The sequence below is a fragment of the Sphingomonas kyeonggiensis genome, assembly GCF_030812785.1.
GTDB classification, from domain to species: domain Bacteria; phylum Pseudomonadota; class Alphaproteobacteria; order Sphingomonadales; family Sphingomonadaceae; genus Sphingomonas; species Sphingomonas kyeonggiensis_B.
The window spans coordinates 611529-665004 of the sequence record NZ_JAUSTJ010000001.1; the positions used below are offsets into that span (position 1 = coordinate 611529).

Consider the following 53476-nt stretch of genomic DNA (forward strand, 5'->3'; position numbering starts at 1 on the left):
CTCGCCCTTGCCCGGCTTCACGTCGACCGCGGGGACGGGCACCGGCACGGCGCGCTCCGCCGCGCTTCCCTGCACGGTGAGCAGCAGCAGGCCGCCCGCGAGCGCGGCAGCAGTCAGGACGTATTTCGACATCGCGAATCCTCAACAGGAGGGAGCACTCTCTCCCCTATACGTCGTCAATCCGCGGCGCGTTACAAGTCAGCGCAGGGCCGCGCAGGCTTCCTGGATGCGCGTGCATGCTTCGGTGAGCAGCGCGTCCGAGGTAGCATAGCTGATCCGCAGCGCCGGCGAGAAGCCGAAGGCCGCGCCGTGCACCGCCGCGACCCGCGCCTCGGTGAGCAGATAGCCGACCATTTCCTCGTCGGTGGTGATCACCTGGCCCTTGGGCGTGGTCTTGCCGATCAGCTGGCTGAACTCGGGATAGACGTAGAAGGCGCCTTCCGGACGCGGGCAGGTCATGCCGTTGATCTGGTTGAGCATCGACACGACGAGATCGCGGCGGCCCTGGAAGGCAGCGACGCGCTCCGCGAGGAAGCTCTGGTCGCCATTCAGCGCCGCGACCGAAGCGGCCTGCGAGATGCTCGACGGGTTGGAGGTCGACTGCGACTGGAGCTTGCCCATCGCCTTGATCAGCCAGGCCGGGCCGCCCGCATAGCCGACGCGCCAGCCGGTCATCGCATAGGCCTTGGACACGCCATTGGCGGTCAGCGTGCGATCGTAGAGCGACGGGCAGACCTGCGCGATCGTGGCGAATTCGAAGCCGTCGTACAGGATGTGCTCGTACATATCGTCGGCATAGATCAGCACATGCGGATGCCGCTCGAGCACCTCGCCCAGCGCCTTGAGCTCGGCGGCCGAATAGGCGGCGCCGGTCGGGTTGGACGGCGAGTTGAGCACCACCCACTTGGTCTTGGCGGTGATCGCGGCCTCAAGCTGCTCGGGCTTGATCTTGTAGCCCGCATCCGCGCCCGCCGAGATGAAGACCGGCGTGCCGCCGGCGAACTCGACCACATCCGGATAGCTGACCCAATAGGGCGCCGGGATCACGACCTCGTCGCCCGCGTCGATCGTCGCGCAGAAGGCGTTGAACAGGGTGTGCTTGCCGCCCGAGTTCACGCTGATCTGGTTCTCGGCATAGGTGAGGCCGTTGTCGCGGGCGTATTTGGCGATGACCGCCTGCTTCAGCTCGGGCGTGCCGTCGACATTGGTGTACTTGGTCTTGCCGGCGCGGATCGCCTCGATCGCGGCTTCCTTGACGAAGTCCGGCGTGTCGAAATCGGGCTCGCCGGCGCCCAGGCCAATCACGTCGATACCGGCGCGCTTCAGCTCGAACACCTTGCTCGTCATCGCGAGCGTGGCGGAGGGCTGGATACGATTGAGCGCGGCCGAGGTCTGCATGAATGGCGCCTTTTCCGGGAGGGGAGACGCCGGGCCTATAGGACCGCGTTCTAGGCTTTCGCAACCGTTACGGCTGAAACCAGTCCGCGAAGGGCATTGCCGAGATAGAAGCCGCTCGCGAGATCCTCGGGCCGCAAGTCGCCTTCCACCGCGCGGCCGGTCTCGATCAGCTCGGCGCGCAGCACGCCGGGGAGCAGGCCGCGGGCGAGCGGCGGCGTGACTAGTGTGCCGTCACGCTCGACGAAGATCGAAGTGAAGCTGCCCTCGGTGAGATAGCCGGACGCGTCGGTGAACAGTACTTCCCAGGCGCCAGCCTCGCGCCGGGCCTCGTCATAAAAGGCGCGACGGCTGGTCTTGTGGGCGAGGCGGAAATCATCGCGCGAGAGCTTGCTGGGCGTGATCGCGACCTCGACCGGGCCAGCCGGCGCCTCGGGCAGCGGGGCGATGCCGATGGCGATGGCGCCCGACGGGGCGAGCAGCAGCCGCACGCGGGCAGGCGCGCGAAGACGGAAGGTCGCGGCCTGCAGCTCGTTGCGCGCTTCGTGGCGATCGAACTCGAAACCGAAGGTACGGGCACTGGCCTTCATCCGCGCCAGATGCCGCTCGAGCAGGGGCAGGCCGGCAAGCGGATCGAAGCGCATCGTCTCGATCAGGTCGAAGGGCGTTTCGCCGGACGTGACGAAGGCGCCCTTGGCCAGGCACTCGTCCCATTCCTCGGCGGCGTTCGAATCGGCGACCACGCCCGATCCTAACCCGAGCAGCGCGCGTGTCGCCCCCTCTTCTATGGTCAAGGTTCGGATAGCCACGTTGAACAGAGCAGAGCCATCGGGCTCGATCGCACCGATCGCGCCGGTGTAGACGCCGCGGGCATCCTTCTCGACCTCGGCGATCACTTCCATCGCGCGCAGCTTCGGCGCACCGGTGACCGAGCCGCAGGGAAAGAGCGTGGCGAGCGCGTCGATCGCGGTGACGCCTTCGCCCGGCTGGGCAGTGACGGTGGAGACCATCTGGTGGACGGTCGGGTAGCGCTCGACTTCGAACAGCGCAGGCACGCGCACCGTGCCCGGGCGGGCGACGCGGGTGAGATCGTTGCGCATCAGATCGACGATCATCAGATTCTCGGCGCGCTGCTTGGGATCGGCGACGAGCTGGTCGGCGAGGGCCTCGTCCTCGGCCGGGTTGCCGCCCCGCCGCGCGGTGCCCTTCATCGGCTTCACGGTGAAGCCGGTGTCGTCGAGGGTGAAGAACAGCTCGGGCGAGAAAGAGAGGATCCAGCGCGTGCCGGTGTAGACCAGTGCCCCATAGCCGGCGCGCGCGCGGGCGCGGAGCAGGGCGTAGAGCGCGGCGGGATGGCCGGCAAAGGGCACATCGGCACGGAAGGTGAGGTTGGCCTGATAGATGTCGCCGGCGGTTATATAGTCGGCGACGCGGGCGAACTGGCCCTGATAGGCGGCGCGGCCGATCCGCGGGACCGGCGCGCCGGCCCAGGCGCCGGCAAGGTCGGGGAGGAGGGCGGCGAGGTCGACGGCCTCTCGATCGACAAATTTACCGAACCACAGGCACGGCGCGGTACCCGACTGGGCAACCGCGCGCGGCTCGATGCCCGAGGCCGCTTCATAGCTGAGGAAACCGGCGAGATGGCCGATGCCTTCGCGCAACCCGGCGAGTGCCCCTGGCACCTGTCCGGGTGCGTCGGCCTGCACGATCTTGCGCACATTATGATAGAGTCGCGCGCCGACGCCGCCCGGGCGGGCATCGTCAAGCAGCACGAAGGGCGTATCGGGCAGGGTCATGCCGGCTGGCGCATGCAGCCGCTTAGCACGGACGGCAAGCCCATGTTGCCGCGCGCGGGCGCGCCGCCTATCTCGAGACCATGTCCAATCCCCCGATGCGCGCCGCGGTGATCCCGGTCACGCCGCTCCAGCAGAATTGCACGCTCCTGTGGTGCACCGAGACGATGAAGGGCGCGTTCGTCGATCCCGGCGGCGACCTGGAGAAGCTGCGTGCCGCCGCCAAGCAGCACGGGGTGACGATCGAGAAGATCCTGGTGACGCATGGCCATATCGACCATTGCGGCGCCGCCGGCGAGTTTGCCAGGGAGCTGGGCGTGCCGCTGGAAGGGCCGCACGAGGCGGACCGTTTCTGGATTTCGCGGCTCGACGAGGACGGCCGGAAATACGGCATCCGCGGCACCGTGTTCGAGCCGGACCGCTGGCTGGAGCAAGGCGACCAGGTGACTGTCGGCAACCTCACCCTCGACGTCTATCACTGCCCCGGCCACACGCCGGGCCATGTCGTCTTCCACCACCCCGAATCGAAGTTCGCCACGGTGGGCGACGTACTGTTCCAGGGATCGATCGGCCGCACCGACTTTCCGCTGGGCAACCATCAGGACCTGCTCGACGCGATCGTGGAGCGGCTGTGGCCGCTGGGGGACGACACCACCTTCGTCCCCGGCCACGGCCCGCTCAGCAATTTCGGGCATGAGCGGAGGACGAATCCGTTCGTTGCCGATTCGGTGCTGGCGAAGGGGTAGGAAGCGCGGCCCGCGCGACTATCGCATCAGATACGCGTCACCCCGGCCTTGTGCCGGGGTCCACCAAGCCGCGCTGACTGACCGAATTGCCGCTTGCCCAGTGCTCGCCTCCCGGTGGACCCCGGTACAAGGCCGGGGTGACGGGGAGAGTTCGGGGCGAGGGCTGACCTCAATCTCCCCGATCTCGCGATTCGCTATAACCGCGGCCCGATCTTGAAGACGGTGGTCGGCGCGGCCTGCTGGTACTGGCTGCCGATATAGATGCCATAGGCGGCGAGGCCGAGCATCGTGATCATGGTCAGCGCGATGCCGATTCGGCGGCCCAGGCCCCAGCCGTCCATCCCGAAGGCGTGGAGGATGCGCCCGAGGACCAGTGCGAAGCCGACGCCCCACAGCCAGATGCTGGTGCCGGCGGCAAGCTCGACCAGGGCGAGCAGCACGAGAATCAGCGGGACATATTCGGTGAAGTTCAGCTGCGCGCGCATGCGACGGACGAGCCGGTCGTCGCCGCCATCGCCGACGAAGATCTTCTCGGCGAGTCGCAGCCGGCTGATTCGCAGGCCAAGCCAGAAGTTGATCACGGCAGCCGCCCCGGCGGTGCAGAGCGTCACGGGTAGAATAAGCATATAGAGTGTCCCCTCCGGAAGGTTACTCCTACACTCCCTTGCTTCCCCTGCAAGAATCGCTATAGGCGCGCACTCGCTTTCGTGACCGTCCGCTGGTCCGGCGAGCGCCGGAGCTTCCGTCGCTTGCCCGCTGGGCCGTGCGGGCGTATCGCGATTTTGACTTTGGTTTCGTTAGAAGGTGCCGAAATGGCCGTTCCCAAGAGAAAGACTACGCCGTCGCGGCGTGGCATGCGTCGCGCTCATGACGCCCTGACGCCCCAGGCGTTCCAGGAGTGCCCGAACTGTGGCGAGCTGAAGCGTCCGCACGTGCTGTGCGGTTCGTGCGGCCACTATAACGGCCGCGAGATCGTTTCGGCCGAAGACTGATTCGGTAACGATTGGGCCGGATCGCGCGGGGGCATGCGAGTATGACGAATTCCTCTCGAATCGCCGTCGATGCGATGGGCGGTGACGAGGGAATTGCGGTCATGCTCGCCGGTGTCGCGCGTGCGCGCCGTCGATTCGAGGGCATGGAGTTCATCCTCGTCGGAGACGAGGCGCAGATCCGCGAGGGTCTGAAGAACCACCCGAACCTGACGGCCGCGTCTGAAATCGTCCACGCACCGGACGTCGTCGCCTCGGAAGAGAAGCCGAGCGCGGCGATTCGGCGTGCCAAGACGACGTCGATGGGAATCGCCATCGACCTGGTGAAGCAGGGCAAGGCCGGCGCCGCCGTCTCCTCGGGCAATACCGGCGCGCTGATGGCGATGGCCAAGCTGTCGCTGCGCACCATGCCCGGCATCGACCGGCCGGCGCTCGCCGCGCTGATGCCGACGCTCGGCGAGAACGACACGGTGATGCTCGACCTGGGCGCCAATACCGAGGTCGACGCGCGCAACCTCGTCCAGTTCGCGGTGATGGGTGCCGCCTATGCGCGCACCGCGCTCGACCTGCAGAACCCGCGCGTCGCGCTGCTCAACATCGGCACCGAGGACATGAAGGGCACCGACTCGATCCGCGAAGCCGCGGCCGAGCTGCGCGCCGCCGAGCATCTGCGCCTCGACTTCAAGGGCTTCATCGAGGGCAACAAGCTGTCGCGCGGCGATGTCGACGTGATCGTGTGCGACGGCTTCTCGGGCAACATCGCCCTGAAGACGGTGGAAGGCACCGCGCGGTTCGTCGCGGACCTGCTCAAGCGCGCATTCTCCAGCTCGACCCGCTCGAAGATCGGCTTCCTGATCTCCAAGCCGGCGACCGAGCTGCTGCGCACGCACCTCGATCCGAACAATCACAATGGCGCGGTCTTCCTCGGCCTGAACGGCATCGTCGTGAAGAGCCATGGCAGCGCCAACGAACTCGGCGTCGACACCGCGATCGGCTTCGCGGCGAAGATGCTCCGCGACGATCTCAATCGCCGCATCGCCGAGGATCTCGGGAACTTCGAAGCAAAGGCGGCGTAGACACTTCAAGATGACCTTGCGTTCCGTCATCGTCGGCACTGGCTCCGCCCTGCCGCCCCGCCGCGTTTCCAACGCCGAACTCGCCCAGGAAGTGGATACGAGCGACGAGTGGATCGTCGAGCGCACGGGCATCCGCTTCCGCCACATCGCCGGGCCGGACGAGACCACCGGGACGCTGGCCGCCGAGGCCGCCAAGGCCGCGCTCGCCAATGCCGGCACCGCCGCGGCGGACATCGACCTGATCGTGCTGGCCACCGCGACTCCGGACCAGACCTTCCCGGCGACCGCCACCAAGGTGCAGGCGCTGCTCGGGATCAACGATTGCGTGGCATTCGACGTCGCCGCGGTCTGCTCGGGCTTCCTCTACGCCGTGCAGGTCGCCGATTCGATGCTGCGCGCAGGCGTCCACAAGCGCGCGCTGGTGATCGGTGCCGAGACGTTCAGCCGCATTCTCGACTGGGAGGACCGCGCGACCTGCGTGCTGTTCGGCGACGGCGCCGGCGCGATCGTGCTGGAATCCCGGGATACGGATTCCGAGGGCGGTCGCGGCATTCTCGCCACCAAGTTGCACGCCGATGGCCGTTACAACGACATGCTCTATGTCGATGGCGGTCCCTCGACCACCCAGACCGTCGGCAAGCTGCGCATGAAGGGCCGCGAGGTGTTCCGCCACGCGGTGGTCAACCTCGCCACGGTGATGTCCGAGTCGCTCGCCCTGGCCGGGCTGGAGCCCAAGGATGTCGACTGGGTGGTGCCGCACCAGGCCAATGCCCGCATCCTCGACGCGACCGCGCGCAAGCTCGACCTGCCGGCCGAGAAGGTGATCGTCACCGTCGACCAGCACGCCAACACCTCCGCCGCCTCGGTGCCGCTCGCGCTCGATGCCGCGGTGCGCGACGGGCGCATCCGGCAAGGAGACCTGCTGGTACTGGAAGCGATGGGCGGCGGCTTCACCTGGGGCGCCGCGGTGGTGCGTTTCTGATAGCTGCGAAAAAACGCAGATAATCATTCCGGAACCTCAATGTTCCCGTTTGCTGTGTCGAAACAATCTGATACGACTAACTCGACACAGTTGAACGCAAGGGGGAGTTGCCGGATGACGGCTGCGGGCACGCTGACCAGGGCCGATCTCGCCGAATCGCTTCATCGCGAAGTGGGGCTGTCGCGCGCCGATGCCGCGCGGCTGGTCGAGCAGATCCTCAGCCATATGTGCGAGGCGCTGGCCGAGGGCCAGAACGTCAAGATCTCGGGCTTCGGCAGCTTCATCCTGCGCGACAAGGGCGAGCGCATCGGCCGCAATCCCAAGACCGGCGTCGAAGTGCCGATCGCGCCGCGCCGCGTCCTCACCTTCCGTGCAAGCCAGATGATGCGTGACCGCATCGTCTCGGCGAGCTGAGAGGAAGTAGCCGATGCCGGGGGCCGAAAAGGCTGCTGGCGCGCTACGGACGATAGGGGAACTCGCCCAGGAGATCGGGCGCCCGCAGCACATCCTCAGATATTGGGAAACCCGCTTTCCCCAGCTGCGCCCGCTCACCCGGGCGGGCAATCGCCGCTACTACCGGCCCGAGGACGTCGCGCTGGTGCGGCGCATCCACGACCTGCTCTCCAACCAGGGCTACACCATCCGCGGCGTGCAGAAGCTGCTCGCGGCGGAGAAGGGCAACAAGGCGGCGCGGGCCGCGGCGGGAACCGCTGCCCCAGCCTCACCCTCGAAAACCGACACCCAGGCACTGAAGGCGATACGCGATTCGCTCTCCAAGGCGCTCGACGAGGATAGTTGAGCCATCTTCCCCTCCCTGGAAGGGGGGATCGAGGTGTGGGTCGCGTCTTGGCGATACTGTCGCCGAAATACCTGCGGCTTTCGTATCGCGAGCACTCCACCCACCCCCAGCCCCTCCCTTTCAGGGAGGGGAGTTCGCAGGGCCTTAGTTGTAGTCCGGCCCCAGCGTCGAATCGAGGTCGCGGGGGCGGGTGAAGCGGAGCAGCTCGGCCTTGCCGGGCTTCACGTCGCGCCAGTCCACCACGTCGAAGCGCATCTCGGCCAGGCTGGCGGTGGGGAACTTCACCTCCACCGAATCGCGCAGCGCATTGTCGGCACAGAGCAACAGCACCAGCTCCTCGAGCCCCGGATTGTGCCCGGAGAAGAGCACACGGCCGGCACCGGCGGGCAGTTCGTGGATCATGTCGAGCAGAGTCGCCGCAGAGGCGAGATAGAGGCGCTGGTCCCAATGCGGGGCGAGATCGCTGCCATAGCCGGTGGCGACCTGCGCCAGCGTCTCGACCACGCGGGCCGCGGGCGAGGCGACGACATGGTCGAACTCCAGCCCCTCGGCGCGCATATGCCGCCCCATCATCGCGGCGGCGCGCTGCCCCTTGGGATTGAGCGGCCGATCGAAATCGCGCGCCACGGGATCGTCCCATCCCGATTTTGCGTGGCGGAGCAGCGTGAGCGTCTTCATGGAATCCCCGGTCAGGCGTTCGCCGGGGCCTCTTGCCCCAGCTTGGCGGCCAAGGAAAGCCGAACGCGGTCAACCGCCTGATCCAGCGTGACGCGCGTCACCCGCGTGCCCGGTGGAAAGGCGTCGAGCAGGCGCGAAGGGCTGGCGGCGGAGAGCAGGACGAAGGTGCCGCGATCGTCTGCCCGGCGAATCAGCCGGCCGAACGCCTGGGCGAGGCGGGCGCGGACGATGCGGTCGTCATAGGCGGTGCCGCCCCCGGCCAGGCGCCGCGCGGCGTGGAGCACGGTCGGCTTGGGCCAGGGAATCCCCTCCATCACCACCAGGCGCAGCGAATCGCCGGGCACGTCGACGCCGTCGCGCAGCGCATCGGTGCCGAGCAGCGAGGCGCGGGGATCGTCACGGAAGATATCGACCAGCGTGCCGGTGTCGATCGGATCGACATGCTGGGCGAGCAGGGGCAGGCCCTCGCGCGCCAGCCGATCGGCGACCCGGGCATGGACGGCGCGCAGACGGCGGATCGCCGTGAACAGGCCGAGCGTGCCACCCTCCGCGGCGACGATCAGCCGGGCATAGGCATTGGCGAGCGCCGGCATGTCGCCGCGCTTGACGTCGGTGACGATCAGCACCTCGGCCTGTACCGCGTAGTTAAATGGGCTCACCGCCTCGAAGCGCTGGGCCGGGCGCATCAGATGGACCGCGCCAGAGCGCGCCTCGGCCACGTCCCAGTCGCCGCCGGCACGCAGGGTCGCCGAGGTGATCAGCGCGCCATGGGCGGGCTTGAGCACGGTCTCGGCAAAGGGCTTGGACGGATCGAGCCAGTGGCGGTGGAGGCCGACATCATATTCGCGCCCCTCAACCCGATCGACCGCCAGCCAGTCGACGAACGCCGAATCGGCCGGGCCGCCGATCCGGGCGATCAAGGCGAGCCAGGCGCCGACGGTATCGGTGCGCCAGCCGAGCGAGGCGACCGCGCCTTCGATCCGGGCCCGGGCCGGGCCGTCCATCCAGTCGGGTGCCTCGGCCAGCACCGCCTCGAGCCGTCGGCCGAGCTTGACCAGCGGCCGGAGCAGCGCGTCGAGCGCCTCGCCCGCCGGGCCCGCCGCCTCGACCAGGGTGCCGTCGGGCTCGGCCAGCTCGGTCTCCAGGCCATAGCCGGCCTCCGCGGCGCCATTGACGTCGCGGGCATAGACGAGGCCGCGCACGGCGGCGAGGAGCTGCTCGACCGGACCGAAGGGCTCGCCTTCATTCAGTCGCTGCAGCCAGCCGTCGCTGGGCAGCGCGCGGGCGGCATCGACCGCCTCGACGATCGCCCGCCCGCCTTCCTCGTCATAGCTGGCGACGTCAGAAAGGCGGGCGGCGAGGCCGCGCCTGCGCCCACGGGAACCCGATTCGGGACCGGTGACCCAGCGGCGAATCTCGATCGCTTCCTGGCCGGTCAGCGCCGCGGCGAACATCGCGTCGGCAGCATCGAACAGGTGATGCCCCTCGTCGAAGACATAGCGGGTGGGGCGGCTGGCGGTCTCGCGGCCGCGCGCGGCGTTGACCATCACCAGCGCATGGTTGGCGATGACGATGTCCGCATCGGCCGAGGCGCGGGCGGCGCGCTCGATGAAGCATTTCCGGTAGTGCGGGCAGCCGGCATAGATGCATTCGCCGCGCCGATCGGTCAGCGCGGTCGAGCCGTTGCGGCGGAACAGGATGGGGAGCCAGCCGGGCAGGTCGCCGCCGACCATGTCGCCGTCCGCCGTATAGGCCGCCCAGCGCGCGACCAGCTGGGCGAGGATCGCGGCGCGGCCGGCGAAACCACCCTGCAGCGCATCCTCGAGGTTGAGCAGGCAGACATAATTCTCGCGGCCCTTGCGCGTGACGATCCGCTTCCTGCGCTGCTCGGGATCGGCGACCAGCCGCTCGCCCTCATGGCCGAGCTGGCGCTGCAGCGCCTTGGTGAAGGTGGAGACCCAGACCGCGCCGCCCGCCTGCTCGGCCCAGAGCGATGCGGGGGCGAGATAGCCGAGCGTCTTGCCGATGCCCGTGCCCGCCTCGGCCAGCACCAGATTGGGCGATTCGCGCATGTCCCGCGGGGCGAAAGCGCCCGCGGCGGCGGCGGCATAGTCGCGCTGACCCTGGCGGCGCTCGGCACCATTGCCGGTGAGGCCGGCAAGGCGATCGGCGATATCCGAATCGGCGAGCGTCACGGTGCGTGGCGGCACGCGCGGGGGCTGCTCGGTCCATTCGGGCAGCTTGGAGAAGAGCCAGCGCTCGGCCTGGGCCGGCTTGGCGATCGCCTGGCTGACCGCGGGCGCCCAGGGCCAGCGCAGCCGGAACAGCGACTGGGCGGAGTTCCACGCGCCTTCGCGCTCGGGCCAGTCGCCCTTGGGCAGGGCGAGCAGCTTCGCCGCAGCCGCGCGGAGGAAGGGGGCGATATCGGCATCGTTGACGGGGACATCCAGTCCGGTGACCCGGGCCAGGCCCTTGGGGGTGGGGACCATGAAGCTGGCCGGGCGGAGAAAGGCGAACAGCTCGAGCAGGTCGAGCCCCGACAGCTCGGCATAGCCGAGCCGCTGGCCGACCAAAGGCGCGTTGAGCAGGATCACCGGCGTATCGGCGGCGACACGGATCGCCTCGCCCCGGCTGATCGCGCGGCAATCGCCGTCCGGAGTCGCGATCCAGACGCCGCCATGGCTGGCGTGGAGGGCGGGATAGGGCAGGGTCATCGCGCGGCCAGGTCCAGTGCGGCAAGGAAGCCCTGCGGATCGGGCACGCCGCGCAGATCCTCGTCGCGGACATCGCCCCTGTGGCGCACGGTGAGCGCCACCCAGGCACGGCCGCTTTTCTCCTCGACGATCAGCGCATCGACGAGTTCGGCCAATGCCAGCTCGCGGTAGAGGCGATCCGATCCGGGCACGCGCCAGGCGATGCGCCGATCGGTCACCAGGATCGTGCCGAATGCCTCGAAGAACCAAGTGCGCAGCCGCTCGCCCAGGGCGACGAGCCCGAGCAAGGCGACTGCCCCGAACGCCAGGAGCAGTACCCAGACCTGGAGCAGGAGGAGCAGCAGCGCCGGGGTGAGCAGCGCCGCCGCGGCGATTGCCTTGCTCGCATCGAGCGAGCCCAGGCCCAGGCTTCCGCGCCAGCGGACCGGCTCGTCCGGCGCCAGCGGATCGATCCCCGTCGCGCCGGCAGGGCTTTCCTCGATGCCCAGAGCGGCGAGAACACCAAGCAGATGCTCGGCATCGCGCCCACGCAGCTCCATCGCGATGCCGCCCCAAGGCCCGCGCCGGACGCGGACGCGCTGGCCGAAAAGCGTCGGCCGCACGTCCAGCGTGCGGATCTCGGCGATCTCCATGCGGCGCTCGCGCGTGCGGCGCCAGACCTCCACGGCCTGGGCGTCCACTCGGTAGCGCAGCTGCGCGGCGCGGGCTGTCGCGGCGGAGACGAGCATAAGGGCGATTCCCAGCGGGATCGCGAGCAGGGCATAATGGACCACGATCTCGGCTTCGGGGCCGGACGGCGGATTGCGCATCATCGCCAGCGCGACGCCCCAGAAGGGCGCGGTCACCATCAGCACCAGGAGCGGCTGCATCAGCCGCGTCAGCAGCGTCGGGCGGCCTTCCCACAGCGCACCGCGGCGATCGATGCCGCCAAGGACGACGGGAGAGGCGGGGTGCGCGACCATGTACGCCTTTCGTTCTAGCCTTGCTTGCCTGGCAAAGTGAAGGGAGTCGCGCAAACTGATTTCACTTTGGCCCGCGCCGGTGATCCCTCGGGTCAGGGCCAACGCCGCTCCCAGTCTTCGCGCTGCTTCTCCTGGTCGGCGAGCGGCGGGACTCCGCTCGCCTTGCGCAGCGCGTCGGACAGCAAGTCGCGCCGATAGGGTTCCTGGGTCCATTTCTGCTTGGGGGGATGGGTGAATTGGGTGCCGTATATCTGCGGCTGCCCGATGCGCTGGAGATATCGGTCGAGCGTCGCCGCCGCGATCCAGGTGGCGTCCTGCCTGCCGCGCGCCACCGCCACGATGGCGAGGGCATGGGCCTTGAGGAAATCCTCGGGATCGTCGCCATGCTGGAAGACATAGGCGGCGTGATAGAAGTCGTCCGCGCTGTCCAGCTTGCCACCGTCCAGCAACGTCTGGGTCCGGGTGCGCCGTTCGCGGTCGGCGGCGTCCAGGACGGTCCAGTCGATGCTCGCGGGATGCTCCCTCGCCGCCTGATCCGCGTCAAAGATCGCCGTCATCTCGGCATTGGTCGTGCGATCCTGTTCCCCCGTGGCGCCCGCGGGCAGGGCGAGCGTTACGCATAGGAGCAGCAGGCTGGCGAGCAGGACACGCATTCATCACCTCATCTGGCGGCAGGCTTCGAGGATGCAGGATCGGCGATATCCGGGGGAGCAAGCCGCCCGGAACTTGCAAAAATCCGCTGTTTCGCGCACGCGCCACCCATCATGACAGACGAAACCATCCTGCGCGCAGCCGCACTCGAGTCCAAGGCCTGGCCGTACGAAGAAGCGCGCAAGCTGGTGAAACGCTATCCGCAGGGCAAGCCCGACGGGTCGCCGGTGCTGTTCGAGACCGGATACGGCCCCTCGGGCCTGCCGCATATCGGCACCTTCCAGGAAGTGCTGCGCACCACCATGGTCCGCCACGCCTATGAGGAGATGACCGGCGGCAAGACGCGGCTGATCGCGTTCAGCGACGACATGGACGGGCTGCGCAAGGTGCCGGACAATGTGCCGAACCAGGCGCTGCTCGCCGAGCATCTCGGCAAGCCACTGTCGCGCATCCCCGATCCGTTCGAGAAGTTCGAGAGCTTCGCGGCGCACAACAACGCGATGCTGCGCGAATTTCTCGATCGCTTCGGCTTCGAGTACGAGTTCGCCTCGTCGACCGACTATTATGGCTCGGGCCGCTTCGACGAGACGCTGCGCACGGTGCTGCGCAACTACCAGGCGATCATGGACGTGATGCTGCCGACGCTGCGTGCCGAACGCGCCGCGACCTATTCGCCGGTGCTGCCCGTGAGCCCGAAGAGCGGCATCGTGCTGCAGGTGCCGGTTGAAGTCGTCGATGCCGAGGCGGGGATCATCCGTTTCGTCGATGAGGGCGAGACGATCGAGCAATCGATCTTCGGCGGCCAGGCCAAGCTCCAGTGGAAGCCCGACTGGGGCATGCGCTGGGCGGCGCTCGGCGTCGATTACGAGATGTACGGCAAGGACCTGATCGACAGCGGTATCCAGAGCGGCAAGATCGCCCAGGTGCTCGGCGCGCGCCGGCCTGAAGGGCTGATCTACGAGCTGTTCCTCGACGCCAAGGGCGAGAAGATCTCCAAGTCCAAGGGCAACGGCCTGTCGATCGACGAGTGGCTGACCTATGGCCCCGACGAGAGCCTCGCCTTCTACATCTATCGAGAGCCGAAGAAGGCCAAGTCGCTGCACCTCGGGCTGATCCCGCGCGCGATCGAGGAATATTGGCAGTTCCGCGCCAATTACCCGACGCAGGAACTGGCGCAGAAGCTCGGCAACCCGGTGCACCATATCCACAATGGGAACGTGCCGGCCGAGACGCTGCCGGTGACCTTCGGGCTGCTGCTCAACCTGGTCAGCCTGCCGGGCGTGGGCAATCGCGAGACGATCTGGGGCTTCCTGCGCCGCTATTCGCCGGACCTGTCGCCGGAGTCGCATCCCGAGCTCGACCGGATGGTCGGCTATGCGATCCGCTATGCGAAGGACTTCGTCGAGCCGACGCTGCAGCGCCGTGCGCCGAGCGAGGCGGAAGCCGGCGCACTGCGCCAGCTCGACGCGCAGCTGGGCGCGCTGCCGGAGAATGCCTCGGCCGAGGATATCCAGAACATCGTCTACGAGATCGGCAAGACCGACGCATTCGAGAATCTGCGCGACTGGTTCAAGGCGCTCTACGAGACGCTGCTCGGCAGCGAGCAGGGGCCGCGCATGGGCAGCTTCATCGCGCTGTACGGGATCGAGAACAGCCGCAAGCTGATCGCCGAGGCGCTCGCCAAGGCATGAGCCGCATCGCCGCCGCCACGCGCGCCTTCATCGCGAGCGAGGCGGCGGGCGGTGTGGTGCTGATGGCGGCGTCGGCGCTTGCGCTGATCGTCGCCAACTCGCCGCTGGCGGGCGGCTATGCGGCATTGCTCCACGTGGAACTGGGGCCGCTCAGCCTGCATGGCTGGGTGAACGACGCGCTGATGGCGGTGTTCTTCCTGCTCGTCGGGCTGGAGATCAAGGCGGAGGTCGTCGAGGGCCAGCTGTCGAGCTGGTCGCAGCGGACGCTACCGGTGATCGCCGCGGCGAGCGGCATGGCGGTGCCGGCACTGGTCTATCTGGCGATTGCCCCAGGCTTCGCACGCGGCTGGGCGATTCCGGCAGCGACCGACATCGCCTTCGCCATGGGGCTGATGGCGCTGCTCGGACGGCATGCACCGGCGTCGCTCAAGCTGCTGCTGACCACGATCGCGGTGGTGGACGACATGGGCGCGGTGGCGATCATCGCGCTGGCCTATACCGCCAAGCTGAACCTGCTCGCGCTTGCCGGGGCGGGCGTGGTGCTGGCGGCGATGCTTGCCTGCAACCGGATGCGCGTGACGCGGCTCTGGCCCTATCTGGCGCTGGCGGCGCTGCTGTGGCTCTGCGTCTTCGCCTCGGGCGTGCATGCGACGATCGCGGGCGTGGCGGCGGCGCTGGCGATTCCGCGCGCCGTGGGGCTGAAGCTCGAGCATGCACTCAACCCCTGGGTGGCGTTCGGCATCGTGCCGCTGTTCGGCTTCGCCAATGCCGGGGTCGCGCTGCCGGGATGGGAGGCGCTGCTCGCGCCGCTGCCGCTCGGGATCGCGCTGGGGCTGTTCGCGGGCAAGCAGCTGGGTGTGCTCGGCAGCATCTGGCTGGCAGTGAGGGCGGGCGTTGCGCCAAAGCCGCATGCGCGCTGGGGCCAGATCTACGGCATGGCGCTGCTCGCCGGGATCGGCTTCACGATGAGCCTGTTCATCGGCGGGCTGGCCTTCCCGCCGGGGCCGCTTACCGACCAGGTGAAGATCGGCGTGCTCGCCGGATCGCTCCTGTCGGCGCTGATGGGCTACCTCGTCCTGCGCTCGACCAGCACCGCCACCACCAGCACCGCGAACCCGCCGAGCGAGAGCAGCGCACCGACCCAGCCGGTCGACGTCCAGCCGTAACCCGCCGCGATGGCGAGGCCGCCGAGCCAGGGGCCGAGCGCATTGGCGAAGTTGAAGGCGGAGTGGTTGAGCGAGGCGGCAAGACCCTGCGCCTCGCCGGCGACGTCCATCAGCCGGGTCTGCAGCACCGCGCCGAGCGCGCCGAGGAAGCCGATCGCGAAGATGTCGAGCGCGATGCTCCACAGCTGGTGCGCGGCAAACGGGTAGAGGGCGAGCGCCACCGCGCTGCCGAGCAGCAGCACCGCGGCAGTGGGCATCAGCGCGCGATCGGCGAATCTCGGCACGATGATGCTGCCGAGCGTCGCGCCGACGCCGAACACCGCCAGCACCAGCGGGATCATCGCCGGCGAGGTCCTGGTCACCTCGAGCATGGTCGAGGCGACATAGGTGTAGACGCAGAACATGCCGCCAAAGCCGATCGCGCTGATCCCGAGCGTGAGCCAGACCTGGCCATTGGCGAGCGCCCCCAGCTCCTTGAGCGGGCTCGCGCCATGCTGGGGCGGATCGCGCGGGGCGAGCGCGGCGACCAGCGCGACCGTGGCGAGCGCCAGCACGCCGACCACGACAAAGCCCCAGCGCCAGCCCACCGCCTGGCCCAGCCAGTTGGCGAGCGGCACGCCCAGGATCGTCGCCACGGTGAGGCCGAGCATCATCCGCCCGACCGCTTGGGAGCGCTTGTTGAACGGCACCAGCGAAGCGGCAACCAGCGCGGCGATACCGAAATAGGCGCCATGCGGCAGGCCCGAGAGGAAGCGGAACAGCAGCAGCCAATGGTAATTGGGCGCGAGCGCGCTCAGCGTGTTGAACAGCGCGAAGGCGCCCATCAGCAGGAGCAGGGTGAGGCGCCGGGAGAGTTTCGCCGCACCGACCGCGATCAGCGGCGCGCCGACGACCACGCCCAAGGCATAGGCGCTGATCACATGGCCGGCGCTCGGCGCGTCGATCCCCAGCCCCTGCGCCATGTACGGCACCAGGCTCATCGTCGCGAATTCGGTGGTGCCGATCGCGAAGCCGCCCATCGCCAGCGCGAAATGGACGAGGCCGACATTATGGGTCGGAGCATGGGAGCTGGTCGGGGCGTGCATCGCTGCTCAAGTGGCCATGCTGCAGTGCAGCGTCAATGGCAGCGTGCGATGCATACGAATGCACGCCGCGTAAGTGGGCCCAGCAATCGCCCCAATCGCCCGACAGACTGGCCGGGGAGGATCCCGCATGCGCCCGCTGCTCATCCTGATTGCCCTGTTCTTCACCGTCCCCGCGCTTGCCGCCGACCTTGCCGGCAGCTGGGCAGTGCGCTCGCATGGGCGCGTGGTAATGCTGCTCACCCTTGCCCCTTCGCCTGGCGGCTGGAGCGGCACGCTGACCTACCCTGCCCATTTCGCCATCGACGCCCAGCTGACGACGTTCACCGAACTCAGCGGCGCCAGAACCCAAGCGATCCACGGCGTAACCGCAGCGGAGGGCGCCAGCCTCAACTTCACGCTGGGCGCGGGGAAGAATGCCGACCGGCTGCGCTTCCGCCTGCTTTCCGACGGCACCGCGCGGCTGCGCTGGCAACCGTTCGAAGCCGATTTCGTACTCGACCGCGCCGAGCCGGGGGAAACGCTGATCCGCTTCGATCCCGAGGCGCAATATCCGCTCGATCGCCACTGGAAGACCAATGCCGAGATGACCGCCCTGTTCGAGGCTGACCAGAAGGCGCGCGAGGACTGGGACCATGCCGACCATGCGCAGGTGGAGCGCGACGACCGCGTGCGCCGTGCGCGGACCCGCGCGCTGCTCGAGACCGGCGCGCTGGAGAGCGGCGCCGACTATTATCACGCCGCCTTCCTCCTCCAGCATGGCGCGGTGCCCGACGACTATCTGCTCGCCCATGCGCTGGCGATGGCCGCCCAGGCCCGTGGCTATCCCGCGGGCTGGATCGCCGCGGCGACGCTCGACCGCTATCTTCAGGCAAGCGGCAAGGCCCAGATCTTCGGCACGCAATATCGGCATGAGGCAGGCACGACGACGCAGCAACCCTTCGCCCCAGGCCTGATCCCGGACACGCTGCGCGAGGCGCTCAACCTGCCGGCGATCACGCCGGCCGGCACACCCTGACGCGGGATCGGAGCGCAACGCCCGGCTTCGCAGCGCTTGCCCTATAAGGAAGTGTAGCTGCGAAAAATGCAGGTGCATCCTGCACTTGAGGGGTCCAGACGCGTTGGCGAACCATGGCTAATCCCGGCGGCTACACGCGCGGCTCCCCCGGCTATCGGCGCCTGACGCTCGCGATGCTGTTCGCGGGCTTCTCGACCTTTTCGCTGCTCTATTCGGCGCAGCCGCTGCTGCCGCTGTTCGCCAGCGAATTCCATCTGAGCGCCGAAGTGGCGAGCCTCGCCATCTCGATCGCCACCGGGCCGCTGGCGGTGGCGATCGTCATCGGCGGCATGCTCTCGGACAAGCTCGGCCGGCGACCGCTGATGGTGTTCGCGATGTTCGGCGCGGGGCTGCTGACAATGCTCACCGGGCTTGCGCCGGGCTGGAACAGCCTGCTCGCGCTGCGCCTGCTCACCGGCATCGCGCTGGCCGGCATGCCCGCCGTCGCCATGGCCTATGTCAGCGAGGAGATCGATCCGCGCTCGGTGGGGCCGGCCATGGGCCTCTACATCGCCGGCAGCGGGATCGGCGGCATGGCCGGACGGCTGGGAGTCAGCCTGCTGACCGAGCTGGTCGACTGGCGCTGGGGCCTGATCGGCGTCGGGCTGGTCGGATTGCTGATGGCGGAGGGGTTTCGCCGGCTCGCCCCGCCTTCGCGCCGCTTCGTACCACAGGAAGTCCATGCCCGCGCGGTGCTCGCCGCCGGGCGTGAGCTGTTCCGCGACCGGGCGATGCCCCTGCTCTATGCCGAGGCATTCCTGCTGATGGGCGTGTTCGTCACCATCTACAATTATGTCGGCTTCCGGCTGCTCGCCCCGCCCTTCGGCCTGAGCCATGCGGCGATCGGCGCGATCTTCCTGCTCTATCTGCTCGGCTCGGTGAGCTCGACCTGGTTCGGGCACCTCGCCGAGAAGCGCGGGCGCCGGCTGGTCTTCTGGATCCCCACCGCGATGCTGCTGGTCGGCACGGCGATGACGGCGTCCATGTGGCTGGCATTGGTGGTGGCCGGGATCGGGATCGTCACCATCGGCTTTTTCGGCGCCCATTCGATCGCTTCGAGCTGGGTCGGGCGCAGGGCGCGGGCAAGCCGGGGGCAGGCGGCGGCCTTCTACCTGTTCTTCTATTATCTGGGATCGAGCGTGCTGGGATCGGCCGGCGGCGTCGCCTGGACCGGCTGGGGCTGGAGCGGCGTGGCGCTCTATTGCGGGGTGCTGACGGTGGTGGCGCTGGCGATTGCCGCCAAGCTCTCGACCATTCCGCCGCTACCGCTGTCCGAGGTCACGCCGCCGCGGGCGATGGGGGCGGACTGAGTTCTACGGCGAATCTCGTCACCCTATCGCGGCGCAGGAGCTCTAGTCATCCACATTAATATATTTTGAAAGGCTCGGCCTCTGTTGTGGTCGGTCGTTCTAATCGAGTACTATTCTAGCCAGCACTCAAGTGGAATTTCGAGATGGCGGACCAACTCGGCACCTGCTGCATCTGCGGGAATATTGGAAAGCTCTCATTCGAACACGTGCCACCGAAGAGGGCTTTTAACGATAGGCCCATTTTCAATGCCGACATCCACGCCGTGCTTTCTGCGAAATCGTACGATGAGATGACTGGCGTGCGAAGATCCCGTAGTCCCAAGGGGGCAGGGAGACATACTCTTTGCATACCATGCAATAACAACACTGGCTCTTGGTACGGGCCCTCCTACATAGACTGGGTTCAGCAAGGCGCCCGGAATTTAGAACTAACCGTCCAAGGCCGCCCATCGCAACCTTTCACGATTCAGCCGCTTGCGGTCATTAAGATGATAATGACCATGTTCTCTAGTGTATGCGGACAAGATCTCTTTGCCGGGGAGCCTTGGCTTCGTAAGTTTGTTCTAGATAAATCAGCAAAGGGGCTACCGAAAACGATCGTCCCTCTCGGTTACCTATTATCGGAAAGATCGACTGCCTTTCGGCAATCCGGCGTATCTGGAACCATAAGCACGACGAACAATGATATGTCGGTTTTCTCGGAGTTGGCTTTCTTTCCCCTAGGCTACATCCTGAGCTTAGGAGGAAATAAATTACCGGACGAAAGGCCCGTGAGCTTATCGAGTTTCGCTGGCTATGACTTTGGAGAAACGGCAGAATTACATATTCCGCTTCCGAAGCTCGAGGTGAACTCGATCCTCCCAGCCGATTTCCGTTCTGATGAACAGATGCGCTCGGCGTTTTCGACAAATTCCTTAGTTCCTACTGAGGACCGCGGACCAAGGCATCCAGAGTAGCCGAGAGGCACCGACTAGGCGTCGAAATCCCCCGCCCCCTTCAACACCACCAACGGCTTCAGGCAGGCGGAGGGATTGCCCTCCTCCCCGGCCGTCTCGCGCGTGAGGCAGGCGCTGGCGGCCTGGACCAGCCTTACGCGCTCGGTATAGCGCCGCGTCTCGCAAATCGCCGCGAAGCTGCCCGAGGACGGGCCATGGGCACCGGTCATCGCCCCGACAAGTGCGCATTCGCGCTGGATATAGCCGCGCCAGCCGGAAAGCAGCGTGGCGACGCTTTCGGTGGAGAAGTCATTGCCGTGCAATGGCGGAAGCTTCGCAACCTCACGCAGCAGCACGGCGTCGGCGCGATCGAGTCGTTTCGCCGCCTGCGCCGCCTCGGCCTGATCGCGGCGCAATTCGTCGATCGACTGGGCCTGCGCCGGCAGGGTCATGAACAGCGCCAGACCGGCGATAAGGTGGGCAAGTTGTCCTGTCATCGACCCTGACTATGCCGAGGCCCTGACAAAATAAAAGAGGGCGCTCCGCACCCGGAACGCCCCCTGATATCATTCGATCCGGAAAGGATCAGAGCTTCTCGGTCAGCTCCGGGACGATCTTGAACAGGTCGCCAACCAGGCCGATGTCCGCGACCTGGAAGATCGGGGCGTCCTCGTCCTTGTTGATCGCGATGATCGTCTTGGAGTCCTTCATGCCGGCGAGGTGCTGGATCGCACCCGAGATGCCGATCGCGACATAGACTTCCGGAGCGACGATCTTGCCGGTCTGGCCGACCTGATAGTCGTTCGGGGCATAGCCCGCGTCCACGGCGGCGCGCGAGGCACCGACGGCGGCGCCGAGCTTGTCGGCCAGCGGATCGATCTGCGCGTGGAACTGTTCCGACGAGCCGAGCGCGCGGCCGCCCGAGACGATCACCTTGGCGCTGGTCAGCTCCGGACGCTCCGACTTGGCGATCTCGGCACCTGCGAAGGTGGAGAGGCCCTTGTCGCCTTCGCCCGACACCGCTTCGATCGTGCCCGAACCGCCGGTGGCGGCCGCCTTGGCAAAGGCGGTGCCGCGCACGGTGATCACCAGCTTCTTGTCACTGGTCTGCACGGTGGCGATCGCGTTGCCGGCATAGATCGGACGGGTGAAGGTGTCGGCACCCTCGACCGAGAGGATGTCCGAAATCTGCATCACGTCGAGCGCGGCAGCCACGCGCGGCGCGATGTTCTTGCCAGTGGTGGTCGCCGGGAAGAGGACCGCGTCATGCGTGCCCATCAGCGACACGATCAGCGGCGCGACATTCTCGGCGAGGAAATGCTCGTACGCCGCGTCATCGGCGACATGGACCTTGCCCACGCCGGTGATCGCCGCTGCCGCCTGGGCAACGCCATCGACGCCCTTGCCGGCGACGAGGAGATGGACTTCGCCAAGCTTCGCCGCGGCGGTGACCGCCGAGAGGGTGGCGTCCTTCAGGCTCTGATTGTCGTGCTCGACCCAAACCAGCGTCTTCATTTCGCGACTCCCAGACCCTTGAGCTTTTCGACCAGCTCGTCGACCGAGCCCACCTTGATGCCGGCCGAACGCTTGGCCGGCTCGACGACCTTGAGCGTCTTGAGGCGCGGGGTGGCGTCGACGCCATAGTCCGCGACGGTCTTCTTCGCGACCGGCTTGGACTTGGCCTTCATGATGTTCGGCAGAGTCGCGTAGCGCGGCTCGTTGAGGCGGAGATCGGTGGTGACGATTGCGGGGAGTTTCAGATCGACCGTCTCGAGGCCGCCATCGACTTCGCGGGTAACCTGCACGCCGTTGCCGCCCAGCTCGACCTTCGAAGCGAAGGTGCCCTGCGGCCAGCCGAGCAGCGCAGCCAGCATCTGGCCGGTCTGGTTGCTGTCGTCGTCGATCGCCTGCTTGCCGAGGATGATCAGCCCGGGCTGCTCCTCTTCGGCGACCTTGGCGAGGAGCTTGGCGACCGCCAGCGGCTCGATCTCGTCGTCGGTCTGGATCAGGATGCCGCGATCGGCGCCCATGGCGCGCGCGGTGAGCAGCACGTCGGTCTCCGCCTTGGCGACGCCGATGGTGACGACGACCACCTCGGTCGCCGCGCCCTTTTCCTTCAGGCGCACGGCTTCCTCGATCGCGATCTCGTCGAACGGGTTCATGCTCATCTTGACGTTCGCCAAATCGACGCCCGTCCCGTCCGCCTTCACGCGGGGTTTCACGTTATAGTCAAGCACGCGCTTGACCGGCACCAGAACTTTCATCGAAATCCTCTCCATCGCTGGAAGAACGGCAACACCCGATCGCTAATGCCCGAGATTCCGGCCAAGTCCACCCCAAACAGTGATAGGGCATACCCGATCATCGAAAAATCGGTGCGGGTTGTCGCGCCGGATGGGTACCGCGCATTCACTCGGCCTTGCGGGTGACGCTACGGCTTCCCAAACGCACCGGGAAGCCGGACGCAAAAAGGGCGGAGGAGACCGGGATCCGGCCGCCTCCGCCCTTTTTTGTCTCAGAACCGGCAATCAGCCGGCCGGCTCGCTCAGGCGGCGAGCTTCTTGACCTCGGCCACGATCTTCTTCGCGGCGTCGCCCAGGTCGTTCGCGGGAACGATGGCGAGGCCCGAATTGGCGAGGATTTCCTTGCCCTCGGCAACATTGGTGCCCTCGAGGCGCACGACCAGCGGCACCGAGAGGTTCACTTCCTTCGCGGCGGCAACGATGCCGGCGGCGATGATGTCGCACTTCATGATGCCGCCGAAGATGTTGACCAGGATGCCCTTCACGTTCGGATCGGCGAGGATGATCTTGAACGCCGCGGTGACCTTCTCCTTCGAAGCGCCGCCGCCGACGTCGAGGAAGTTGGCCGGGAACATGCCGTTGAGCTTGATGATGTCCATCGTGGCCATCGCCAGGCCGGCGCCGTTGACCATGCAGCCGATGTCGCCGTCGAGCTTGATATAGGCCAGGTCATACTTCGAGGCTTCGAGCTCGGCGGGATCTTCCTCGCTCTCGTCGCGCAGCTCGACCAGGTCCTTGTGGCGGAACATCGCGTTCGAATCGAAGCCGACCTTGGCGTCGAGGACGAGGAGGTTGCCCTGCTCGGTCAGCGCCAGCGGATTGACTTCGATCTGCGCCGCGTCGGTCGCGACGAAGGCGGCGAACAGCGACGAGGCGACCTTGGCGGCCTGCTTGCCCTGGTCGCCGGTCAGGCCCAACGCGGCAGCGACGGCGCGGCCATGGTGCGGCATGAAGCCGGTCGCGGGATCGACGTCGAAGGTGTGGATCTTCTCGGGGGTCGAGTGGGCGACTTCCTCGATGTCCATGCCGCCCTCGGTCGAGACGACGAAGGCGACGCGGCCGGTGGCGCGGTCGACGAGGAGCGCGAGGTAGAATTCCTTGGCGATGTCGGCGCCGTCGGTGATGTACAGGCGGTTGACCTGCTTGCCGGCCTCACCCGTCTGGATCGTCACCAGCGTGTTGCCGAGCATGTCGGTCGCGTGGGCGCGGACCTCGTCGAGCGAGAAGGCGAGGCGGACGCCGCCCTTCGCATCGGGACCGAGCTCCTTGAACTTGCCCTTGCCGCGGCCGCCGGCATGGATCTGCGACTTCACGACGAAGAGCGGCCCGGGCAGCTTCTTGGCGGCCTCGACGGCCTCCTCGACGGTGAAGGCGGCGAAGCCGGCGGCGATCGGAGCGCCGTACTTAGCCAGCAGTTCCTTGGCCTGATATTCATGGATGTTCATGGGAACGCGCCCTCATGGTTGTGGCGGGGAGGAGTTTGCGGGTGCCTTAAGCACGACGCGCGCGCGAATCCAAATCTTTTCGCGGTAAATGCGAGTGCGACGTAATTGCAATAAAGCATAACCCGTCACCCGGGCAAAGGGCCGGGGTGACAAGAAGGACCGAGCGACTCGCATCGCTGGCTGACGGCGGCAGGAGGAGCGCCTATCTACCGCATATGTCCCTCTGGATCGGCCTTGCCCTGTTCCTTGCCACGCTTGCCGGGATGGAGGCGTTCGCCTGGGCGATGCACCGCTGGGTGATGCACGGGCCCGGCTGGTTCCTCCACGAGAGCCACCACCGCGCCCGCACCGGCTGGTTCGAGCTCAACGACCTCTACGCCGTGATCTTCGCCATCCCGTCGATCGTGCTGCTCCATGGCGGCGTGCAGGCCGGCTGGTGGCCGGGCTTCACCTGGATCGGCGCGGGAATCGCCGGCTATGGCGCGATCTATTTCGGCTTCCACGACGTGATCGTCCACCAGCGGGTGGCGCACCGCTATGTCCCGCGCTCGACCTATATGAAGCGAATCGTCCAGGCGCACCGGCTGCACCATGCGGTCGAATCGAAGCACGGCGCGGTGAGTTTCGGCTTCCTCTGGGCGCCACCGGCGGACGAACTGAAGCGCCAGCTGAAGGTCAATACCGGTTTGGCCCGGTTCCGCGCCAACCCGGATTGACGGCGCCCCCCGTGCCGGACACATGCTTGCGTCCATGGAGCATCTGAACCTCTCCGAGTCCGAGTGGCGCAAGCGCCTCAACCCGGAACAGTTCCACGTGCTGCGCGAGGCGGGTACCGAACCCGCCTTTTCCGGCCGCTTCACCGACAACAAGGCCGACGGCCTCTATCTCTGCGCCGGCTGCAAGCTCGAGCTGTTCGACAGCGCCGACAAGTTCGATTCGGGATCGGGCTGGCCGAGCTTCACCCGGCCGATCGATCCCGAGAACGTCACCGAGCATGCCGATGTCAGCCATGGCATGCGCCGCGTCGAGCTGCGCTGCGCACGCTGCGACGGGCACCAGGGCCATGTCTTCCCCGACGGGCCGCCGCCCACCGGTCTGCGCTACTGCATCAACTCGGCCAGCCTCGATTTTCGTTCACGTGGCGGCAACCACAATGCCGCTAGCGAGCAAGGCTGAGCGCCTGATCCTTGTGAGCGGGCCGAATAGGGCTTAATCGCACTCCCCCGATGCCATCGAAAAACCTGCCAGCCGTGATCCGCACGCCCAAATGGCGTGATCTCTCCTTCTGGAAGCGTGTCGCTTTCTGGACGCTGATCAGCGGAGGCAGCCTGGCGCTGCTCGCCTTCATCGCGCTCCTGATCGCGGTCTATTCGACCAAGTCGACGCTGCCGAGCTTCGACGAGCTCAAATCCTCGCCCAACGGCCAGATGATCCGCGTCCATGCCGCCGACGGCACCGTGCTGGTCTCGCTCGGGCCGAGCTATGGCGAGTGGATCAAGTACGACCAGATCCCGCAGGTGATGAAGGACGCGATCATCGCGACCGAGGATCGCCGCTTCGAATCGCACTGGGGCGTCGATCCGGTCGGCGTCGCCCGCATCTTCTGGCGCGCCAAGCAGCTGCACGACGAAGGCCGACGCCTGCAGGGCGGCTCGACCATCACCCAGCAGGTGGCCCGGACCATCTTCCTGTCGAACAAGTACGATGTCGGCCGCAAGGTGCGGGAGGGCGTGATCGCGCTGGCGATGGAGCGCAAGTTCAGCAAGGACGAGATCCTCGAGCTCTACCTCAACAAGGTCTATTTCGGCGGCGGTGCCTATGGCATCGACGCGGCGAGCCGGAAGTTCTTCGGCCACCCGGCGACCAATCTGAGCCTGGCCGAGGCGGCGGTGATCGCCGGCCTGGTAAAGGCGCCGTCGCATTACTCACCCACCGCCGATGCCGAGGCTGCGATCGGCCGCGCCAGCGTGGTGCTCGACCTGATGGCCGAGACCGGCAAGATCACCGAATCCCAGGCCAAGGCGACCGATCCACGCACCGTGGCGCTCGCCCCCGAGCCCAAGCAGAACAGCGTGCGCTATTTCACCGACTGGGCGCTCCCCCAGCTCGAGGTGCTGATCGACGAGACCGAGGCGCCGCTCGAAGTGTGGACCACGCTCGACCTGGGCATGCAGCGCGCCGCCGATGACGCGATCCGCGCCAATGCGCCGAAGAATGCGCAGGGCGCGCTGGTCAGCCTCGACCGCGACGGCGCGGTGCGCGCGATGGTCGGCGGCAAGGACTATGTCGCCTCGATCTACAATCGCGCCACCCAGGCGACCCGCCAGCCGGGCTCGGCGTTCAAGCTGTTCGTCTATCTCGCCGCGCTGGAAAGCGGCCACAAGCCCGACGACCTGGTGGTCGACGAGCCGGTGACGATCAACGGCTGGAGCCCGCGCAACAGCTCGGGCGCGTTCCGCGGCGAGATGAACATCCGCACCGCCTTCGCCTATTCGGTCAACACGATCGCGGCGAAGCTCGGCCAGGAAGTTGGCTTCGGCGCGATCGCCGACATGGCGCGCCGCTTCGGCATCACCACCCCGGTCGATACCCATCCGGCGATGGTGCTGGGCACTTCCGACGTCCGCCTGATCGACATGACCCGCGCCTTCGCCTCGGTGTCGAACAAGGGCGTGGCGGTGACGCCCTATGGCATCACCCGCGTCACCGCCAACAATGCGGTGATCTACCAGCATGAGGTCGACACCAGCCATGTGCTGGTCGCGCCCTATGTCGCCGCGCAGATGACCGACCTGATGCAGACCGCGGTCGCCACCGGCACCGGCCGCGCCGCGCAGATCGGCCGTCCGGTGGCGGGCAAGACCGGCACCACCACCTCGAACAAGGATGGCTGGTTCGTCGGCTTCTCCTCGGGCCTGACCACCGGCGTGTGGATGGGCCGCGACGATGCCAAGGTCGTCCCCGGACTGCAGGGCGGCACCGCGCCGGCACGCGCCTTCCACGACTTCATGGTCAAGGCAGTGGCGAAGCGCCCGGTCGAGCAGTTCGACACCCAGGTGACGCTGCCCGAATATGCGCTCGACGAAGAGAATGCCGCCTATGGCGAGCCCGACAATGGCGTGTTCGTCGACGAGGACGGCAATCCGGTGCCCGAGGACCAGCAGCCGCGCAGCGACGGCACCGAGCAGGTGCAGCCGGTGCCGGGCCAGCAGGGCGACGAGCAGCTCGACCAGGACTGGATCGACCGGATGACCGGCAAGCGGGGCCCGGCACCCGCCCAGCCGCAGCGCGACCAGCGCGAGGCGCCACGCGACGTTCCCCGGCAGACGGCCCCGCAGCCGCGCGATGGGGCGCCGAGGGGCGAGCAGTAATCCACTTTCGTCACCCCCGCGAAAGCGGGGGCCCATCTCCCGGACGGGCAACGAGCACATCGGTCGTGATTCGGGGATAGCGCACGAGATGGGCCCCCGCTTTCGCGGGGGTGACGGCTGCTATCTACCGTACCAGTGCAGCCCGGCGCCGTTGCGCTTGAGCCAGGCGCGGGCACGATCCGGATCGCCTTCGTACAATTCCGCAACCACGCGGTGAAACGCCGGCGAGTGGTTCATATGGATGCGGTGCGCGACTTCATGCGCCACCGTCGAGCGGCGGACGAAGCTCGGTGCGAGCAGCAGCCGCCAGCTGTAGCGGATCTGGCCCGAGGAGGCGCAGCTCCCCCAGCGCCCGCGCGGATCGCCGATCGAGACCTTGGTGACGCTCACCCCGGCACGCTCGGCATATTCGGCGGTTTCCTCGCTCAGCAGGTCGAGCGCCGCCTGGCGCAGCCAGCGCTCGATGCGCTTCTCCAGCCCCTCGCGCGGCCCGCCACAGAGCAGCTGGTCGCCGATCAGCTTCGGAGTCCGCCCGGCACCGGTGGCGGGCCAGACGATCTCGACTTCGGCATCGCCGACCGGAATGCGCGCGCCCGGTGCGAAGGGCCGCGCCTCGGGCATCTTGGCCTGTTGCAGCGCGATCCAGCCCTGCTGCTCGCGCGCCCAGTCCATGCCCTTCTTGAGCGAGGCGCGGGGAGGAAGGGTGAGCTTCACCTTGCCCGAGCGGGGATCGACCGAGAGCCGCATCCGCCGCGCCCGGGCGTGACGGACCACCTCGATCTCCGCTTCGCTCAAAGCTCGCGGTCCACCAGGTGATGCTCGAAATCGATCACGTCGTCCTCGCTCACCGTCCAGCCGCGGGTCGACTGGCCGGCGGCGTGCACCGATTCCCGGTCGCCGCTCACCAGATAATGCCAGTCGGGCAGCGGCTTGCCCTCGCCGCGCAGGCGATAGGCGCAGGTGGAAGGCAGCCATTCGATGTCGCGGACGTTGCGCGCGGTCAGCCGCACGCATTCGGGGACATAGGCATGGCGATGCTTGTAGTCCGAACATTGCCCCATCCGCCGGTCGAGCAGCCGGCAGGCGACGTTGGTCGCGTGGAGCTCGCCGGTCTCCTCGTCCTCCAGCTTGTGGATGCAGCATTTGCCGCAGCCGTCGCAAAGGGCTTCCCATTGCGCCCGGTCGAGCTTCTCCAGCGGCAGGTCTTCCCAGAACTTACTGGCCATTATTTACCGGTCATTTCACCCAATGGTCGAGCTGCTCCACAAGGGCGGCAGCGTCCTTCTCGATCGGCAACGACGTGATCGGCTTGCCGTCCCCGTCCATCAGATAGGCAATCTGGCTGTGTCCTACCAGATAGGCGCCGCCCGGGCCGGGCGCTTCCTTCTTGGCATAGACCGCATATTGCTTCTCGACCGCCTCGATCGCCTTGGGGCTGCCGGTGAGCCCGACGATGCGATCGTCGAAGTTGCGGATGAACTCGCCGACCACCTTGGACGTGTCGCGCTCGGGATCGACGGTGATGAAGATCGGCACGATCGCCTTCGCCTTGGCGGGCGCCTGCTTGTCGAGCAGCTTCATCGCCTGGCCGATCTTGAGCATGTCGTTCGGGCAGATGTCCGGGCAATAGGTATAGCCGAAATAGACGATACGATATTTGCCCGCGAAATCACTGTCGCGCACCGTCTTGCCGGCCTGATCGGTGAGGGCGAAGGGCCCGCCGATGCGGGCACCGGCCAGCGGCGGTTCGTCGCCGGCGGCGCCGCTGCAACCCGAGACGATCAGTAGCAAAGGCGCAAAGGCCTGAAATATCCTGCTCATGGTATCGCCAGCCATGATCTGATAGTCCGGGGCTTGCAAGCACTGCCGCTATGGGGTTTGGGCAAACACATGATCGTTCGCGTACTGGGCGCCGCCGGCGCCGCCCTGCTGATGCTCGCCGCCGCGCCCGCGTCGGCCCAGCAATTCTCCGACAGCTATAATTTCCTCAATGCCATCCGCGAGACGGACGGCAGCAAGGTGAACAAGTATCTGGAGAACAAGTCGCTCCGGATCGTCAACGCCAAGGATCGCAACACCGGCGAGGGCGCGCTGCACATCGTGGTGAAGCGGAGCGACGCGGTCTATCTGCGCGTGCTGCTCCAGCAGGACGACATCAACGCCAATCTGCAGGACGGCCGCGGCAACACCGCGCTGCTCATCGCCGCCGAGCGCGGCTGGGACGAGGGCGTGCAGATCCTGATCAAGTACGGCGCAAACGTGAACCTCGCCAATATGAGCGGCGAGACACCGCTGATCCGCGCGGTGCAGGTGCACGACATCAACGTGGTGCGCGAGCTGCTCGACGCGGGTGCCAATCCCGACCGGACCGACAACGTCACCGGCAAGTCGGCGCGCGACTATGCCCGTGACGAGGCGCGTTATCCGCAGATCCTCAAGCTGCTGACCGATGCCCCCAAGGGCGGCAAGGCCAGCGGCAGCGCGGCACCGGCCGGCCCGAAGCTCTGATTGCCGGCGCGAAGCCGGGCGCACCCCGGCTTCCGCTCAAGCATTGCGAGTGTGGCCTGTCGGCCAAAGTACACGAAGTTCACGCCAAGAGCGGGTTTTGCCGCGCTAGAACGCCGCCTCCGCGTCGGGATCGAGGATCTGGATGACCCGGCGCGCGGCGCGCCGGGCAAAGGCCAGGGTGCATTTCTTCCGGGTTGGCGCGGGCAGGGGAAAGGTCGCCGCCTCGCGCATCACCGCCGCATCGTAGCGATCGGCAACGATCAGCCCGGCGCGCGCCGGCAGGAAACCCTCCTGCTCGAACGGGCGCAGATCGAATCCTTCGGGCACCGCCCAGAAGAACCGGTCGCAATGCGCGAGATAATCGGTCCACTTGCCGTCGCCGAGCAGGTCGGCGCGCGAGACCTTGATCTCGACGATGACGATGTTGCCGCGCGAATCGATCGCCATCAGATCGGCACGGCGGCCGCCCTCGAGCGGCACTTCGGCCAGCGCGACGCAATCGTGGCGGAGGAGGAGCCGCGTGACTCCGCGCGCCACATCGGCGGCGATCAACGGGTCTGGCTGAATCGAAACGGCCGGAGAGTTCATCCCCGGCCGTTTAGAACATTAGGCGAACGCAGGGAACCCTGCGACTCGGGTCAGCGGTAGAAAACGTGGTTGCCGACGGTGCCGACACGGGCGCGCTTCCAGCTCGGCTTCACATAGCGGGCATGGAAATAGAGCGCCTCGGGCACGGGCGAATCCCACTGCTCGTTCATCGCGACCTGGGCCACGGCGAGCGCCTTCTTCCACTGGCCATTGGCCGGCGGGGTCGGCAGCTTGCCGCCGCGCACGAAGGAGAACTGGCCGCGCTGGGTGACCACGCCGCAGACCGAGCGCGGGAAGCGGCCCGATTCGGTGCGGTTGAGGATCACGTCCGCCACGGCGAGCTGGCCGGCGAGCGGCTCGCTCTTGGCTTCGTAGTAAACGCCCACGGCAAGGCAGTTGAGCTCGCTGCCGAGCGACGCGGGCGCATCCTGTGCTGCCACGGCTTCGGAAAGCGAGTCGAAATCTTCTTCGTCCGCATCCGCATTGGGGATCTGCTGGACGATCTCGCCCTTCGGAAGGGCGGTCGGCGCGGCCTGGGGCGCCGGGGTGGGAACAACCTGGTGTTCCAGTGTGTTGACCGTCTGAACCGGCGCATCCTGCGCGCCCAGGGTCACATCGAGCGTGGCGGCATTCGCAAGTGCGCCAGCGCAAAAAGTCACGGCCGCGAAGCACGCGGCGCGGTGGATGAACTTCATTTGGCTTCGTTGCTGTGCGGTTGGTGCGCGGCCGGCCCGTTTTCTCTATGGGACCGCCGGGCTTCCCCCCCGACTGCGTAACCGACCGACTTCACACCCCGGGCAGCACAACGCGATTGATGTAGCCGGGGGCTTTCGCCGCACAGCGGCCGGATGTCAATTCATCGCCAATGTTTCAGCGGCGAACCGTTCCGCCTGCGCGATATCCAGTTCGACCACCCACAGGTCGGAATCGCGCTCGCGGCGCCGCTTCCAATAGGCGGTGACTTCCCCGTCATCGGCGAATTCGCGCGGGCCGGAGGGGATCAGCGCCGGGTTTCCGTCAGGTCCCAGGCCGCGTTCGACGAAGCGCGGATTGGCCCCGCGCTCGACCAGCAGCAACAGCACCGCACCCGCCGTCGCATCGCCCCTGGCCAGCACCATCGCACCGCCGCCCGCGCGCTCGGCACGGCGGATCAGCGCATTGACCAGCACGCCGGTGGCGAGCCGCGCCATCAGCCCTGGGCGTAGCCGGGCAGCGAGGCGAGCGGGATGCGCGAGCGCATGAAGGTGCCCGTGCCGCGCGCCGCTTCCTCGCCGGTCGCATCGATCAGCCGCGCCTCGCCGACGAACACCCGGCGCTGCCCACTCACCCAGCGCCCCTCCGCGACCACCGGGCCGGGACCGAGCGGCTTGGTGAGCAGCAGGTTGAACTGCGTGGTCAGCACGAAGCGATCGGTAACCAGGCTGTTGACCGCATAGAAGGCGGCATCGTCGAGCATCTTGAAATAGCTCGTGCCATGCGCCGCGCCGGCGGCGTGGAAATAGCGCTCGTCGATGGTGAAGCGGATGCGCGCGACGCCGGGCTCGGGAATCTCGAGCACGGATTCGAAAAGCCGGTTGATCGGCGCCGCGGCATAGAGGGATTCGAGCGCGCGGAAATGCGCCTCCGCCCCGGTCGGTTCAGGCAGCGTCACGCGCCTCCACGCCAGCGAGCAGCGCATAGAGCGCGTCATGCGAGCCGGCGCCGCGCAGCTTGGCGGCGACGCTCTTGTCGCGCAGCAGCCGCGAGACACAGGCCAGCGCCTTGAGATGCTCGGCACCCGCGCCCACCGGCGAGAGCAGCATGAAGACCAGGTCGACGGGCAATTCGTCGACCGCACCGAAATCGACCGGCTTCTCCAGCCGGACGAACACGCCGCACACCCGGCGGATCGCATCGAGCTTGCCATGCGGGATGGCGATGCCCGCGCCGAAGCCGGTCGAGCCGAGCTTCTCGCGGGCAGTCAGGGTCTCGGCGACGGCACGCGCGTCGAGGCCATAAGCCTCGGCGGCGGCTGCCCCCAGCGCTGCGAAGAGCGCCTTCTTGCTGGCAACGCTCGTACCGGAGAGCACTGCTTCCGGCACGAGCAAATCACTGATCGTCGTCATCGATATTCCAGTTAGGTCCGCCCCCGACCCTACTACTCAGGCAGCGCGGTTGGGTTCCACCCAGCCAATCGTCCCGTCGCCGCGCCGATAGACCATGTTATGGGCCCCTGTCGCGCTATTTCGGAACAGCAACGCATTGGTGTTGCGGAGGTCGAGCATCATAACGGCATCCGAAACGGTGGCATCGGGCACATCGACCCGGGTCTCGGCGATGATCAGCGGCGCATCGGAGGGCTCGTCCTCCTCGGCATGCTCCTGGAAGAGGGTGTAACCGGCGTTGTTGTCATAGGCGCCGTTCTCCGCGAACGCATTGACCACGCCGTTCTGCCGGTCCTTGAGCCGGCGGGTGTAGCGGCGCAGCTGCTTGTCGATCCGGTCGGCCGCGCCATCGAACGCGCCATGCGCCTCCATGCCCTTGTTGGTCGCCTTGAGCACCAGCCCCTGGGTCACGTGCATCACGATGTCACAGGTGAAGCCATTGTCGTGCGGCCCCTTGCCGAAGGTCGCCTGGGACGAGATGGCGCGCGAGAAATATTTGCCCGCAATCCCCTGGAGCCGCTCGTTGACCTGCGCCGTGAGCGCAGCGCCCGTCTCGACCTGATGCCCAGAAACCCGGATGTCCATCTTCACCTCCGCTTTTACGAGGACGTTAGCTGGGGCGGGGTCCCAGCCCTTTGACCCAGGCCAAAGCCGGGGTTCAACTGGCTGCGGCGGCGCCCCAGAGCGGCTCCTCCATCTTAGAGAGAAAGGCTGCGTGGCGTTCGAGTTCCGCCGCGCTCGCCGCAAATTGTCGCGCGGGGCGCACATGTACCCGCGTCGGTGCCTCGGCGGCGGTCTCGCGCACGATCGGCGCGTCGACCGCGAGGCCAAGAGTGATCTGCCGGCCGCCGGTCAGCTCGACATAGACCTGCGCCAGCAGCGAGGCGTCGATCAGCGCCCCGTGCAGGGTGCGCTGGGTGAGATCGATGCCGTAGCGGGTGCAGAGCGCGTCGAGCGTGTGCTTGGCGCCGGGATGCTTGACGCGGGCGATCGCCAGCGTGTCGACCATGCGGCCGAGATCGACGATCGGCCGGCCGCTGCGCTTGAGCTCGCCATTGATGAAGCCGAAGTCGAAATTGGCGTTGTGCGCGATCATCGGGCTGTCGCCGATGAATTCGAGCATGTCCTCGACCACATCCTCGAACAGCGGCTTGTCGGAGAGGAACACGTCCGACAGGCCGTGGACGTTGAACGCCTCGATCGGCATCGGCCGCTGGGGATTGATATAGGCGTGGTAGTGCCGCCCGGTCATCACCCGGTTGACCAGCTCGACACATCCGATCTCAACCAGCCGGTCGCCACCCGAGAAGCTGAGCCCGGTGGTTTCGGTGTCGAACACGATTTCACGCATGTGACACTTATCCTACTGCCGGCCCCGCTAGGCAAGCGATGACATTACGTACCGCGCCGCGCGTCTCATCGAGCGAACCGCCCGTCGGAATCACGAAGTCCGCCCGGGCGCGCTTCTCCGAATCGGGGAGCTGGCGGGCGAGAATCGCCTCGAAACGCGCCGCCGTCATGCCGGGCCGGGCAAGCACCCGCTCGCGCTGCATTTCGGCCGGGGCGGAGACCACCGCGATCTTGTCGACATGCTGCCAGCCGCCGGCCTCGAACAGCAGCGGCACGTCGAGCACCACCAGCGGCGCCGTGCGATTCGATTCGAGAAAGGCGTTGCGCGCCTCGGCCACGGCGGGGTGGATGATCGCCTCGAGCCGGGCAAAGGCGGCGGGATCGGCGAGCACCGCCTCGCGCAGCAGCGTGCGATCGACCCCCAGCGCGGTGGTGGTGTCGGGGAATTCCGCCTCGATCTCGGCGACCAGCGCGCCGCCCGGGCCCTGGAGCCGATGGACCTCGGCATCGGCATCGAACACCGGCACGCCGAGCTCGGCGAACATCGCCGCCACGGTCGACTTGCCCATGCCGATCGACCCGGTGAGGCCGAGCGTGATCACGCCAGTAGCAGCTCGCGCAATTCCTCGTCGCGGTCGCGCGGCGGCTCGGCGCCGAAGAACAGCTCGAAGGCGAGGGCGGCCTGGCCGACCAGCATCTCGAGTCCGTCCACCGTATCGAGATCCCGTTCCCGCGCCTGGGCGAGCAGCTCGGTCTCGAGTGGGGCATAGACCGCGTCATAGACCACCGCATCCTCGGGCAGCGGCGACAGGTCGATCTCGAGCGGGGGCTGGCCGATCATGCCGAGCGCGCTGGCATTGACCAGCAGCTGGGCCGGGGGAAGCTTGCTGCCCAGCGGCAGGGCCTGGCCCTTGATCCCGAAGCCGGAGAGCAGTGCCGCAGCCTTCAGCACATTGCGGTTGAGCAAAGTCACCCGGCCGATCCCGACCTTGGACAGTGCGAACAGGATCGCCCGCGCCGCGCCGCCGGCGCCGATCACCACGGCATGGCTGCCCTCGAGATCGAGCCCGGCGATCGGGGCATAGAAGCCGCCGGCATCGGTGTTGGTGCCGACCAGCGCGCCGTCCTCGGCCCGCACCACGGTGTTTATCGCGCCGATCGATTCGCGGATGCCGCCGCGATCCTCGACGAATTCGAGCGCGGCCTGCTTGTGGGGCAGGGTGATGTTGCAGCCGCGCCAATCGGGATCGCTACGACGCGACTCGAAATAGCCGGCCAGTTCCTCGGGCTTCACATGGGCGCGGCGATATTCGGCCTCGATGCCGAGCTGCTTCAGCCAGAAGCCGTGGATCAGTGGCGACTTGGACTGGGCGATGGGGTCGCCGATCACCTCGGCATAGATGGTCATGACGTCAGAACCCCGCGAGTGCGCAGATAGTCGAGGATCGGCAGCAGCGGCATGCCGAGGATGGTGAACTGGCTGCCTTGGGTAGCGCTGAACAGCTGGACGCCCGGCCCCTCGATCCGGAAGCAGCCGACGCACCCGGCGATCGCCGGCCATTCGATGTCGAGATATTCCTGAATGAACGCCTCGGAGAGCGGGCGGACGTGGAGCTTCGCCCGGTCGACGTGGCGCCACACCGCGCGGCCGCCCTCGGCGATCACCGCAGCGCTGTAGATGTCGTGCGTCCTGCCCGACATGCGGCGGAGATGATCGGCGGCCTGCTCGCGGCTCTCGGGCTTGTCGAGCAGCGAGCCATCGTCGAGCGCGACCAGCGAATCGCCGCCCAGCACCAGCGCGGTGGGCACCAAGCCGGAGACCTTCAACGCCTTCAGCTCGGCCAGCGCATCGGCGAGATCGCGCGGGGAGATGCCGCCGGCGAGCAAGGATGCCTTGGCCGAGGCTTCGTCGACCTGTGCCGTCACGGCCTCATGCGGCACGCCGGCATCGTTGAGCATCGCGCGGCGCGAGGCGCTCTGCGAGGCGAGTACGAGGTTCATTGCTTTCCCTTTTCGAGCGTCCGCTCGTTGCACAGCTGGATGATCGCCGCCGCGGTCTCCTCGATCGAGCGGCGCGTCACGTCGATCACGGGCCAGCCATTATCGGCGAACATCCGCCGGGCAAAGGCGACTTCGCGGGTCACGGCGTCCTGCTCGACATAGCTGGTCTCGGTCGCCTGGTTGAGCGAGAGCAGCCGGTTGCGACGAATCTGGATCAGCCGATCGGCACTGGTGGTGAGGCCGACGATCAGCGGATGCTTGAGATTGTAGAGCTCCGGAGGCGGCGGCGATTCGACCACGATCGGGATGTTGGCGGTCTTGTAGCCGCGGTTCGCCAGATAGATCGAAGTCGGCGTCTTGGACGAGCGCGAGACGCCGGCGAGGAGGATGTCCGCCTCCTCCCAGTCCTCGGCGAGCAGCCCGTCGTCATGCGCGATGGTGAACTGGATCGCGTCGACCCGGGCGAAATAGGCCGCGTCGAGGGTATGCTGGCGGCCCGGCCGCGCCTTGGCTTCCTGGCCGAGCAGGTTGGACAAGGCGTGGTTGACCGGATCGAGCGGGGCGATCGCCGGCAGGCCCATCGCCCGGCAGCGGCTCTCCAGCGTGCGGCGGATCTCGGGGTTCACCAGCGTGTAGAGCACCAGCCCGGGATTCTGGGCGATCTCTTGGAGGATCCGCTCGAGATGCGCTTCGCTGCGCACCATCGGCCAGAAATGGCGGAGCGTCTCGACATCGTCATATTGGGCGAGCGCCGCCTTGGCGATGTTCTCCAGCGTCTCGCCGGTGGAGTCGGAGAGGAGGTGGAGGTGGAGCCGCATCAGGCCGTGAATGGATCTGTGGAAAACATGGCTGACAGCCACTAGCGCAACCCGGCGCACGAACCAATCGGGTCAGTTTGATGACTCCGCTGGTGATTCGTCCACATCCGCATCCCCAGCTTGTGATTCCAATCCACAGCCTGTTGAAAACGGGGATGGCATCCGCGAATCCGAGGACTCCCGAGGGACGGCGAGAGTCAAACTGTTGGCAACTCGCGGACGAGTGCATAAGCCCCGGTTTCCACGCGCCAACAGACTCCAACAATCTCTAGATTCATTCTTTATTGTTTTAGGAACGGGCCCTGACCGACTCCCATCCCAAGCCGCTGCTCGAGACGCTCAAGGGTGTCCGGCAGGAGATTCCGCCCGTCTGGCTGATGCGTCAGGCCGGCCGCTATCTGCCCGAATATCGCGCGCTCCGGGCCGAGAAGGGCGGATTCCTCGAACTCGCGCTCGATCCCGAAGCGGCGGCCGAGATCACGCTGCAACCGATCCGCCGCTTCGGCATGGACGGCGCGATCCTGTTCTCCGACATCCTGATGGTGCCGATGGCGCTGGGGCAGAAATTGTGGTTCGAAACCGGCGAAGGCCCGCGCCTGGCGCCGACCGTGACCACCCGTGCCGTGCTGGATGGCCTTGAATCGGGTTCTGAGGCCCTGGAGAAGGTCTATGCGACCGTCCGGCAGGTCCGGTCCCATCTCGACTCCCGAACCACCTTCCTGGGCTTTGCAGGGAGCCCCTGGACAGTCGCCACCTATATGATCGCCGGGCAGGGGAGTCGCGAACAGGCCGAGGCGCGGCGGCTCGCTTATGCCGATCCCGGACTCATGCAGGCGCTGGTCGATCGGATTGCCGATTGCACGATCACCTATCTGAACGCGCAGATCGATGCGGGTGTCGAAGCCGTGCAGCTGTTCGACAGCTGGGCGGGCAGCCTGAGCCCCGAGCAGTTCGAGCGCTGGGTCATCGCGCCGACCGCGCGGATCGCCGCGGCGGTGAAAGGCAAGGCGCCGGTGATCGGCTTTCCCAAGGGCGCCGGCGGCAAGCTTCCGGCCTATGCGCGCGAGACGGGGGTCGATGCGATCGGTCTCGACGAGACGGTTGATCCCGCCTGGGCCGACGCGGTGCTGCCGGAGAATCTGCCGGTGCAGGGCAATCTCGATCCGCTCGCGCTGATTGCGGGCGGCGAGACGCTCGATCGTGCGGTCGACCGGATCCTTTCGGCCTTTCCAAGCCGCCCGCATGTGTTCAATCTCGGGCACGGCATCCAGCAGGATACGCCGATCGAACATGTCGAGCGGCTGCTGGGGCGCATCAGGGGGTAGGATCGATGGCAGGCTGGCTCGGCGGCGCCTATCTTTGGGTCAAGGCGTTCCACATCATCTTCGTGATCTTCTGGATGGCCGGCCTGTTCCTGCTGCCGCGCTATCTGGTCCATCACCAGGAAGCGCTGGGCACGCCCGAGGCGGCCGCCTGGGAGAAGCGCGAGGCGCTGCTGCGCAAGATGATCCTCGGTCCCTCGATCGGGATCGTCTGGCTGCTCGGCCTGGCGCTCGCCGCCAATCTGGGGATGTTCGAAGGGGGTGCCGGGCTCGGCTGGCTGCATGCCAAGTTGCTGATCGTGTTCCTGCTTTCCGGCTATCAGGGCTGGGCGGTCGGCTATTCGAAGAAGCTCGCAAAGGGTCAGGGGAGCCTCGCCCCGCAGACCTTGCGCATGGTCGGTGAAGTGCCGGCGCTGGCGGTGATCCTGGTCGTCATCCTGGCGGTGGTGAAGCCCTTCTGAAATCGCGCGCAATTAAGTTGCGCCATTTCGGCTGGTCGCCGCAACTTACCGCCTGCCGCAAAAGCGCATCCCAGACCGCGGAGACCGGTTGACTTGGGGGTAGGCCACTCCTAATTCGGCGCTGTGGACCGGGTCACCGGGCCATCCCTCCTCCAAGCATCGTACTTCGCGCGCGACTCCACCGCCGACCGACGCTCCCCCCAGCATCCAAGCACCCGGATTCCCAATGCATCTCAAGGACCTCAAGAAGAAAGCCCCCGCCGAACTGGTCTCGATGGCCGAGGAGCTCGGCGTGGAGAGCGCTTCGACGCTGCGCAAGCAGGACCTGCTGTTCGGCATCCTCAAGGCCGAGGCCGAGAATGGCGAGCAGATCCTGGGCCTGGGCACGATCGAGGTGCTGCCGGACGGCTTCGGCTTCCTGCGCAGCCCCGAGGCGAACTATCTCGCCGGCCCCGACGACATCTATGTCTCGCCCAACCAGGTCCGCAAGTTCGGCCTGCGCACCGGCGACACGGTGGAAGGCGAGATCCGCGCGCCCAAGGACGGCGAGCGCTATTTCGCGCTGGTCCGCCTCGTCTCGGTCAATTTCGACGATCCCGATGCGGTCCGCCACCGCGTCAATTTCGACAACCTCACCCCGCTCTATCCCGAGAGCAAGCTGACGCTCGACCAGCTCGACCCGACCCAGAAGGACAAGTCGGCGCGCGTCATCGACATCGTCTCACCGCAGGGCAAGGGCCAGCGCACGCTGATCGTCGCGCCGCCGCGTGTCGGCAAGACGGTGATGCTGCAGAACATCGCCAAGGCGATCACCGATAACCATCCCGAAGTCTTCCTGATCGTGCTGCTCATCGACGAGCGCCCGGAAGAAGTCACCGACATGCAGCGCTCGGTGAAGGGCGAGGTGATCTCCTCGACCTTCGACGAACCGGCCCAGCGCCACGTGCAGGTCTCGGAAATGGTCATCGAAAAGGCCAAGCGCCTGGTCGAGCACAAGAAGGATGTCGTCATCCTGCTCGACTCGATCACCCGTCTCGGTCGCGCCTACAACACCGTGGTGCCGAGCTCGGGCAAGGTGCTGACCGGCGGTGTCGACGCGAACGCGCTGCAGCGCCCGAAGCGCTTCTTCGGTGCCGCGCGCAACATCGAGGAGGGCGGTTCGCTCTCGATCATCGCCACCGCACTGATCGACACCGGCAGCCGCATGGACGAAGTCATCTTCGAAGAGTTCAAGGGCACCGGTAACTCGGAAATCGTCCTCGACCGCAAGGTCGCCGACAAGCGCATCTTCCCGGCGCTCGACGTCGGCAAGTCGGGCACCCGCAAGGAAGAGCTGCTGGTCGACAAGGCCAAGCTCACCAAGATGTGGGTGCTGCGCCGCATCCTCATGCAGATGGGTACCGTCGACGCGATGGAGTTCCTGCTCGACAAGATGAAGGATTCGAAGACCAACGAGGATTTCTTCGACTCGATGAACCAGTAAGCTTCCGCGCTCCACGTGGAACAAGACGAAGAGGCCGGGCCCAGCGCCCGGCCTTTTTCGTTTTGTTGCTCAACATGTCCGGGCGCTTGCATGCGGCTGCAAGCGCGTTAGGGCTTGGGGGATGCTCGACATGCTCCTCAGCGCCGCCGCAGCCGGAATCGGCTCTCCTGCCGATATCTGGCAGCATATCCTCGCCGATTTCTCGAACCTGGGCGATCCGTCTGCGCTCGCGGCATTCGGCTCGGTGCTGATGATCGACCTGGTGCTGGCGGGTGACAATGCGATCGTCGTCGGCGCGCTTGCCGCGGGGCTTCCGGCGGACCAGCGCAAGAAGGTGATCCTGATCGGCATCGGTGCTGCGCTGGTACTGCGCATCGCCTTCGCGCTGATCGTCAGCTGGCTGATGGGGATTGTCGGCCTGATCTTCGCCGGCGGGCTGCTATTGCTCTGGGTAAGCTGGAAGTTCTGGCGCGAGATCCGCGAAGGCGGTCCGCATGCCGATGAGGTCGAATCGGGCCTGAAGCCGGCCAGGAGCTTCGCCGGAGCCGCCTGGGCCGTTGCCGTTGCCGACGTCTCGATGAGCCTCGACAATGTCCTCGCGGTCGCCGGCGCGGCGCGCGAGCATCCCGGCATCCTCGTTGTCGGCCTGCTGCTCTCGGTTGCGCTGATGGGCATCGCAGCGAACCTGATCGCCAAGCTGATCAACCGCTATCCCTGGATCGCCTATATCGGCCTGATCGTGATCGTCTTCGTGGCGTTCCGGATGATCTATGAAGGCTGGGTCGGCACGCACGAGACGCCGGGGATCACCAGCTTCTTCTGAGGATCAGCCGGCCCGACACCGGCCGGCACCCACCTCGGCATCGAGGATGGCCTTCAGGATCGCTTCCGACCGCCTCTGGCCATAGCCGCGGCCATAGGCGGAGGAAGTGATCCCGACCACCAGGTTGCAGCTCGGCACGACATAGATCTTGTTGCCGCCATTGCCCGAGGCGAAGGACACGGTGACGGCAATGCCGCCGGCCTGATGCGTCTTGCGGTACCAGAAATAGCCATAGTGATCGGCATAGGGATCGCTGTCGGCGATGCTGACAACGCGCGCCGTCATCGCCGATATCCAGCGCGCGCTGACGATTCGGCGGCCGCCAAGCTGTCCCTTGTTCCGCACCATCTCACCGATCCGCGCAAGGTCCCGGGTGGTGAGCCAGAGATTGCCTTGGCCCTTGGTCACGCCTGCGGCATCGGAATCCCAGCGCCAGCGGGTGATGCCCAGCGGGGCGAACAGGCGCTGGCGGGCAAGGTCGGCCATTGTCTGACCCGTTGCCTTCGCCACCACGACGCCGGCGACATAACTGGTGGCGGAATTGTACCGGTAGCGTGTGCCAGGCCTGGTCTCGGATGGCACGCCGCGGACAAAGGCGAGCGGGTTGGCTGCCTCGTCCATCCGATCCTCGTTGCCGGGGGATGCGGGATCCTCATCGAATGCCGCCAGGCCAGAACGCATGCTCAGCAGGTCGCGCATCGCCACCGGACCGATCGCGCTGCCTGCGGCTTCGGGCCAGTAGCGCGAGACCGGATCGTCCACCGATTGGATCGCACTGCGATCGATTGCGATGCCGACCATCAGCGCGGTCACGCTCTTGCCCGCCGAGCGGATGTCGTGAAGCTCGCCGGCGGCTGCGCCGTTATAATAGCGCTCGGCAACGCGCTTGCCGTGATGGAGCACCACAACACCGCGCAGGTCAGGATGCTCGTCTCGATCCCAGCGCGCGAGCAGGGCGTTGAGATCGGGGGGCGGGGAGGCGCTGGCAGATACTGCCAGCAAGGCGATGATCGCACATGTCGCCCGGCTCAGGGCCTTTACTCCCCGCATGTTCTTCCCCTTTGTGACCGGTGGCTTAGCCGAGGTTCTTCGCAAAGAACTCGGCCGTCCGCCCATCCGCGAGCTTGGCGGCGTCGTCGGAGCGGCGCTTGCCGAAGGTGTCGGCGAAGCCATGATCCTTACCGGCATAGTCGAACAGCGTGATCTTGGGGTGGTCGTCCAGCCCTTCGTGCATCGCCGCCTGCGCTTCGGGGCTGACGAAATGATCGGCCTGGGGAATGTGCAACAGCACCGGGCGGGCGATGCCGTGCTTCTCGCCGAGCAGATTGTCGATGCCGACGCCGTAATAGCCGACGCTCGCATCGCTGTCGGTCCGCGTCGCGGTCATGAACGCCAGGCGGCCGCCCAGGCAGAAGCCGACCACGCCGACCTTGCCGCCCTCGCCCAGCTGCGCGCGGGCCGCCTTGATCGTCGCTTCGATGTCGCGAATGCCGGCGTCCTGATTGAACTTGCCCATCAGCGCGAGCGCCTGCTGGAACTGCTCAGGCACGTCCGGATCGAGCTGGATACCCGGCTCGAGCCGCCAGAACAGGTCGGGCGCGAGGCTGAGATAGCCCTTGGCTGCCCAGTCGTCGCACTTCTGGCGGATGCCCGGGTTCACGCCGAAGATCTCCTGGATCACGATAACCGCTGCCCTGGGCGCGCCTTCGGGTCGGGCGACATAGGCCTGGAAGCTGCCGCTGCCGTCGATGGTATCGATGCTGATCATCTCGCTCACAATAAGGTCCTTCCGGAATAGCGCCGCTCATGATCGAGCAGCCAGGATTTGGTCTTGGGTCCTTCGCCGCCCGAATAATTGCCGAGCTTCCCGCCGTCGGCGAGGATTCGGTGGCAGGGGACGATGATGGGGAAGGGGTTGTTCGAGCAGATCTGGCCGATCGCCCGCGCGCTCGATCCGGTGATCCGGGCGAGCCCGCCATAGCTCAGCGTCTCGCCATAGCCGATGGCCATCATCGCCTGGCGTAGCTCTGTTCCACGTGAAGTGGGCAGGGGCTGGAGCGGGAGATCGAAATCCTGCCGCGTGCCGGCGAACCATTGCTCGAGCTGCTCGATGGCGACGCGGACCGCGGCGGCATTGCCGGGCGCGGGTGAACCTTCGCCGATCCGGATCGAAACCAGCACGTCTTCACCGCCTTCGACCCGCACCGGACCGATGGGCGTTGCGATCACACCATGGTCGCGCGCATACATGGGTTCGAATTAGCAGTCGCCCTGCGGCGTGCGCAACGGAGATACCCATGAAGATCAATGTCGAGGTGGAGTGCACGCCAGAGGAAGCGCGGCGCGCGATGGGCCTGCCCGATCTGGCGCCGGTGCACGAGCGCTATATCGCGATGATGGTCGATGCGATCGACAAGCAGGGCAGCCCGGAAGCCTTCCAGAAGATGCTGCAGAGCTGGGCGCCGATGAGCGAGGCCGGCATGGGCTTCTGGCGCGCGATGTTCGACGCCGGGAGCAAGACCGACAAATAATGGATACGATCTACGCGGTATCGAGCGGTGCCCCGCCCGCTGCCATCGCGGTGCTGCGCGTGAGCGGCCCGGGGGCATTCGAGGTGGTGCGGGAATTCGCCGGCGATTTGCCCGAGCCGCGCCGGGCCGCGGTGCGGGCGTTGCGCGATCCTGCCGATGGAACGCTGCTCGATCGGGCGCTGGTTCTCTGCTTTCCCGGCCCGCGCAGCGCGACGGGGGAGGATCTGGCGGAGTTCCATCTCCATGGCGGCCGGGCGGTGGTCCGCGCGGTCGAGGCTGCGCTTGCTGGCCGGCCGGGGCTGCGCTCGGCCGAGCCGGGCGAGTTCACCCGGCGCGCGCTTCAGCATGGCCGGATCGACCTGAGCGAGGCGGAAGGGCTGGGCGACCTGCTGATGGCGGAGACCGAGGCGCAGCGCCGGTCCGCGATCCGGTCGGCCGAAGGCGCGGTGCGGCGCGCGGTCGAGGGCTGGACCGACCGGCTGCTCGGGCTCGCTGCCCGGGTCGAGGCCGAGCTCGATCATAGCGACGAGGACGATGTCGCGGACGCCGCGCTGCTGCCTGCGATCCGGTCGGGCGCGGCTTTGCTGGCGGCGGATATCGAGGCGGTGGCGGATCGGCCGCCGGTCGAGCGGTTGCGTGACGGCATTCGCGTGGTGCTGGCCGGGCCGCCCAATGCCGGCAAGTCGTCGCTGCTCAACGCGATGGCCGGGCGCGATGCGGCAATCGTCTCGCCGATCTCCGGGACGACGCGCGACCGGATCGAGGCGCCGGTGGTACGCGGCGGGATCGCCTGGCTGCTGATCGACACGGCGGGACTGGCCGAACTGCCGGGCGACGAGATCGAGGCGATCGGTATCGCCCGCGCGCAGGCGGCGCAGGTCGAGGCGGACATTCTGCTGTGGCTCGGCGATGAGAAGCCGCCGGCGCATGATCATCTCCTCTGGCTCAATCCGCGTGCCGATCTGCCGGGAAGGGGCGCGGCGGAGGGGCGAACATCGCTATCATCGCTCACTGGCGAAGGGCTGGATGCGCTGTGGGAGGCGATGGCCGGGCTCGCGGGCGACCTGCTTCCGCCGCCCGATCTGATGGCGCTCAATGCCCGGCAACGGGCGCTGTGCCAGTCCGCTGCTGCCGCCTTGCAGGCGATTTCCCGTGAAAGCGATCTGCTGCTGATCGCCGAGCAGCTGCGCAGCGCGATGCGGGCGTTCGATGCGATCACCGGGAGGGCGGGGGTCGAGGCGATGCTCGACGCGCTGTTCGGGCGTTTCTGCATAGGCAAGTAGATGTTCCACGTGGAACGGTTTTGACGGCGGGCCCGCGATTCTGTAGCGCGCGGGCAATGGATTTCGATGTCATCGTCATCGGCGGCGGGCACGCCGGCACCGAAGCGGCTGCCGCTTCGGCACGCCGGGGTGCACGTACGGCCTTGCTCAGCTTCGACCTGACGAAGCTGGGGGCGATGTCGTGCAACCCAGCGATCGGAGGACTGGGCAAGGGCCATCTGGTCCGCGAGGTCGACGCGTTCGACGGACTGATGGGCCGTGCGACCGATGCCGCGGGCATCCATTACCGCATGCTCAACCGCTCGAAGGGCACCGCCGTCCAGGGACCGCGGGTCCAGGCCGACCGGGTGCGCTATGCCGCGGCGATCCAGAAGCTGCTCGCGGAACAGCCCGACCTGCGCCTGGTCGCGGGAGAAGCCGAGGCGCTGGAGCTGGTGGGCGGCGCAGTCGCAGGTGTTCGCCTGGCAGACGGCAGCCTGCTCAGCTGCCGCGCCGTGGTGCTTGCCACCGGGACCTTCCTTGGCGGCCGCATCTTCCGCGGCGAGGAGCGCGAGACCGGTGGTCGGGTAGGCGAGGGCTCCGCGATCCGGCTGGCCGAGCAGCTGCGTGAACTGAACCTGCCGATGGCCCGGCTCAAGACCGGCACGCCGCCGCGTCTCGACGGCCGCACGATCGATTGGGCGCGGATCGAGGAGCAGCCCTCGGATGCCGAGCCCTGGACCATGTCGCCGCTCACCGCGAGCCGGGTTCTTCCCCAGCTTCATTGCGGCGTCACGCGGACTACCCATGCGACGCATGATGCGATCCGCTCGGGGCTCGATCGTTCGCCCTTGTTCACCGGGGCGATCGATGCGCAGGGGCCGCGCTACTGTCCGTCGATCGAGGACAAGATTCATCGCTTCGGCGACCGGGACGGGCACCAGATCTTCCTCGAGCCCGAAGGGCTCGACACGCACCTGATCTATCCGAACGGCATGTCGACCTCGCTGCCGGTCGATGTGCAGGTGGCGATGGTCAATTCGATCCCGGGGCTCGAGCGGGCGCTGATCATCACGCCGGGCTATGCGGTCGAGTATGACCATATCGATCCGCGTGCGCTCGACGCCACGCTGGGGTTGCCGGCGATCCCGGGCGTATGGTGTGCCGGGCAGATCAACGGCACCACTGGTTACGAGGAAGCGGCGGGGCAGGGGCTGGTCGCCGGGCTCAACGCCGCCGCTTACGCCCGGGACCTCGCCCCGCTGATCCTCGATCGCGCGACTTCCTATCTCGGGGTCATGGTCGATGACCTGGTGCTGCAGGGCGTCACGGAGCCCTATCGCATGCTCACCGCCCGGGCCGAGTTCCGCCTGCGCCTGCGTGCCGACAATGCCGGGACGCGGCTGGGCCCGATCGCTGCCGAGCTGGGCTGCCTCGGGCCCGAGCGGTTGGCCTGGCTACAGGCGCGCGCACAGGGCAGGGCTAAGCTCGACGAAGCCTTTGCCGTCATCCGCACCGCTTCGGCGCTCGGCGCGCGCGGTGCCCCGGTTGCCCAGGATGGCGCCAAGCGCCCGGCGCGCGAATGGCTGCGCTTCCCGGGGATCGAGCTCGATCATCTCGACGTGCATCCCGAGGCCGATCCGGCGCTGCTCGCGGAGTATGTCGAGGATGCCCGCTACGCCCCCTATCTCGAACGGCAGGAGGCAGAGGTTGCGCAGTTGCGCAGCAATGATGCCGTGAAGCTCCCCGCGGACATGGACTTTGCCGCGATCGCCGGCCTCTCCAACGAGATGGTCGAGAAACTCGATGCCTCGCGCCCCGAGACGATCGGAGCGGCGGCGCGTATCCGCGGCATCACCCCCGCGGCGCTGTCTGCCATCCTCCTGCACGCACGGCGGCGCGCGGCATGACCGAAGACGAGGCACGCGACTGGATCCGTGCACATTTCAATGTTTCACGTGAAACGCAGCTACAGCGCTTCGGCGAGATCCTGCGTGAGGAATCGCCCCGACAGAACCTTATTTCGGCGGCAAGCTTCGACGCGCTCTGGGCGCGGCACTTCGTCGATTCGGCCCAGCTCATCCCGCTGGCCGCGGAAGCGGGGGAGGGTGCCTGGGTCGATGTCGGCACCGGTGCCGGCATGCCCGGCCTGGTCGTCGCGCTGCTGATCGACCGCCCGGTGGTGATGGTCGAGCCGCGGATTCGGCGTGTCGAGTTCCTGCGCGGGGCGGTCGAGGCGCTTAGCATCTCTGAGCGCGCCAGCGTCGTCCACGGGAAGATCGAAAGCTATCAGCCCAAGGCGAAGGCGGCGGTGGTTTCGGCCCGCGCCGTCGCCGCGCTGCCCGATCTGTTCAAATCCACGGCACATTGCACAGACTCGTCCACAATCTGGTTGCTCCCGAAGGGGCGAAGCGTGCAATCGGAGGTGGATGCGGCGCGCGCGAAATGGCAGGGTGCGTTTCACGTGGAACCCAGCATCACATCGCCTGAATCGGGTATCGTGGTCGCGCGAAAGGTACGCCCCAGATGATCTGCATCGCTATCGCCAACCAGAAGGGTGGGGTGGGCAAGACCACCACGGCGATCAATGTCGGCACCGCGCTCGCCGCGACCGGCCAGCGTGTGCTGCTGATCGACTTCGATCCGCAGGGCAACGCCTCGACCGGGCTCGGCATCGGCCGGGCCGAGCGCGAGCATTCGACCTATGACCTGCTGGTCAGCGACGCGAACCTCGAGGATGTTGCGGTGCCGACCAAGGTGCCGGGGCTCGACATCATCCCGGCGACGCAGGACCTGTCGGGCGCCGAGATCGAGCTGATCGAGTTCGAGGCGCGCACCCACCGGCTCGACAGCGCGATCGCCCGCCATCATGCGCAGCGCTGGGATGTGATCCTGATCGACTGCCCGCCCTCGCTCGGCCTGCTGACGATCAACGCGATGGTCGCGGCGCATGCGCTGCTCGTGCCGCTCCAGTGCGAGTTCTTCGCGCTCGAGGGTCTCAGCCAGCTGCTCAGCACCGTCGAGCGGATTCGCGGCCGCTTCAATCCCGGCCTGTCGATCCTCGGCGTGGTGCTGACCATGTACGATCGCCGCAACCGCCTGACCGATCAGGTTTCGGACGATGTCCGCGCCGTGCTCGGCCGCGTGGTGTTCGACACGGTGATCCCGCGCAACGTCCGCCTTTCCGAAGCGCCGAGCCACGGGCTGCCGGCGCTGATCTACGATCATCGCTGCCCGGGCTCCGAAGCCTATATCGCGCTCGCCCGCGAAGTGATCGATCGCCTGCCCAAGCTCAAGAAGGCCGCATGACCGAAGCATCCCGCAAGCCTCGTCCCGGCCTTGGCCGCGGGCTCTCCTCGCTGCTTGGCGACGCCGTTCCCGAGGCGCCGGTCTCGGGAACGCCCGATATCGCTTCGGGGCTGCGGATGCTGCCGGTCAGCTCGCTGGTGCCGCACCCGGACCAGCCGCGTCGCCATTTCGACGAGGACGCGCTGGAGGAGCTGGCCCAGTCGCTCAAGCAGCGCGGGCTGATCCAGCCGATCGTCGTCCGCCCGACCGGGCACAATTACCAGATCGTCGCCGGCGAGCGCCGCTGGCGCGCGGCGCAGCGCGCCCGGCTGCACGAGGTTCCGGTCATCGTCCGCGACTTCAACGAAGCCGAGACGATGGAAATCGCGCTGGTCGAGAATATCCAGCGCCAGGACCTCAACGCGATCGAAGAGGCCGAGGCCTATGCCCGGCTGATCCGCGAGTTCGGACATAGCCAGGAAGCGCTGGGCAAGCTCGTCCACAAGTCGCGCAGCCATATCGCCAACCTGCTCCGCCTGCTCGACCTACCCGAGGGCGTGCGCAACATGGTTGTGGTCGGCGAGATCGACATGGGCCATGCCCGCGCGCTGATCGGCGCGCCCGAGGCCGAGAGGCTCGCCCGCGAAGTCGCGAACAAGGGCCTGTCGGTGCGCGAGACCGAGAAGCTGGCTCGCCACGCCAAGCCGAACAGCAAGCGCAAGCCCGAGGCGAAGATCCGCGATGCCGATATCTCGGCGCTCGAGCACCAGCTGGGCGATGTGCTGGGCCTCAACGTCCGCATCGCGCACGGGGCGAAGGGGGGCACGCTGACACTGTCCTATTCGACGCTGGATCAGCTCGACATGGTCTGTCAGCGGCTGAGCGGGGAGCGGATCTGAGCGTTCCGGCAGGATGACGCCGGCCGAGGCTTTTGAAGCCCTTGCTGGGGCGCTTCGAGGACTGCCGATCGGGCATATCTGGCGTGGCTATGGCTCGGCCCTGTTCCTGGAGCTGGGTTTCGTATCCGAAGTGCCGCGCGGTACGCGAGACGGAAAGACCTGGCTGTTGGGGCAAGTCACGCTGGGCATCGAATGGAGCTGGCGGATAGAGGACGCGACCGCCATCTGTTGCGGCAGCTGGAGCGACGAAGCGCTGTGGGAACCCGTGTTCGAACAGCTTCTCGGCACGCGGATCGCGCAATGCACGCTGTTCGGTGCGCTTCCGGAGGTCGCGCTCACAACCGATACGGGCATGCGGCTCCTTTCTTTCTCGACGACCGATGGCCAGCCGCGATGGCATCTGGTCGACCGTCGCGAGGAGGGGGAGGGCGCGGATCGCTGGTTCAGCGTTCGGAACGGCAAATTGCATCTCGGTGACGGCAGCGAGGCTGCCTGATTGAGGCCGGGACCACGGGGGCACCGCGACAGGGCAGCTAAATCCGAGGGGGCTTTCGCCAGGGTGGGCTATCAGCCCCTGGCCCGCGTCGCCTGTCGCGCGATCGTCACGACTTCCGCCTCCGCCAGCACTTCCCCCGCGCTCCCCGAATGCATCATCGCGCGTTCGGCTTCGCGGACGCGGTCGATCGCGCGGGCGAGCTGGGTGCCGTTCCAGCGTCGCAGCGCGCGGCCGGTCGCGGCTTTCTCGCGGAAGAAAACGCGATGTTTCTCAAGTACTTCGTCGAGGTCGCCGCCGCGATCCAGGTCGATCCGCATCTCGGCCATGCCCTGGAGGCGCCGGGCGAGCTGGCGCATCAGCGGCACGCCGATGCCTTCGCCGAGCCGGGCGAGCTCAATGCCGATATCGCCGACCCGGCCATCGACCACGGCGGTGATCGCATCGCTCAGATCCGAATCGCCCAGGTCCGCGCCGATCGCGTCCAGAGCGGCGCTGTCGGCGTCTTTGGGGCGGTCCGGCGCCGCGTCGAGGTATAGCGCCAGCTTCTCGATCTCGCGCGCCAGAATGGCCCTGTCGCCGGCGGTGGCGGCGGCGAGGCGCTGGGGGACGTCGCCCATCAAGCGCAGGCCGTGCTCGCGGGCGACATTGGAGGCGAGGCGGGTCGCATCGACGCCCTCGGGCACGTAACAGGCATGCGCCCAGGCGTTCTGCGCGGCGATCACCGACTTGACCAGCTTGCCGCTCGCCTTGAGGCCCGGGCCGATCGCCACGACCGGGTTTCCGGCCGTCTGCGCGCTCAGCAGCAGCCCGATCGCCTCGGCGGCGCCTTCCTCGACGCCGAGGACGCGCACGAAGCGCGTGCCGCCGAACAGCGAGAGCGAGGCTGCCTCGTCGGCGAGGCGGCCGGGCTGCTCGCGCAGGGCCTTCATGTCGAGGTCGATGCGCTCGGCTTCGGGCCCCAGCGCCTTGCCGAGCCGCGATGCCAGGTCGGCAGCGCCGGCCTCGTCGGGGCCGTGGAAGAGATAGAGCCGCGTGTCGGGGTTGAGCTTGTCGATCGCGGCGCGGATCTGCGTCGCGTTGGCCTTCACTGGCCGCCCGCGGGCGCGGTCTGCGCGTAGCGCGCGACGCGCGCGACGATCTGGTCGGCGACGATGCCTGAAAGCCGCTCGAGCGCGCTCTTCTCGGCTGCGATCGTGGCATATTCGCTGCCGACCACGTCGATGCCGGCGTCGGAGCCGGCGGTGGCGTCGAGCACGACATTGCCGTTGCTCAGATCGACCAGCTGGTAGCGCGCACGCAGCGTCCGCCGCTCGCGCGAGACCGAATCGTCGCGGCGCACGCCCAAGCCGCTGATCTGGTCGTCGAGCTTCACCTCGAGCCGGTAGCGGGCGGGGGCGTCGTTATGGTCGAGCCGGTCCTTGAGCGCGTTGGCGACCAGCCAGCCGGACTGGCCCTGGATCGGCGCGACCTCGACCGCGGAGAGGGTGGAGCGCACCGCGCCATCGGGGCCGCCGCCGTAGAGCGGGCGGAGGCCACAGCCGGACAGGGCCAGGCCCGCGGCGACGAGGAACGCCACCTTCTTCATGCGACGATGTTCACCAGACGATCGGGCACGACGATCACCTTCCTGGGTTGCTTGCCTTCGAGCGACCGAACGATCTTCTCGCTGGCAAGTGCCGCGGCCTCGACAACATCCTTGGCCGCGCCCTTCGGCATTAGCAGCGTATCGCGCAGCTTGCCATTGACCTGGACGGCGATCGTCACCTCGTCGTCGACGAGCAGCGCGGGATCCACGACGGGCCATTCAGCATCGGCGATCAGGCCGGAATTGCCCCAATCGGCCCAGGCCTGCTCGGCGATGTGCGGGACCATCGGCGCGACGATGCGGGCCAAGGTGCGGATCGCCCCGGTGCGCGAGGCGGAAGGTTGGGCCTTCTCGATCGCGCCGACCAGTTCGTAGAGCTTGGCGACCGACTTGTTGAAGGTCAGCGCTTCTACATCCTCGGCAACGCCGGCGATGGTGCGGTGCAGGCGCTTGTCGAGGTCCTTGTCCTCGCCGGTGCCGGCTTCGTCCTCGGTGGCGCTGTGGAACAGGCGCCAGAGACGATTCACGAAGCGCCAGGCACCCTCGATGCCGTTCTCGCTCCATTCCAGGTCGCGTTCGGGCGGGCTGTCGGAGAGCATGAACCAGCGCACCGCATCGGCGCCGTACTGGTCGACGATCGGCTCGGGATCGACGGTGTTCTTCTTCGACTTGGACATCTTCTCGATGCGGCCGATGTCGATCGGCTCGCCCGAGGCGAGTTCCACGGCGCCGGCGCTGTCCTTGCGGATCTCCTGCGGGGAGAGCCAGCGGCCGTCGAGCGACTTGTAGGTCTCGTGCGTCACCATGCCCTGGGTGAACAGGCCGGCGAACGGCTCCGCCACATCGAGCTTGCCGATATGGCGCAGGGCGCGGGTGAAGAAGCGGGCATAGAGCAGGTGCAGGATCGCATGCTCGACGCCGCCGATATATTGCCCGACCGGCAGCCACTGCTCGGCTACCGCCTTGTCGAATGGCTTGCCACCGGGCTGGCTGGCGAAGCGGATGAAATACCAGGAGGAATCGACGAAGGTATCGAGCGTGTCGGTCTCGCGCCGGGCCGCTGTGCCGCACTTCGGGCAGTCGACATGCTTCCAGGTCGGGTGCCGGTCGAGCGGGTTGCCGGGGATGTCGAAGCTGACGTCCTCGGGCAGCACGATCGGCAGCGATTCGCGCGGGGCAGGGACCACGCCGCAGCTCTCGCAATGGATGATCGGGATCGGCGTGCCCCAATAGCGCTGGCGGCTGACGCCCCAGTCGCGCAGGCGCCACACCGTCTGGCCCTTGCCCCAGCCGCCGTCCTCGGCACGGCTGATCACCGCGCGCTTGGCATCGGCGACATCCATGCCGTCGAGGAAGTGCGAGTTCACCAGCGTGCCGGGGCCGGTATAGGCCTCGGTGTCGTGGAATTCGGGCGCGGTCTTGTCGCCTTCGGAGACGACGCGGCGGATCGGCAGCGCGTATTTGCTGGCGAACTCGAAGTCGCGCTGGTCGTGCGCCGGCACGCCGAACACGGCGCCGGTGCCATAGTCCATCAGCACGAAATTGGCGATGTAGACTGGCACTTGCCAGGCATTATCAAAGGGATGCGTCGCGGTGAGGCCGGTGTCGAAGCCCAGCTTCTCCTGCGTCTCCAGCTCGGCCGCGGTGGTACCGCCCTGCTTGCAGCGCTCGATGAACGCCTGGACGTCCGGATTGCCCTCCGCCAGCTTTTGCGCGATCGGGTGGTCCGCCGCGATCGCGACGAAGCTCGCGCCGAAGATCGTGTCCGGGCGCGTGGTGTAGACGGTGAGCTGCTCGCCATCGGACAGGGTCCAGTGGAACTCCAGCCCCTCGGACTTGCCGATCCAGTTCTCCTGCATCAGCTTGACCTTGTCGGGCCAGTACTCGAGGCCCTGGACGCCGGTCAGCAGATCATCGGCGAACTGGGTGATCTTGAGGAACCACTGGCTGAGCTTGCGGCGCTCCACGAGCGCGCCCGAGCGCCAGCCGCGCCCGTCGATCACCTGCTCGTTTGCGAGCACGGTCATGTCGACCGGGTCCCAGTTGACTGCCGATTCCTTGCGATAGACCAGGCCGTTCTCGAAGAAATCGAGGAAGATCGCCTGTTCGTGCCCGTAATATTCGGGCTCGCAGGTGGCGACTTCGCGGGTCCAGTCGAGCGCGAAGCCGAGGCGCTTCAGCTGCGCCTTCATCGTCGCGATATTGGCGCGGGTCCACGAACCCGGATGGACCTTCTTCTCCATCGCGGCATTCTCGGCCGGCATGCCGAACGCGTCCCAGCCCATCGGATGGAGCACTTCCATGCCCTTCATCCGCCGGAAACGGGCGAGCACGTCGCCCATCGTGTAGTTGCGGACATGGCCCATATGGATGCGCCCTGAAGGATAGGGGAACATCTCGAGGACATAGGACTTGGGCTTGGACGAATCGTCACGCGCGGCGAAGGTGCGGTTCTCTTCCCACACCTTCTGCCACGCGGCGTCCGCCTTCAACGGGTTGAAGCGAGACAAGTCAGTTCCTGCTGTTTTAGTCGCGGTGCCGGCCCGCTCCCCCGCCCGGCCTCCCATAGAATATAGCCGTTGGGAGGCCGGGTGGGGGAGCGGGCCGGTGCCGCCCGAATTAATCAGTGGCGACCGCAGCGCGACGCAGGTCGCGGGCGCGGGTGAGGATGATGTCCTCGAGCTTCTGCACCGTCGCGGCCTGGACCGGGGCGGCGACCCAGGCGCCGTTGCGGTTGACTTCGCGCAGGGCGGCGACGCGCAGCGCATCGGC

At 67.2% G+C, this 53476-nt stretch carries 59 protein-coding genes (2 of these 59 only partly in view); 25 read left to right on the top strand and 34 right to left on the bottom strand.

Going from position 1 to position 53476, the window contains the following annotated elements; translation table 11 throughout:
- The 3 genes from msrA to pabB form a co-directional block, all read right to left on the bottom strand.
- A protein-coding gene (gene msrA, locus J2W22_RS02990) for a peptide-methionine (S)-S-oxide reductase MsrA (protein WP_307116776.1) crosses the window boundary here: on the bottom strand, window positions 1-132 show its start. The gene continues 525 nt to the left of window position 1, outside the view; 132 of the gene's 657 nt are visible here — the first part of the coding sequence; its start codon is at window positions 130-132; the stop codon falls past the left edge of the window.
- Window positions 133-198: 66 nt separating this feature from the next.
- The gene (locus tag J2W22_RS02995) at window positions 199-1398 is read right to left on the bottom strand and encodes a pyridoxal phosphate-dependent aminotransferase (RefSeq protein WP_307116777.1); all 1200 of its coding nucleotides are present in this window, start codon (window positions 1396-1398) and stop codon (window positions 199-201) included.
- A gap of 50 nt (window positions 1399-1448) precedes the next feature.
- Window positions 1449-3191, bottom strand: coding sequence for an aminodeoxychorismate synthase component I (gene pabB / locus J2W22_RS03000; protein WP_307116778.1), 1743 nt, complete (start codon window positions 3189-3191; stop codon window positions 1449-1451).
- Between the two features lie 80 nt (window positions 3192-3271).
- Here pabB and J2W22_RS03005 point away from each other — a divergent pair, with 80 nt between their 5' ends.
- Complete coding sequence (locus J2W22_RS03005) at window positions 3272-3934, top strand: MBL fold metallo-hydrolase (RefSeq protein WP_307116779.1); 663 nt, start codon at window positions 3272-3274, stop codon at window positions 3932-3934.
- Window positions 3935-4128: 194 nt separating this feature from the next.
- Here the strand turns inward: J2W22_RS03005 and J2W22_RS03010 are convergent, their stop codons facing one another.
- Window positions 4129-4560, bottom strand: coding sequence for an MAPEG family protein (locus J2W22_RS03010; RefSeq protein ID WP_307116780.1), 432 nt, complete (start codon window positions 4558-4560; stop codon window positions 4129-4131).
- Between the two features lie 186 nt (window positions 4561-4746).
- Between J2W22_RS03010 and rpmF the strand changes: the two genes are divergently transcribed.
- The 5 genes from rpmF to J2W22_RS03035 are packed head-to-tail and all read left to right on the top strand — an operon-like array spanning window position 4747 to window position 7780.
- A complete protein-coding gene (gene rpmF / locus J2W22_RS03015) occupies window positions 4747-4926 on the top strand; it encodes a 50S ribosomal protein L32 (protein WP_086127748.1) in 180 nt (59 codons plus the stop codon).
- 41 nt (window positions 4927-4967) lie between these two features.
- Window positions 4968-5999 (top strand): phosphate acyltransferase PlsX, encoded by a 1032-nt coding sequence (gene plsX / locus J2W22_RS03020; protein WP_307116781.1) that lies wholly within the window; start codon window positions 4968-4970, stop codon window positions 5997-5999.
- A 10-nt stretch (window positions 6000-6009) separates the two neighbouring features.
- Window positions 6010-6981: a beta-ketoacyl-ACP synthase III gene (locus J2W22_RS03025; RefSeq protein ID WP_307116782.1), complete on the top strand. Its 972-nt coding sequence runs from the start codon at window positions 6010-6012 to the stop codon at window positions 6979-6981.
- A gap of 39 nt (window positions 6982-7020) precedes the next feature.
- The gene (locus tag J2W22_RS03030; RefSeq protein ID WP_307116783.1) at window positions 7021-7395 is read left to right on the top strand and encodes an integration host factor subunit alpha; all 375 of its coding nucleotides are present in this window, start codon (window positions 7021-7023) and stop codon (window positions 7393-7395) included.
- A gap of 13 nt (window positions 7396-7408) precedes the next feature.
- Window positions 7409-7780, top strand: coding sequence for a MerR family transcriptional regulator (locus J2W22_RS03035; protein ID WP_307116784.1), 372 nt, complete (start codon window positions 7409-7411; stop codon window positions 7778-7780).
- A gap of 144 nt (window positions 7781-7924) precedes the next feature.
- Here the strand turns inward: J2W22_RS03035 and J2W22_RS03040 are convergent, their stop codons facing one another.
- The 4 genes from J2W22_RS03040 to J2W22_RS03055 all read right to left on the bottom strand — a co-directional run bounded on the left by J2W22_RS03040 (window position 7925) and on the right by J2W22_RS03055 (window position 12787).
- The gene (locus J2W22_RS03040; protein ID WP_307116785.1) at window positions 7925-8458 is read right to left on the bottom strand and encodes a SixA phosphatase family protein; all 534 of its coding nucleotides are present in this window, start codon (window positions 8456-8458) and stop codon (window positions 7925-7927) included.
- Between the two features lie 11 nt (window positions 8459-8469).
- Window positions 8470-11172 (bottom strand): ATP-dependent DNA helicase, encoded by a 2703-nt coding sequence (locus tag J2W22_RS03045; RefSeq protein ID WP_307116786.1) that lies wholly within the window; start codon window positions 11170-11172, stop codon window positions 8470-8472.
- Window positions 11169-12134 (bottom strand): hypothetical protein, encoded by a 966-nt coding sequence (locus J2W22_RS03050; RefSeq protein ID WP_307116787.1) that lies wholly within the window; start codon window positions 12132-12134, stop codon window positions 11169-11171. Before J2W22_RS03050 ends, J2W22_RS03045 begins: the two co-directional genes overlap by 4 nt.
- A 92-nt stretch (window positions 12135-12226) precedes the next feature.
- Complete coding sequence (locus tag J2W22_RS03055; protein WP_307116788.1) at window positions 12227-12787, bottom strand: hypothetical protein; 561 nt, start codon at window positions 12785-12787, stop codon at window positions 12227-12229.
- Window positions 12788-12898: 111 nt separating this feature from the next.
- Between J2W22_RS03055 and J2W22_RS03060 the strand changes: the two genes are divergently transcribed.
- Both J2W22_RS03060 and nhaA read left to right on the top strand, forming a co-directional pair.
- A complete protein-coding gene (locus tag J2W22_RS03060; protein WP_307116789.1) occupies window positions 12899-14476 on the top strand; it encodes a lysine--tRNA ligase in 1578 nt (525 codons plus the stop codon).
- Entirely contained in the window at window positions 14473-15642 is a 1170-nt protein-coding gene (gene nhaA / locus J2W22_RS03065) for a Na+/H+ antiporter NhaA (RefSeq protein ID WP_307116790.1), read from the top strand. Before J2W22_RS03060 ends, nhaA begins: the two co-directional genes overlap by 4 nt.
- On the opposite strand, the gene J2W22_RS03070 is transcribed toward nhaA, so the two are convergent.
- On the bottom strand, window positions 15543-16727 hold the full coding sequence (locus J2W22_RS03070) for an MFS transporter (RefSeq protein WP_307116791.1): 1185 nt from the start codon (window positions 16725-16727) through the stop codon (window positions 15543-15545). The two genes, nhaA and J2W22_RS03070, sit on opposite strands and share 100 nt — an antisense overlap.
- Window positions 16728-16854: 127 nt before the next feature.
- On the opposite strand from J2W22_RS03070, the gene J2W22_RS03075 reads away from it, so the two are divergent.
- Both J2W22_RS03075 and J2W22_RS03080 read left to right on the top strand, forming a co-directional pair.
- On the top strand, window positions 16855-17742 hold the full coding sequence (locus tag J2W22_RS03075) for a hypothetical protein (RefSeq protein ID WP_307116792.1): 888 nt from the start codon (window positions 16855-16857) through the stop codon (window positions 17740-17742).
- A gap of 113 nt (window positions 17743-17855) precedes the next feature.
- The gene (locus tag J2W22_RS03080; protein WP_307116793.1) at window positions 17856-19091 is read left to right on the top strand and encodes an MFS transporter; all 1236 of its coding nucleotides are present in this window, start codon (window positions 17856-17858) and stop codon (window positions 19089-19091) included.
- A gap of 970 nt (window positions 19092-20061) precedes the next feature.
- Here J2W22_RS03080 and J2W22_RS03085 read toward each other — a convergent pair.
- The 4 genes from J2W22_RS03085 to sucC all read right to left on the bottom strand — a co-directional run bounded on the left by J2W22_RS03085 (window position 20062) and on the right by sucC (window position 23774).
- On the bottom strand, window positions 20062-20523 hold the full coding sequence (locus tag J2W22_RS03085) for a hypothetical protein (RefSeq protein ID WP_307116794.1): 462 nt from the start codon (window positions 20521-20523) through the stop codon (window positions 20062-20064).
- An 88-nt stretch (window positions 20524-20611) separates the two neighbouring features.
- Window positions 20612-21541 (bottom strand): electron transfer flavoprotein subunit alpha/FixB family protein, encoded by a 930-nt coding sequence (locus tag J2W22_RS03090; protein WP_307116795.1) that lies wholly within the window; start codon window positions 21539-21541, stop codon window positions 20612-20614.
- Window positions 21538-22290, bottom strand: coding sequence for an electron transfer flavoprotein subunit beta/FixA family protein (locus J2W22_RS03095; RefSeq protein ID WP_307116796.1), 753 nt, complete (start codon window positions 22288-22290; stop codon window positions 21538-21540). Before J2W22_RS03095 ends, J2W22_RS03090 begins: the two co-directional genes overlap by 4 nt.
- 281 nt (window positions 22291-22571) lie before the next feature.
- Complete coding sequence (gene sucC, locus J2W22_RS03100; protein ID WP_307116797.1) at window positions 22572-23774, bottom strand: ADP-forming succinate--CoA ligase subunit beta; 1203 nt, start codon at window positions 23772-23774, stop codon at window positions 22572-22574.
- A gap of 215 nt (window positions 23775-23989) precedes the next feature.
- Between sucC and J2W22_RS03105 the strand changes: the two genes are divergently transcribed.
- Genes J2W22_RS03105 through J2W22_RS03115 form a run of 3 tightly spaced genes read left to right on the top strand, consistent with a single transcriptional unit; the run spans window position 23990 to window position 27145 of the window.
- Window positions 23990-24490 carry a beta-carotene hydroxylase gene (locus J2W22_RS03105; RefSeq protein WP_307116798.1) on the top strand — a complete coding sequence of 167 codons (501 nt, stop codon included), beginning with the start codon at window positions 23990-23992 and terminating at the stop codon, window positions 24488-24490.
- A 34-nt stretch (window positions 24491-24524) separates the two neighbouring features.
- Window positions 24525-24950: a peptide-methionine (R)-S-oxide reductase MsrB gene (gene msrB, locus J2W22_RS03110; protein WP_307116799.1), complete on the top strand. Its 426-nt coding sequence runs from the start codon at window positions 24525-24527 to the stop codon at window positions 24948-24950.
- A gap of 50 nt (window positions 24951-25000) precedes the next feature.
- Window positions 25001-27145 carry a transglycosylase domain-containing protein gene (locus J2W22_RS03115; RefSeq protein ID WP_307116800.1) on the top strand — a complete coding sequence of 715 codons (2145 nt, stop codon included), beginning with the start codon at window positions 25001-25003 and terminating at the stop codon, window positions 27143-27145.
- 120 nt (window positions 27146-27265) lie between these two features.
- Here the strand turns inward: J2W22_RS03115 and J2W22_RS03120 are convergent, their stop codons facing one another.
- From J2W22_RS03120 to J2W22_RS03130, 3 genes are read right to left on the bottom strand one after another with little or no spacing between them, the layout of a single operon-like run.
- The gene (locus J2W22_RS03120; RefSeq protein WP_307117979.1) at window positions 27266-27892 is read right to left on the bottom strand and encodes a M48 family metallopeptidase; all 627 of its coding nucleotides are present in this window, start codon (window positions 27890-27892) and stop codon (window positions 27266-27268) included.
- A gap of 44 nt (window positions 27893-27936) precedes the next feature.
- A complete protein-coding gene (locus J2W22_RS03125; protein WP_307116801.1) occupies window positions 27937-28371 on the bottom strand; it encodes a YcgN family cysteine cluster protein in 435 nt (144 codons plus the stop codon).
- Between the two features lie 10 nt (window positions 28372-28381).
- Window positions 28382-28966, bottom strand: coding sequence for an SCO family protein (locus J2W22_RS03130; protein WP_307116802.1), 585 nt, complete (start codon window positions 28964-28966; stop codon window positions 28382-28384).
- A 69-nt stretch (window positions 28967-29035) separates the two neighbouring features.
- On the opposite strand from J2W22_RS03130, the gene J2W22_RS03135 reads away from it, so the two are divergent.
- Window positions 29036-29653 carry an ankyrin repeat domain-containing protein gene (locus J2W22_RS03135; RefSeq protein WP_307116803.1) on the top strand — a complete coding sequence of 206 codons (618 nt, stop codon included), beginning with the start codon at window positions 29036-29038 and terminating at the stop codon, window positions 29651-29653.
- A 105-nt stretch (window positions 29654-29758) separates the two neighbouring features.
- Here the strand turns inward: J2W22_RS03135 and J2W22_RS03140 are convergent, their stop codons facing one another.
- From J2W22_RS03140 to J2W22_RS03190, 11 genes are all read right to left on the bottom strand, one after another.
- Window positions 29759-30241, bottom strand: coding sequence for an MmcB family DNA repair protein (locus J2W22_RS03140; protein ID WP_307116804.1), 483 nt, complete (start codon window positions 30239-30241; stop codon window positions 29759-29761).
- Between the two features lie 50 nt (window positions 30242-30291).
- Window positions 30292-30936, bottom strand: a complete 645-nt coding sequence (locus J2W22_RS03145) for a cell wall hydrolase (protein WP_307116805.1) — start codon at window positions 30934-30936, stop codon at window positions 30292-30294.
- Window positions 30937-31092: 156 nt separating this feature from the next.
- Window positions 31093-31431, bottom strand: coding sequence for a DUF1491 family protein (locus J2W22_RS03150; protein ID WP_307116806.1), 339 nt, complete (start codon window positions 31429-31431; stop codon window positions 31093-31095).
- Window positions 31431-31919, bottom strand: a complete 489-nt coding sequence (locus J2W22_RS03155; RefSeq protein ID WP_307117980.1) for a PaaI family thioesterase — start codon at window positions 31917-31919, stop codon at window positions 31431-31433. Before J2W22_RS03155 ends, J2W22_RS03150 begins: the two co-directional genes overlap by 1 nt.
- Window positions 31879-32346, bottom strand: a complete 468-nt coding sequence (locus tag J2W22_RS03160) for a PTS sugar transporter subunit IIA (RefSeq protein ID WP_307116807.1) — start codon at window positions 32344-32346, stop codon at window positions 31879-31881. Before J2W22_RS03160 ends, J2W22_RS03155 begins: the two co-directional genes overlap by 41 nt.
- Before the next feature lie 36 nt (window positions 32347-32382).
- Window positions 32383-32970, bottom strand: coding sequence for a ribosome hibernation-promoting factor, HPF/YfiA family (gene hpf, locus J2W22_RS03165; RefSeq protein ID WP_307116808.1), 588 nt, complete (start codon window positions 32968-32970; stop codon window positions 32383-32385).
- A gap of 73 nt (window positions 32971-33043) precedes the next feature.
- The gene (dnaQ, locus tag J2W22_RS03170; protein WP_307116809.1) at window positions 33044-33736 is read right to left on the bottom strand and encodes a DNA polymerase III subunit epsilon; all 693 of its coding nucleotides are present in this window, start codon (window positions 33734-33736) and stop codon (window positions 33044-33046) included.
- A 7-nt stretch (window positions 33737-33743) separates the two neighbouring features.
- The gene (gene coaE, locus J2W22_RS03175) at window positions 33744-34337 is read right to left on the bottom strand and encodes a dephospho-CoA kinase (RefSeq protein WP_307116810.1); all 594 of its coding nucleotides are present in this window, start codon (window positions 34335-34337) and stop codon (window positions 33744-33746) included.
- On the bottom strand, window positions 34334-35143 hold the full coding sequence (gene aroE, locus J2W22_RS03180; RefSeq protein WP_307116811.1) for a shikimate dehydrogenase: 810 nt from the start codon (window positions 35141-35143) through the stop codon (window positions 34334-34336). The genes coaE and aroE overlap by 4 nt, the downstream gene beginning before the upstream one ends.
- Complete coding sequence (locus tag J2W22_RS03185; RefSeq protein ID WP_307116812.1) at window positions 35140-35736, bottom strand: Maf family protein; 597 nt, start codon at window positions 35734-35736, stop codon at window positions 35140-35142. Before J2W22_RS03185 ends, aroE begins: the two co-directional genes overlap by 4 nt.
- Complete coding sequence (locus tag J2W22_RS03190) at window positions 35733-36554, bottom strand: pyruvate, water dikinase regulatory protein (protein ID WP_373422933.1); 822 nt, start codon at window positions 36552-36554, stop codon at window positions 35733-35735. The genes J2W22_RS03185 and J2W22_RS03190 overlap by 4 nt, the downstream gene beginning before the upstream one ends.
- Window positions 36555-36856: 302 nt before the next feature.
- Between J2W22_RS03190 and hemE the strand changes: the two genes are divergently transcribed.
- The 4 genes from hemE to J2W22_RS03210 all read left to right on the top strand — a co-directional run bounded on the left by hemE (window position 36857) and on the right by J2W22_RS03210 (window position 40643).
- Window positions 36857-37879 (top strand): uroporphyrinogen decarboxylase, encoded by a 1023-nt coding sequence (gene hemE, locus J2W22_RS03195; RefSeq protein ID WP_307117982.1) that lies wholly within the window; start codon window positions 36857-36859, stop codon window positions 37877-37879.
- 5 nt (window positions 37880-37884) lie between these two features.
- Complete coding sequence (locus tag J2W22_RS03200; protein WP_307116813.1) at window positions 37885-38337, top strand: CopD family protein; 453 nt, start codon at window positions 37885-37887, stop codon at window positions 38335-38337.
- A 226-nt stretch (window positions 38338-38563) separates the two neighbouring features.
- The gene (gene rho, locus J2W22_RS03205; protein WP_184163328.1) at window positions 38564-39820 is read left to right on the top strand and encodes a transcription termination factor Rho; all 1257 of its coding nucleotides are present in this window, start codon (window positions 38564-38566) and stop codon (window positions 39818-39820) included.
- Window positions 39821-39941: 121 nt separating this feature from the next.
- The gene (locus J2W22_RS03210) at window positions 39942-40643 is read left to right on the top strand and encodes a TerC family protein (RefSeq protein ID WP_307116814.1); all 702 of its coding nucleotides are present in this window, start codon (window positions 39942-39944) and stop codon (window positions 40641-40643) included.
- 3 nt (window positions 40644-40646) lie between these two features.
- Here the strand turns inward: J2W22_RS03210 and J2W22_RS03215 are convergent, their stop codons facing one another.
- From J2W22_RS03215 to J2W22_RS03225, 3 genes are read right to left on the bottom strand one after another with little or no spacing between them, the layout of a single operon-like run.
- Window positions 40647-41693 carry a serine hydrolase domain-containing protein gene (locus J2W22_RS03215; protein ID WP_307116815.1) on the bottom strand — a complete coding sequence of 349 codons (1047 nt, stop codon included), beginning with the start codon at window positions 41691-41693 and terminating at the stop codon, window positions 40647-40649.
- 25 nt (window positions 41694-41718) lie between these two features.
- Window positions 41719-42420 (bottom strand): dienelactone hydrolase family protein, encoded by a 702-nt coding sequence (locus tag J2W22_RS03220; protein WP_307116816.1) that lies wholly within the window; start codon window positions 42418-42420, stop codon window positions 41719-41721.
- Window positions 42417-42824, bottom strand: a complete 408-nt coding sequence (locus J2W22_RS03225) for a methylated-DNA--[protein]-cysteine S-methyltransferase (RefSeq protein ID WP_307116817.1) — start codon at window positions 42822-42824, stop codon at window positions 42417-42419. Before J2W22_RS03225 ends, J2W22_RS03220 begins: the two co-directional genes overlap by 4 nt.
- Window positions 42825-42940: 116 nt before the next feature.
- Here J2W22_RS03225 and J2W22_RS03230 point away from each other — a divergent pair, with 116 nt between their 5' ends.
- From J2W22_RS03230 to J2W22_RS03260, 7 genes are read left to right on the top strand one after another with little or no spacing between them, the layout of a single operon-like run.
- On the top strand, window positions 42941-43174 hold the full coding sequence (locus tag J2W22_RS03230) for a DUF6489 family protein (RefSeq protein WP_307116818.1): 234 nt from the start codon (window positions 42941-42943) through the stop codon (window positions 43172-43174).
- Window positions 43174-44457 carry a tRNA uridine-5-carboxymethylaminomethyl(34) synthesis GTPase MnmE gene (gene mnmE, locus J2W22_RS03235; protein WP_307116819.1) on the top strand — a complete coding sequence of 428 codons (1284 nt, stop codon included), beginning with the start codon at window positions 43174-43176 and terminating at the stop codon, window positions 44455-44457. The genes J2W22_RS03230 and mnmE overlap by 1 nt, the downstream gene beginning before the upstream one ends.
- Before the next feature lie 56 nt (window positions 44458-44513).
- The gene (mnmG, locus tag J2W22_RS03240; protein ID WP_307116820.1) at window positions 44514-46346 is read left to right on the top strand and encodes a tRNA uridine-5-carboxymethylaminomethyl(34) synthesis enzyme MnmG; all 1833 of its coding nucleotides are present in this window, start codon (window positions 44514-44516) and stop codon (window positions 46344-46346) included.
- Window positions 46343-46966: a 16S rRNA (guanine(527)-N(7))-methyltransferase RsmG gene (gene rsmG, locus J2W22_RS03245; protein WP_307116821.1), complete on the top strand. Its 624-nt coding sequence runs from the start codon at window positions 46343-46345 to the stop codon at window positions 46964-46966. The genes mnmG and rsmG overlap by 4 nt, the downstream gene beginning before the upstream one ends.
- Entirely contained in the window at window positions 46963-47745 is a 783-nt protein-coding gene (locus tag J2W22_RS03250; RefSeq protein WP_307116822.1) for a ParA family protein, read from the top strand. The genes rsmG and J2W22_RS03250 overlap by 4 nt, the downstream gene beginning before the upstream one ends.
- Window positions 47742-48623 (top strand): ParB/RepB/Spo0J family partition protein, encoded by an 882-nt coding sequence (locus J2W22_RS03255; RefSeq protein WP_307116823.1) that lies wholly within the window; start codon window positions 47742-47744, stop codon window positions 48621-48623. The genes J2W22_RS03250 and J2W22_RS03255 overlap by 4 nt, the downstream gene beginning before the upstream one ends.
- Before the next feature lie 13 nt (window positions 48624-48636).
- The gene (locus tag J2W22_RS03260) at window positions 48637-49119 is read left to right on the top strand and encodes a hypothetical protein (RefSeq protein ID WP_307116824.1); all 483 of its coding nucleotides are present in this window, start codon (window positions 48637-48639) and stop codon (window positions 49117-49119) included.
- 71 nt (window positions 49120-49190) lie between these two features.
- Here J2W22_RS03260 and holA read toward each other — a convergent pair whose 3' ends face one another.
- From holA to J2W22_RS03280, 4 genes are all read right to left on the bottom strand, one after another.
- The gene (gene holA, locus J2W22_RS03265) at window positions 49191-50207 is read right to left on the bottom strand and encodes a DNA polymerase III subunit delta (protein ID WP_307116825.1); all 1017 of its coding nucleotides are present in this window, start codon (window positions 50205-50207) and stop codon (window positions 49191-49193) included.
- Window positions 50204-50704 carry an LPS assembly lipoprotein LptE gene (lptE, locus tag J2W22_RS03270; RefSeq protein ID WP_307116826.1) on the bottom strand — a complete coding sequence of 167 codons (501 nt, stop codon included), beginning with the start codon at window positions 50702-50704 and terminating at the stop codon, window positions 50204-50206. The genes holA and lptE overlap by 4 nt, the downstream gene beginning before the upstream one ends.
- Complete coding sequence (gene leuS, locus J2W22_RS03275) at window positions 50701-53214, bottom strand: leucine--tRNA ligase (RefSeq protein WP_307116827.1); 2514 nt, start codon at window positions 53212-53214, stop codon at window positions 50701-50703. Before leuS ends, lptE begins: the two co-directional genes overlap by 4 nt.
- A gap of 109 nt (window positions 53215-53323) precedes the next feature.
- Window positions 53324-53476, bottom strand: the end of a protein-coding gene (locus J2W22_RS03280) for a DUF3576 domain-containing protein (protein WP_307116828.1). It continues 285 nt past the right edge of the window; 153 of the gene's 438 nt are visible here — the last part of the coding sequence; its start codon lies off the right edge, out of view; the stop codon is at window positions 53324-53326.

Bases quoted from the DNA above. Each gene is read 5' to 3' on its own strand.
- J2W22_RS02995 (WP_307116777.1), bottom strand. From the start codon at position 1,398: ATGCAGACCTCGGCCGCGCTCAATCGTATCCAGCCCTCCGCCACGCTC.
- pabB (WP_307116778.1), bottom strand. From the start codon at position 3,191: ATGACCCTGCCCGATACGCCCTTCGTGCTGCTTGACGATGCCCGCCCG.
- J2W22_RS03005 (WP_307116779.1), top strand. From the start codon at position 3,272: ATGTCCAATCCCCCGATGCGCGCCGCGGTGATCCCGGTCACGCCGCTC.
- J2W22_RS03010 (WP_307116780.1), bottom strand. From the start codon at position 4,560: ATGCTTATTCTACCCGTGACGCTCTGCACCGCCGGGGCGGCTGCCGTG.
- rpmF (WP_086127748.1), top strand. From the start codon at position 4,747: ATGGCCGTTCCCAAGAGAAAGACTACGCCGTCGCGGCGTGGCATGCGT.
- plsX (WP_307116781.1), top strand. From the start codon at position 4,968: ATGACGAATTCCTCTCGAATCGCCGTCGATGCGATGGGCGGTGACGAG.
- J2W22_RS03025 (WP_307116782.1), top strand. From the start codon at position 6,010: ATGACCTTGCGTTCCGTCATCGTCGGCACTGGCTCCGCCCTGCCGCCC.
- J2W22_RS03030 (WP_307116783.1), top strand. From the start codon at position 7,021: ATGTTCCCGTTTGCTGTGTCGAAACAATCTGATACGACTAACTCGACA.
- J2W22_RS03035 (WP_307116784.1), top strand. From the start codon at position 7,409: ATGCCGGGGGCCGAAAAGGCTGCTGGCGCGCTACGGACGATAGGGGAA.
- J2W22_RS03040 (WP_307116785.1), bottom strand. From the start codon at position 8,458: ATGAAGACGCTCACGCTGCTCCGCCACGCAAAATCGGGATGGGACGAT.
- J2W22_RS03045 (WP_307116786.1), bottom strand. From the start codon at position 11,172: ATGACCCTGCCCTATCCCGCCCTCCACGCCAGCCATGGCGGCGTCTGG.
- J2W22_RS03050 (WP_307116787.1), bottom strand. From the start codon at position 12,134: ATGGTCGCGCACCCCGCCTCTCCCGTCGTCCTTGGCGGCATCGATCGC.
- J2W22_RS03055 (WP_307116788.1), bottom strand. From the start codon at position 12,787: ATGCGTGTCCTGCTCGCCAGCCTGCTGCTCCTATGCGTAACGCTCGCC.
- J2W22_RS03060 (WP_307116789.1), top strand. From the start codon at position 12,899: ATGACAGACGAAACCATCCTGCGCGCAGCCGCACTCGAGTCCAAGGCC.
- nhaA (WP_307116790.1), top strand. From the start codon at position 14,473: ATGAGCCGCATCGCCGCCGCCACGCGCGCCTTCATCGCGAGCGAGGCG.
- J2W22_RS03070 (WP_307116791.1), bottom strand. From the start codon at position 16,727: ATGCACGCCCCGACCAGCTCCCATGCTCCGACCCATAATGTCGGCCTC.
- J2W22_RS03075 (WP_307116792.1), top strand. From the start codon at position 16,855: ATGCGCCCGCTGCTCATCCTGATTGCCCTGTTCTTCACCGTCCCCGCG.
- J2W22_RS03080 (WP_307116793.1), top strand. From the start codon at position 17,856: ATGGCTAATCCCGGCGGCTACACGCGCGGCTCCCCCGGCTATCGGCGC.
- J2W22_RS03085 (WP_307116794.1), bottom strand. From the start codon at position 20,523: ATGACAGGACAACTTGCCCACCTTATCGCCGGTCTGGCGCTGTTCATG.
- J2W22_RS03090 (WP_307116795.1), bottom strand. From the start codon at position 21,541: ATGAAGACGCTGGTTTGGGTCGAGCACGACAATCAGAGCCTGAAGGAC.
- J2W22_RS03095 (WP_307116796.1), bottom strand. From the start codon at position 22,290: ATGAAAGTTCTGGTGCCGGTCAAGCGCGTGCTTGACTATAACGTGAAA.
- sucC (WP_307116797.1), bottom strand. From the start codon at position 23,774: ATGAACATCCATGAATATCAGGCCAAGGAACTGCTGGCTAAGTACGGC.
- J2W22_RS03105 (WP_307116798.1), top strand. From the start codon at position 23,990: ATGTCCCTCTGGATCGGCCTTGCCCTGTTCCTTGCCACGCTTGCCGGG.
- msrB (WP_307116799.1), top strand. From the start codon at position 24,525: ATGGAGCATCTGAACCTCTCCGAGTCCGAGTGGCGCAAGCGCCTCAAC.
- J2W22_RS03115 (WP_307116800.1), top strand. From the start codon at position 25,001: ATGCCATCGAAAAACCTGCCAGCCGTGATCCGCACGCCCAAATGGCGT.
- J2W22_RS03120 (WP_307117979.1), bottom strand. From the start codon at position 27,892: ATGCGGCTCTCGGTCGATCCCCGCTCGGGCAAGGTGAAGCTCACCCTT.
- J2W22_RS03125 (WP_307116801.1), bottom strand. From the start codon at position 28,371: ATGGCCAGTAAGTTCTGGGAAGACCTGCCGCTGGAGAAGCTCGACCGG.
- J2W22_RS03130 (WP_307116802.1), bottom strand. From the start codon at position 28,966: ATGAGCAGGATATTTCAGGCCTTTGCGCCTTTGCTACTGATCGTCTCG.
- J2W22_RS03135 (WP_307116803.1), top strand. From the start codon at position 29,036: ATGATCGTTCGCGTACTGGGCGCCGCCGGCGCCGCCCTGCTGATGCTC.
- J2W22_RS03140 (WP_307116804.1), bottom strand. From the start codon at position 30,241: ATGAACTCTCCGGCCGTTTCGATTCAGCCAGACCCGTTGATCGCCGCC.
- J2W22_RS03145 (WP_307116805.1), bottom strand. From the start codon at position 30,936: ATGAAGTTCATCCACCGCGCCGCGTGCTTCGCGGCCGTGACTTTTTGC.
- J2W22_RS03150 (WP_307116806.1), bottom strand. From the start codon at position 31,431: ATGGCGCGGCTCGCCACCGGCGTGCTGGTCAATGCGCTGATCCGCCGT.
- J2W22_RS03155 (WP_307117980.1), bottom strand. From the start codon at position 31,919: ATGCGCTGCTCGCTGGCGTGGAGGCGCGTGACGCTGCCTGAACCGACC.
- J2W22_RS03160 (WP_307116807.1), bottom strand. From the start codon at position 32,346: ATGACGACGATCAGTGATTTGCTCGTGCCGGAAGCAGTGCTCTCCGGT.
- hpf (WP_307116808.1), bottom strand. From the start codon at position 32,970: ATGGACATCCGGGTTTCTGGGCATCAGGTCGAGACGGGCGCTGCGCTC.
- dnaQ (WP_307116809.1), bottom strand. From the start codon at position 33,736: ATGCGTGAAATCGTGTTCGACACCGAAACCACCGGGCTCAGCTTCTCG.
- aroE (WP_307116811.1), bottom strand. From the start codon at position 35,143: ATGACCATCTATGCCGAGGTGATCGGCGACCCCATCGCCCAGTCCAAG.
- J2W22_RS03185 (WP_307116812.1), bottom strand. From the start codon at position 35,736: ATGAACCTCGTACTCGCCTCGCAGAGCGCCTCGCGCCGCGCGATGCTC.
- J2W22_RS03190 (WP_373422933.1), bottom strand. From the start codon at position 36,554: ATGCGGCTCCACCTCCACCTCCTCTCCGACTCCACCGGCGAGACGCTG.
- J2W22_RS03200 (WP_307116813.1), top strand. From the start codon at position 37,885: ATGGCAGGCTGGCTCGGCGGCGCCTATCTTTGGGTCAAGGCGTTCCAC.
- rho (WP_184163328.1), top strand. From the start codon at position 38,564: ATGCATCTCAAGGACCTCAAGAAGAAAGCCCCCGCCGAACTGGTCTCG.
- J2W22_RS03210 (WP_307116814.1), top strand. From the start codon at position 39,942: ATGCTCGACATGCTCCTCAGCGCCGCCGCAGCCGGAATCGGCTCTCCT.
- J2W22_RS03215 (WP_307116815.1), bottom strand. From the start codon at position 41,693: ATGCGGGGAGTAAAGGCCCTGAGCCGGGCGACATGTGCGATCATCGCC.
- J2W22_RS03230 (WP_307116818.1), top strand. From the start codon at position 42,941: ATGAAGATCAATGTCGAGGTGGAGTGCACGCCAGAGGAAGCGCGGCGC.
- mnmE (WP_307116819.1), top strand. From the start codon at position 43,174: ATGGATACGATCTACGCGGTATCGAGCGGTGCCCCGCCCGCTGCCATC.
- mnmG (WP_307116820.1), top strand. From the start codon at position 44,514: ATGGATTTCGATGTCATCGTCATCGGCGGCGGGCACGCCGGCACCGAA.
- rsmG (WP_307116821.1), top strand. From the start codon at position 46,343: ATGACCGAAGACGAGGCACGCGACTGGATCCGTGCACATTTCAATGTT.
- J2W22_RS03250 (WP_307116822.1), top strand. From the start codon at position 46,963: ATGATCTGCATCGCTATCGCCAACCAGAAGGGTGGGGTGGGCAAGACC.
- J2W22_RS03255 (WP_307116823.1), top strand. From the start codon at position 47,742: ATGACCGAAGCATCCCGCAAGCCTCGTCCCGGCCTTGGCCGCGGGCTC.
- J2W22_RS03260 (WP_307116824.1), top strand. From the start codon at position 48,637: ATGACGCCGGCCGAGGCTTTTGAAGCCCTTGCTGGGGCGCTTCGAGGA.
- lptE (WP_307116826.1), bottom strand. From the start codon at position 50,704: ATGAAGAAGGTGGCGTTCCTCGTCGCCGCGGGCCTGGCCCTGTCCGGC.